General features: G+C 74.3%; 42 protein-coding genes, 2 tRNA genes and 2 pseudogenes. 16 read left to right on the top strand and 30 right to left on the bottom strand.

Annotated elements, in window-relative coordinates; all coding sequences use genetic code 11:
• Positions 1-124: 124 nt before the first annotated feature.
• Complete coding sequence (locus tag ACWDRR_RS14745; protein ID WP_449772535.1) at positions 125-844, bottom strand: DedA family protein; 720 nt, start codon at positions 842-844, stop codon at positions 125-127.
• Between the two features lie 324 nt (positions 845-1,168).
• Between ACWDRR_RS14745 and fbaA the strand changes: the two genes are divergently transcribed.
• The 4 genes from fbaA to ACWDRR_RS14725 all read left to right on the top strand — a co-directional run bounded on the left by fbaA (position 1,169) and on the right by ACWDRR_RS14725 (position 4,653).
• Positions 1,169-2,191, top strand: coding sequence for a class II fructose-bisphosphate aldolase (gene fbaA / locus ACWDRR_RS14740; protein WP_449772534.1), 1,023 nt, complete (start codon positions 1,169-1,171; stop codon positions 2,189-2,191).
• A 73-nt stretch (positions 2,192-2,264) separates the two neighbouring features.
• On the top strand, positions 2,265-2,678 hold the full coding sequence (locus tag ACWDRR_RS14735) for a DUF3151 domain-containing protein (RefSeq protein ID WP_352288463.1): 414 nt from the start codon (positions 2,265-2,267) through the stop codon (positions 2,676-2,678).
• 230 nt (positions 2,679-2,908) lie between these two features.
• Complete coding sequence (locus ACWDRR_RS14730; protein WP_449772533.1) at positions 2,909-3,838, top strand: DUF3152 domain-containing protein; 930 nt, start codon at positions 2,909-2,911, stop codon at positions 3,836-3,838.
• 104 nt (positions 3,839-3,942) lie between these two features.
• A complete protein-coding gene (locus ACWDRR_RS14725) occupies positions 3,943-4,653 on the top strand; it encodes a hypothetical protein (RefSeq protein WP_449772532.1) in 711 nt (236 codons plus the stop codon).
• Between the two features lie 18 nt (positions 4,654-4,671).
• On the opposite strand, the gene ACWDRR_RS14720 is transcribed toward ACWDRR_RS14725, so the two are convergent.
• The 4 genes from ACWDRR_RS14720 to purS form a co-directional block, all read right to left on the bottom strand.
• Positions 4,672-5,499 carry a sterol carrier family protein gene (locus ACWDRR_RS14720; protein ID WP_449772531.1) on the bottom strand — a complete coding sequence of 276 codons (828 nt, stop codon included), beginning with the start codon at positions 5,497-5,499 and terminating at the stop codon, positions 4,672-4,674.
• A gap of 411 nt (positions 5,500-5,910) precedes the next feature.
• Positions 5,911-8,166 carry a phosphoribosylformylglycinamidine synthase subunit PurL gene (gene purL, locus ACWDRR_RS14715; protein WP_449772530.1) on the bottom strand — a complete coding sequence of 752 codons (2,256 nt, stop codon included), beginning with the start codon at positions 8,164-8,166 and terminating at the stop codon, positions 5,911-5,913.
• On the bottom strand, positions 8,166-8,843 hold the full coding sequence (gene purQ, locus ACWDRR_RS14710) for a phosphoribosylformylglycinamidine synthase subunit PurQ (RefSeq protein ID WP_387891057.1): 678 nt from the start codon (positions 8,841-8,843) through the stop codon (positions 8,166-8,168). The genes purL and purQ overlap by 1 nt, the downstream gene beginning before the upstream one ends.
• Complete coding sequence (purS, locus tag ACWDRR_RS14705; protein WP_449772529.1) at positions 8,840-9,127, bottom strand: phosphoribosylformylglycinamidine synthase subunit PurS; 288 nt, start codon at positions 9,125-9,127, stop codon at positions 8,840-8,842. The genes purQ and purS overlap by 4 nt, the downstream gene beginning before the upstream one ends.
• A 467-nt stretch (positions 9,128-9,594) precedes the next feature.
• Between purS and ACWDRR_RS14700 the strand changes: the two genes are divergently transcribed.
• The 7 genes from ACWDRR_RS14700 (at position 9,595) to ACWDRR_RS14670 (ending at position 14,377) form a co-directional block, all read left to right on the top strand.
• Positions 9,595-9,912 (top strand): histone-like nucleoid-structuring protein Lsr2, encoded by a 318-nt coding sequence (locus ACWDRR_RS14700; RefSeq protein WP_238860361.1) that lies wholly within the window; start codon positions 9,595-9,597, stop codon positions 9,910-9,912.
• A 130-nt stretch (positions 9,913-10,042) separates the two neighbouring features.
• Positions 10,043-10,115: transfer RNA gene (locus tag ACWDRR_RS14695), tRNA-Gly, on the top strand.
• A gap of 40 nt (positions 10,116-10,155) precedes the next feature.
• A tRNA-Gly gene (locus ACWDRR_RS14690) sits at positions 10,156-10,231 on the top strand.
• Positions 10,232-10,487: 256 nt separating this feature from the next.
• A complete protein-coding gene (locus ACWDRR_RS14685) occupies positions 10,488-11,492 on the top strand; it encodes an ABC transporter ATP-binding protein (protein ID WP_449772528.1) in 1,005 nt (334 codons plus the stop codon).
• Positions 11,489-12,337: an ABC transporter permease gene (locus tag ACWDRR_RS14680; protein ID WP_449772527.1), complete on the top strand. Its 849-nt coding sequence runs from the start codon at positions 11,489-11,491 to the stop codon at positions 12,335-12,337. Before ACWDRR_RS14685 ends, ACWDRR_RS14680 begins: the two co-directional genes overlap by 4 nt.
• Positions 12,338-12,459: 122 nt before the next feature.
• Complete coding sequence (locus ACWDRR_RS14675) at positions 12,460-13,689, top strand: sensor histidine kinase (protein WP_449772526.1); 1,230 nt, start codon at positions 12,460-12,462, stop codon at positions 13,687-13,689.
• Between the two features lie 67 nt (positions 13,690-13,756).
• A complete protein-coding gene (locus ACWDRR_RS14670; RefSeq protein WP_449772525.1) occupies positions 13,757-14,377 on the top strand; it encodes a response regulator in 621 nt (206 codons plus the stop codon).
• 46 nt (positions 14,378-14,423) lie between these two features.
• On the opposite strand, the gene ACWDRR_RS14665 is transcribed toward ACWDRR_RS14670, so the two are convergent.
• The 4 genes from ACWDRR_RS14665 to purD form a co-directional block, all read right to left on the bottom strand.
• On the bottom strand, positions 14,424-15,323 hold the full coding sequence (locus ACWDRR_RS14665; RefSeq protein ID WP_449772524.1) for a phosphoribosylaminoimidazolesuccinocarboxamide synthase: 900 nt from the start codon (positions 15,321-15,323) through the stop codon (positions 14,424-14,426).
• A 106-nt stretch (positions 15,324-15,429) separates the two neighbouring features.
• Positions 15,430-16,971, bottom strand: coding sequence for a N,N-dimethylformamidase beta subunit family domain-containing protein (locus ACWDRR_RS14660; RefSeq protein WP_449772523.1), 1,542 nt, complete (start codon positions 16,969-16,971; stop codon positions 15,430-15,432).
• A gap of 222 nt (positions 16,972-17,193) precedes the next feature.
• The gene (locus ACWDRR_RS14655) at positions 17,194-18,768 is read right to left on the bottom strand and encodes a hypothetical protein (protein ID WP_449772522.1); all 1,575 of its coding nucleotides are present in this window, start codon (positions 18,766-18,768) and stop codon (positions 17,194-17,196) included.
• Between the two features lie 564 nt (positions 18,769-19,332).
• On the bottom strand, positions 19,333-20,583 hold the full coding sequence (gene purD / locus ACWDRR_RS14650) for a phosphoribosylamine--glycine ligase (RefSeq protein ID WP_449772521.1): 1,251 nt from the start codon (positions 20,581-20,583) through the stop codon (positions 19,333-19,335).
• Between the two features lie 462 nt (positions 20,584-21,045).
• Between purD and ACWDRR_RS14645 the strand changes: the two genes are divergently transcribed.
• The gene (locus ACWDRR_RS14645; RefSeq protein WP_449772520.1) at positions 21,046-21,831 is read left to right on the top strand and encodes an SLATT domain-containing protein; all 786 of its coding nucleotides are present in this window, start codon (positions 21,046-21,048) and stop codon (positions 21,829-21,831) included.
• A gap of 95 nt (positions 21,832-21,926) precedes the next feature.
• Here the strand turns inward: ACWDRR_RS14645 and ACWDRR_RS14640 are convergent, their stop codons facing one another.
• From ACWDRR_RS14640 to ACWDRR_RS14630, 3 genes are all read right to left on the bottom strand, one after another.
• On the bottom strand, positions 21,927-22,574 hold the full coding sequence (locus ACWDRR_RS14640; protein ID WP_380572634.1) for a hypothetical protein: 648 nt from the start codon (positions 22,572-22,574) through the stop codon (positions 21,927-21,929).
• A 114-nt stretch (positions 22,575-22,688) separates the two neighbouring features.
• Positions 22,689-23,762 carry a GntR family transcriptional regulator gene (locus ACWDRR_RS14635; protein WP_449772519.1) on the bottom strand — a complete coding sequence of 358 codons (1,074 nt, stop codon included), beginning with the start codon at positions 23,760-23,762 and terminating at the stop codon, positions 22,689-22,691.
• Positions 23,763-23,920: 158 nt separating this feature from the next.
• Entirely contained in the window at positions 23,921-24,718 is a 798-nt protein-coding gene (locus ACWDRR_RS14630; protein ID WP_449772518.1) for a carbon-nitrogen family hydrolase, read from the bottom strand.
• 172 nt (positions 24,719-24,890) lie between these two features.
• Between ACWDRR_RS14630 and ACWDRR_RS14625 the strand changes: the two genes are divergently transcribed.
• Positions 24,891-25,712, top strand: a complete 822-nt coding sequence (locus ACWDRR_RS14625; protein WP_449772517.1) for a maleylpyruvate isomerase family mycothiol-dependent enzyme — start codon at positions 24,891-24,893, stop codon at positions 25,710-25,712.
• Between the two features lie 54 nt (positions 25,713-25,766).
• Here ACWDRR_RS14625 and ACWDRR_RS14620 read toward each other — a convergent pair whose 3' ends face one another.
• The 6 genes from ACWDRR_RS14620 to pdhA all read right to left on the bottom strand — a co-directional run bounded on the left by ACWDRR_RS14620 (position 25,767) and on the right by pdhA (position 33,697).
• A complete protein-coding gene (locus tag ACWDRR_RS14620; protein WP_449772516.1) occupies positions 25,767-27,158 on the bottom strand; it encodes an MFS transporter in 1,392 nt (463 codons plus the stop codon).
• 73 nt (positions 27,159-27,231) lie between these two features.
• Positions 27,232-28,464, bottom strand: coding sequence for a M64 family metallopeptidase (locus ACWDRR_RS14615; RefSeq protein WP_449772515.1), 1,233 nt, complete (start codon positions 28,462-28,464; stop codon positions 27,232-27,234).
• A gap of 184 nt (positions 28,465-28,648) precedes the next feature.
• Positions 28,649-29,881, bottom strand: coding sequence for a benzoate/H(+) symporter BenE family transporter (locus tag ACWDRR_RS14610; protein WP_449772514.1), 1,233 nt, complete (start codon positions 29,879-29,881; stop codon positions 28,649-28,651).
• A 227-nt stretch (positions 29,882-30,108) separates the two neighbouring features.
• On the bottom strand, positions 30,109-31,554 hold the full coding sequence (locus ACWDRR_RS14605; protein WP_449772513.1) for a dihydrolipoamide acetyltransferase family protein: 1,446 nt from the start codon (positions 31,552-31,554) through the stop codon (positions 30,109-30,111).
• A gap of 14 nt (positions 31,555-31,568) precedes the next feature.
• Positions 31,569-32,543: an alpha-ketoacid dehydrogenase subunit beta gene (locus tag ACWDRR_RS14600; RefSeq protein WP_449772512.1), complete on the bottom strand. Its 975-nt coding sequence runs from the start codon at positions 32,541-32,543 to the stop codon at positions 31,569-31,571.
• Entirely contained in the window at positions 32,543-33,697 is a 1,155-nt protein-coding gene (gene pdhA / locus ACWDRR_RS14595; RefSeq protein ID WP_449772511.1) for a pyruvate dehydrogenase (acetyl-transferring) E1 component subunit alpha, read from the bottom strand. Before pdhA ends, ACWDRR_RS14600 begins: the two co-directional genes overlap by 1 nt.
• A 379-nt stretch (positions 33,698-34,076) precedes the next feature.
• On the opposite strand from pdhA, the gene ACWDRR_RS14590 reads away from it, so the two are divergent.
• A complete protein-coding gene (locus ACWDRR_RS14590; RefSeq protein ID WP_449772510.1) occupies positions 34,077-34,736 on the top strand; it encodes a response regulator in 660 nt (219 codons plus the stop codon).
• A 67-nt stretch (positions 34,737-34,803) separates the two neighbouring features.
• The gene (locus ACWDRR_RS14585; RefSeq protein WP_449772509.1) at positions 34,804-35,892 is read left to right on the top strand and encodes a phosphotransferase enzyme family protein; all 1,089 of its coding nucleotides are present in this window, start codon (positions 34,804-34,806) and stop codon (positions 35,890-35,892) included.
• A gap of 9 nt (positions 35,893-35,901) precedes the next feature.
• On the opposite strand, the gene ACWDRR_RS14580 is transcribed toward ACWDRR_RS14585, so the two are convergent.
• The 12 genes and pseudogenes from ACWDRR_RS14580 to ACWDRR_RS14525 form a co-directional block, all read right to left on the bottom strand.
• On the bottom strand, positions 35,902-37,617 hold the full coding sequence (locus tag ACWDRR_RS14580; protein ID WP_449772543.1) for a protein kinase domain-containing protein: 1,716 nt from the start codon (positions 37,615-37,617) through the stop codon (positions 35,902-35,904).
• 180 nt (positions 37,618-37,797) lie between these two features.
• Positions 37,798-39,183: a protein kinase domain-containing protein gene (locus tag ACWDRR_RS14575; RefSeq protein WP_449772508.1), complete on the bottom strand. Its 1,386-nt coding sequence runs from the start codon at positions 39,181-39,183 to the stop codon at positions 37,798-37,800.
• A gap of 324 nt (positions 39,184-39,507) precedes the next feature.
• Positions 39,508-40,113 carry a bacterial proteasome activator family protein gene (locus ACWDRR_RS14570; RefSeq protein WP_449772507.1) on the bottom strand — a complete coding sequence of 202 codons (606 nt, stop codon included), beginning with the start codon at positions 40,111-40,113 and terminating at the stop codon, positions 39,508-39,510.
• A gap of 221 nt (positions 40,114-40,334) precedes the next feature.
• Positions 40,335-41,366 carry a hypothetical protein gene (locus ACWDRR_RS14565; protein WP_449772506.1) on the bottom strand — a complete coding sequence of 344 codons (1,032 nt, stop codon included), beginning with the start codon at positions 41,364-41,366 and terminating at the stop codon, positions 40,335-40,337.
• Between the two features lie 159 nt (positions 41,367-41,525).
• Positions 41,526-42,503 carry an NAD(P)H-quinone oxidoreductase gene (locus ACWDRR_RS14560; protein WP_449772505.1) on the bottom strand — a complete coding sequence of 326 codons (978 nt, stop codon included), beginning with the start codon at positions 42,501-42,503 and terminating at the stop codon, positions 41,526-41,528.
• A 124-nt stretch (positions 42,504-42,627) separates the two neighbouring features.
• Positions 42,628-43,191: a YbaK/EbsC family protein gene (locus ACWDRR_RS14555; protein ID WP_449772504.1), complete on the bottom strand. Its 564-nt coding sequence runs from the start codon at positions 43,189-43,191 to the stop codon at positions 42,628-42,630.
• Positions 43,192-43,216: 25 nt separating this feature from the next.
• Positions 43,217-44,242, bottom strand: coding sequence for a potassium channel family protein (locus ACWDRR_RS14550; RefSeq protein WP_449772542.1), 1,026 nt, complete (start codon positions 44,240-44,242; stop codon positions 43,217-43,219).
• Between the two features lie 23 nt (positions 44,243-44,265).
• Positions 44,266-45,474 carry a molybdopterin molybdotransferase MoeA gene (locus ACWDRR_RS14545; protein ID WP_449772503.1) on the bottom strand — a complete coding sequence of 403 codons (1,209 nt, stop codon included), beginning with the start codon at positions 45,472-45,474 and terminating at the stop codon, positions 44,266-44,268.
• Positions 45,471-45,728, bottom strand: a pseudogene (locus tag ACWDRR_RS14540) (DUF6457 domain-containing protein); the annotation flags it as partial. The gene ACWDRR_RS14545 and the pseudogene ACWDRR_RS14540, both read right to left, overlap by 4 nt.
• A 161-nt stretch (positions 45,729-45,889) precedes the next feature.
• Positions 45,890-46,477, bottom strand: a pseudogene (gene mobA / locus ACWDRR_RS14535) (molybdenum cofactor guanylyltransferase); the annotation flags it as partial.
• Between the two features lie 25 nt (positions 46,478-46,502).
• A complete protein-coding gene (locus tag ACWDRR_RS14530) occupies positions 46,503-47,459 on the bottom strand; it encodes an MBL fold metallo-hydrolase (protein ID WP_449772502.1) in 957 nt (318 codons plus the stop codon).
• Between the two features lie 143 nt (positions 47,460-47,602).
• Positions 47,603-48,238, bottom strand: coding sequence for an FMN-dependent NADH-azoreductase (locus ACWDRR_RS14525; protein ID WP_449772501.1), 636 nt, complete (start codon positions 48,236-48,238; stop codon positions 47,603-47,605).
• A gap of 106 nt (positions 48,239-48,344) precedes the next feature.
• On the opposite strand from ACWDRR_RS14525, the gene ACWDRR_RS14520 reads away from it, so the two are divergent.
• Entirely contained in the window at positions 48,345-48,752 is a 408-nt protein-coding gene (locus ACWDRR_RS14520; RefSeq protein ID WP_449772500.1) for a winged helix-turn-helix transcriptional regulator, read from the top strand.
• Positions 48,753-48,894 lie beyond the last annotated feature (142 nt).

Raw genomic sequence — 48,894 nt, 5'->3', positions numbered from 1 at the left:
TCCCGCCGTGCTTCACCCGGTTGGCGGCCACCTCGCCCATGATGTCGGCCCGGCCGGCGAAGGCCGCGATGGGCAGCCCCCCACCGAGCGCCTTGCCGGCCCCGGCCGTTCGTCGTGGTGGCGCTCAGCCGCGGCGGTGGCGCCCGGCACCCGCCTGAGCGGTCTCGGCCTCGGCGGCCTCGGCACCGCCGGCCTTCTTCTTCCTGCGCTCGCGCAGCACCTCGATGAGGATCGGCGAGACCGAGAGCAGCACGATCAGCAGCACCGCCGGGATCAGGTACTTGTCGATCACCGGAGCGAGCGCGTCACCGAAGAAGTAGCCGATCAGCAGCATGGACTCGGTCCACAGCACGCCGCCGATCACGTTCCACAGGAAGAACGTCCGGGCCGGCATCTCCAGGGTGCCCGCGACCGGGTTCAGGAAGGTCCGCACGATCGGCATGAAGCGGGCCAGCACCACGGCCTTGCCGGGCCCGAACTTGTTGAAGTACTCCTCCGCCTTCAGCACGTACTCGCGCCGGAAGATCTTCGACTCGGGCTTGTCGAACATCTTCGGTCCGACCTTCACCCCGATCAGGTGCCCGAGCTGGGCGCCCGCGACGGCGGCCAGCGGCGCACCGATCAGCAGGGCCGCGATCGGCAGCTTCGTCCCCTCCCCGAGCACCGACGAGGCGGCGTTCGAGGAGGCGACGCCGGCGATGATCAGCAGTGAGTCGCCCGGGAAGAAGAACCCGACCAGCAGGCCGGTCTCGGCGAAGATGATCGCGATCAGCCCGATGGCACCGAGGGACGAGATCAGTGATTTGGCGTCGAGCAAGTTGACGGCCAGCTGGTTGTAGTCCACGGGCGCAGGATAGCGGGCCCGTCTTGACGCGGGCTTCCGCCCGGGGGGCGAGACGGTGCTCATCCCTTCGTCGCACGTGGGCAGCCGTCCCGACAGGCGGGCCACATGGTGGTGCCGGGGCCCGGGATGGGAAGATGGCTCCGGCGTCCGGACCGCGGTCGCAAACACCCTCATTGTCGTACCGCGGCGGCGCTTCGAACCCAGGTACAGGTGGCCGCCCCGCAGAGCCGCGCGTCGGCCCCGGTACCCCGGCGTCGTAACAGAGGCGTACACAGCGTCGGACAGCACCGTCCGTACGCCGCAACCCGACAGGAGCGGATTCGCATGCCCATCGCAACTCCCGAGGTCTACAACGAGATGCTCGACCGGGCCAAGGCGGGCAAGTTCGCCTACCCGGCCATCAACGTCACCTCGTCCCAGACCCTGCACGCCGCGCTGCGCGGCTTCGCCGAGGCCGAGAGCGACGGCATCATCCAGATCTCGACCGGTGGTGCGGAGTTCCTGGGCGGCCAGCACAACAAGGACATGGTGACCGGCGCCGTCGCGCTCGCCGAGTTCGCGCACGTGGTCGCCGCCAAGTACGACATCACCGTCGCGCTGCACACCGACCACTGCCCCAAGGACAAGCTGGACGGCTACGTCCGCCCGCTGCTGGCGATCTCCGCCGAGCGCGTGGCCAAGGGCCTCAACCCGCTGTTCCAGTCGCACATGTGGGACGGCTCCGCCGAGACCCTGAACGACAACCTGTCCATCGCCGAGGAGCTCCTGGCCCAGGCCGTCGCCGCCAAGATCATCCTTGAGGTCGAGATCACCCCGACCGGCGGCGAGGAGGACGGTGTCACGCACGAGATCAACGACGAGCTGTACACCACCGTCAACGACGCGGTGCGCACCGCCGAGGCGCTGGGCCTGGGCGAGAAGGGCCGCTACCTGCTGGCCGCCTCGTTCGGCAACGTGCACGGCGTCTACAAGCCGGGCAACGTCGTCCTGAAGCCGGAGCTGCTGCGCGAGCTGCAGGACTCGATCGGCGCCCAGTACGGCAAGAAGGACCCGTTCGACTTCGTCTTCCACGGCGGCTCGGGCTCCACCGCCCAGGAGATCGCCACCGCGCTGGAGAACGGCGTCGTGAAGATGAACCTGGACACCGACACCCAGTACGCCTTCACCCGCCCGGTCGTGGACCACATGTTCCGCAACTACGACGGTGTGCTGAAGGTCGACGGCGAGGTCGGCAAGAAGAACACCTACGACCCGCGCACCTGGGGCAAGCTGGCCGAGGCCGGCATGGCCGCCCGTGTGCTGGAGGCCGCCCAGCAGCTGCGCTCGGCCGGCAACCGCCTGAAGTAGGCACCGCCCGGGAGCCCCGCCGCTTCCCGAGGCCGGTCCCCCGCTCATGGCCCCCAGTGGTTCACTGGGGGCCATGAGCATTCACCAGAACCTCCTCGGGGGTCCGCCCCCGACGCACCTGCCCGCCGAGCCCGCTCCGCTGGAGCTGCTGGCCGGCGGCGCCTCCCCGGCCGAGGTCGCGGCGAAGTACCCGACCTCCTCGCTGGCCTGGGCCCAGCTCGCCGACGACGCCTTCGCCGCCGGCCGCACCGTCGAGTCCTACGCGTACGCCCGCACCGGCTACCACCGCGGGCTGGACTCGCTGCGCCGGGCCGGCTGGAAGGGCCACGGCCCGGTGCCGTGGGAGCACGAGCCGAACCGCGGCTTCCTGCGGGCGCTGCACGGGCTCGGCCGGGCCGCCGCGGCCATCGACGAGAAGGAGGAGGCGGAGCGCTGCGCCCAGTTCCTCCGGGACAGCTCGCCGACCGCCGCCGCCACCCTGGGCTGACCGGCCCGCACCCCGCGCAGGCACCTGCGCGGCACGGCCGCTCCCGGAGCTGTCCCTTCCGGATCCCTCGCGGGTCCTTTCCGGGGCAGCACCGGGGGCGGTCCCCTTTTGTGATGCATACCCGGTATGTGGACATTCACCGGGTCTCCATGTCAGGGTGTCCGGGCGAGGGGGGCGCACGGAAGTTCGAAGGCTTTCGCGACCCCACCGGTCCGACAGGAAGCCCTACCGTGCCCGCAGCCAGACCCGACCGGCGCGGCTCCCGCCCGCGCAGCTCCAGCACGGCCGCCGGCGGGCGCCGGCGCCGTCCGAAGCGGCGGCGGCTCGGCCCCGGGATGCTCACCGCGCTGGTGGCGGCGCTGGCCGTCCTCGGCGCGGCGCTCTTCATGCTCGACCGCCCCGCCCCCGGGCCCGTAGCCGACCGGACCGCGCAGGGCCGGGTCACCCCGCCCGACGTGAGCGCGCCGCCCGCCGCAGCGCCCGCCGCCGCCCCGCCCGCCGGGGCTCCGGCGCCGACGCCGACGCCCTCACCGCCACCGGCGCCCGCCCCGGCCCCGGTGCCCACCCCCGCCGGGCCGAGCACCCCGGACCCCGGCCCGACCGAGGGCGCGGGCACCTTCACCGTCGCCCCGGGCGCGGCCGCACCGGTCGGCAAGGGCACCGTCCGCCGCTACCGGGTGGAGGTCGAGGACGGAATCGGCATCGACCCGGCGGCGGCCGCCGCACAGGTTCAGAGCATCCTCGCCGACCCGCGCGGCTGGACCAACGACCGCCGCAACGGCTTCCAGCTGGTGGCGAGCGGCGCGTACGACTTCACCGTGAAGATCGCCTCGCCGGCCGCCGTCGACCGGATCTGCGGGGCCGCCGGCCTGAACACCCGCGGCGAGGTGAACTGCAACGTCGGCAACCAGGTCCTGGTCAACGTCAAGCGCTGGAACACCGGTTCACCGCAGTTCAGCGGCCCGATCGACGAGTACCGGGCGCTGATCGTCAACCACGAGGTCGGCCACCGGATCGGCCACGGGCACGAGACCTGCCCGGGCGACGGCAAGCCCGCGCCCGCGATGATGCAGCAGATCTACGGTCTCAAGGGCTGCGAACCCAACGCCTGGCCGTACACGGCGCAGGGCGGCTACCTCGGCGGCCCGTCGGTGCCCTGATCCGGGGCCCCGGTGAGGGCGTCACGGCGGCCGCGCGCCGAGCCGGTACGGAACCGACACCTGTTCACCGACCGGCCGGGACAAGGCCGTTCTAGGGTGATCGCATGACAGCAGACCGCACCGCAGCCGGACGCCGCCTCCTCGCCGTGGCCGGCGCCGCCGGGCTCCTCCTCGGCACGGCCGCGTGTTCCTCCTCCTCCGGCGACGTGGCCGGCGTCGGCAGCCTCTCCTACGACCACGTCCGGTCGACCGCCCAGGGGCTCGACAAGACCGGCCCGTGCCCGTTCGGTCTCGACCTCCCGGCGGCCCTGAAGTCGGCCGGGATCGACCGGCCGGTGACCCCCGGGGCCAAGGACGAGCCGGCGGTCGACACCGACCTCGGCAACGGCAAGCCCGCCGAGCCGTGGCCCGCCGGCGTCTCCGCGCCGCCCGCGATGCCCTCGATCCCGGCCACGCCCCCGAGCGCCTGGGTGACCTGCACCTACACGGTCGGCTCCACCCCGGTCCGGATCGACCTGCTGGCCGTCCCGGAGAACGGGCCCGTGGTCAGCATGATGCTGCCGTCCATCCAACGCGCCGGCAACCTCGGCGTGGACCAGCTGAAGCAGTTCGCCGACGAGCAGCCGACGGCCGGCCGGACCAAGGTCACCCCGGGCGCGGCGTCGGTGGGCGTCGCCCGGGTCGCGGCCAAGGGCAAGGGCGACATCGCCCTGACCCTCTCCCAGGACACCGTGAACGCCACGCCGGAGCCCGCACTGACCGGTGAGGCCCTCCGGAAGGCCACCGAACAGCTCGCCGCCCAACTGCACCCCTAGGCCCCGGTCCTGCCGGGCCTATCCGAGGACCGGCAGGTAGGCCGCGAGGTCACTGCGCTCGCCACTGGCCGAGAGCGCGGCGGCGTCCACGGCGGCGGCCCAGTCCGTCCGGCCGGTGGCGAGCCGGATCCAGGTCAGCGGGTCGGTCTCGACCACGTTCGGCGGGGTGCCCCGGGTGTGCCGGGGGCCCTCGACGGCCTGCACCACGGCGTACGGCGGGATCCGCAGCTCGACGGCCCCACCGGGCGTCCGGTCCGCGAAGGCGTCGGCCAGCAGCCGGGTGACGGCGGCGAGCGCCTGGCGGTCGTGCGGGAACGCGGGCCGGCCGAGCGCGTCGGCCAGGTCGTCGGCGTGCACGACCGCCTCCACCAGCCGGGTCACCAGCAGGTCGGAGAGCAGCATCGAGCCCAGCCGGATCTCGAACCGCCGCTGCGGGTCCGCTGCTTCGGGCCCGTCCAGGACGGCGAGCAGGGCGTCGGCGGCCCGGTCGAAGGCCGCGGCCACCGCGGCCGGGGAGCCGCCGAACTCGGCGGCGGCGTGCTCACGGGCCCCGGCGTCCAGCAGCGGGGCGACCTCGGCGACCCGGGACACCCAGCCCAGCAGGTCCAGCGGCGGCCGCCCCTCCAGCGGGTCGCCCAGGTGGGCGGGCACCCAGTCGAGCTGGACCGCCAGGTGGGCCAGCAGCTCGCGCACCGACCACTGCCCCACCCTGGTCGGCCGGGCGAGCAGCTGCTCGGCCGCCGGGTCGGCGCAGAGTTCGCGGACGGCGGTGCGCAGCGCCCCGGTCTGCGCGGCCAGCGCGGCGCGCACCTTCTGGGGCTGGTACGTACGGGACTTGGGAGGCATGCCCCGCAGCGTACGGGCTGTGTTGTCGCCCGCTCGCCTCCGGGCCGCTCGATCCGGTGCCGACGGTCGGCGCTCCAACGCCCCTCTTCCCCAGCCTTCGGCCGGGGAAGAGGGGCGTCCTCGCTGTCTCCCTTTCGGCACCGGCGCGGCCCTTCGGCTCGGGGCGGGTTCGGCGCCGGGCCGGGGTCAATACGGCTGGGACCTCGCCTCGCCTCGGCCCTTCGGCTCGGGGCGGGGCTCAAGACTCGCGGCCCTTCGGCTCGGGCAGGTTCGGCGCCGGGCCGGCCTCGGGCCAGTGGCCGGACCTTCAGACGACCGGGCCGGGCCGGGGCGGCCCGTCGGTCCAGGGGGTGAATCGACGCCGGCGCGCCCCCGGTGACTCGGGGGCGCGCCGGCTCGGGGCTGATCGGGTCAGGCGAGCAGAGCCTCGATGACGCCGGTGTGGGCGTCCGTCAGCTCGGCCAGCGAGACGGTGAACTGGCCCTGGACGTCCAGGACATCACCGTCGACCACGCCGATCCGGGTGGCCGGCAGGCCCCGCGCGGTGCACATGTCGTTGAACCGGAGCTCCTCGCTGCGCGGCACCGCGACGACCGCGCGGCCGGCCGACTCGGAGAACAGGAACACGAACGGGTCCTGGCCCGCGGGCACGATGATCCGGGCCCCGTGGCCGCCCTTGAGGCAGCTCTCCACCAGCGCCTGGCCCAGGCCGCCGTCGGAGAGGTCGTGCGCGGCGTCGATCATGCCGTCGCGCGAGGCGGCGATCAGGATCTCGCCGAGCAGCTTCTCGCGGTCCAGGTCGACCTTGGGCGGCAGGCCGCCGAGGTGGTCGTGGACCACCTGCGTCCAGGCCGAGCCACCCAGCTCGTCCTCGGTGTCACCGAGCAGGTAGAGCAGCTGCCCCTCCTCGGCGAAGCCGATCGGGGTGCGGCGGGTGACGTCGTCGATGACGCCGAGCACCGCGACCACGGGGGTCGGGTGGATGGCGGTCTCGCCGGTCTGGTTGTACAGCGAGACGTTGCCGCCAGTGACCGGGGTGCCGAGCGCCAGGCAGGCGTCGGCCAGACCGCGGGTGGCCTCGGCGAACTGCCACATCACGTCCGGGTCCTCGGGGGAGCCGAAGTTGAGGCAGTCGGAGATCGCCAGCGGCTTGGCACCGCCGGCCGCGACGTTGCGGTACGCCTCGGCGAGGGCCAGCTGGGCACCGGTGTACGGGTCCAGCTTGGTGTAGCGGCCGTTGCCGTCGGTGGCGACCGAGACGCCGAGGTTGGTCTCCTCGTCGATCCGGATCATGCCGGAGTCCTCGGGCACCGAGAGCACGGTGTTGCCGAGCACGTAGCGGTCGTACTGGTCGGTGATCCACGCCTTGGAGGCCTGGTTGGGCGAGCCGGCGACCTTGAGCAGGTCGGCCTTCAGGCCCTCACCGGTGGTCGGGCGGGCGAGCCGCTCGGCGCTCGGGGCGTCGGCCTGCAGCGCGTCCTGCCAGCTCGGGCGGGCGTACGGGCGCTGGTAGGTCGGGCCCTCGTGGGCGACGGTGCGCGGCGGCACGTCGACCACCAGCTCGCCGTGCCAGAAGATCTCCAGCCGCTCGCCGTCCGTCACCTCACCGATGACGGTGGCGATGACGTCCCACTTCTCGCAGATCTCCAGGAAGCGGTCGACCTTGCCGGGCTCGACGATGGCGCACATGCGCTCCTGCGACTCGCTCATGAGGATTTCCTCGGGCGAGAGCGTGTTGTCGCGCAGCGGCACGGTGTCGAGCTCGATCCGCATGCCGCCGGAGCCGGCCGAGGCCAGCTCGGAGGTCGCGCAGGAGAGGCCGGCACCGCCGAGGTCCTGGATGCCCTTGACGAGCTTCTCGGAGAAGATCTCCAGGGTGCACTCGATGAGGAGCTTCTCCTGGAACGGGTCGCCGACCTGGACGGCCGGGCGCTTGGCCGGGCCGGTGGCGTCGAAGGTCTCGGAGGCGAGCACCGAGACGCCGCCGATGCCGTCGCCGCCGGTGCGGGCCCCGTACAGGATGACCTTGTTGCCGGCGCCGGAGGCCTGCGCGAGGTGGATGTCCTCGTGCTTCATCACGCCCACGCAGAGCGCGTTGACCAGCGGGTTGCCCTGGTAGCAGGAGTCGAAGACGACCTCGCCGCCGATGTTCGGCAGGCCCAGGCAGTTGCCGTAGCCGCCGATGCCCGCGACGATCCCGGGCAGCACGCGCCGGGTGTCCGGGTGGTCGGCCGCGCCGAACCGCAGCGGGTCCATCACGGCGACCGGGCGGGCGCCCATCGCCAGGATGTCGCGCACGATGCCGCCGATGCCGGTGGCCGCGCCCTGGTAGGGCTCGATGTACGACGGGTGGTTGTGCGACTCGACCTTGAAGGTGACCGCGTAGCCCTGGCCCACGTCGACCACACCGGCGTTCTCGCCGATGCCGACGAGCATCGCGTCGTTCTCCGGCACCTTCTCGCCGAACTGCTTCAGGTGCACCTTGGAGCTCTTGTAGGAGCAGTGCTCCGACCACATGACCGAGTACATCGCGAGCTCGGCGCCGGTCGGGCGGCGGCCGAGGATCTCCCGGATGCGGGTGTACTCGTCCTCCTTGAGGCCGAGTTCGGACCACGGCTGGCCGGCGTCCGGGGTCTGCTCGGCGTTCTTGACGGTGTCGAGGGTCATCAGGCGTTCACCAGCTGCTTCAGGACGGAAGTGAAGAAGCCCAGGCCCTCGGTGGTCGGACCGGTGAGCGGCTCCACGGCGTGCTCCGGGTGCGGCATCAGGCCGACGACGTTGCCGGCGGCGTTGGTGATGCCGGCGATGTCGCGGTACGAACCGTTCGGGTTGACGTCGACGTAGCGGGCGACCACGCGGCCCTCCGCCTCCAGCGCGTCCAGGACGTGCTCGTCGGCGACGAAGCGGCCCTCGCCGTTCTTCAGCGGGACGACGATTTCCTGGCCGGCCGAGTAATCCCGGGTCCACGCGGTGCCGGCGTTCTCGATCCGCAGCTTCTGGTCGCGGCAGACGAAGTGCAGCGAGTCGTTGCGGGTGAGCGCACCGGGCAGCAGGTGCGATTCGCAGAGCACCTGGAAGCCGTTGCAGATACCGAGAACCGGCATTCCCAGCTTCGCCTGCTCGATGATGGTGTCCATCACCGGCGAGAAGCGGGAGATCGCGCCGCAGCGCAGATAGTCGCCGTAACTGAATCCGCCGGGCAGGACGACCGCGTCGACCTGGTGGAGATCCTTGTCACGGTGCCAGAGGGCGACCGGCTCCGCGCCGGCCAGGCGGACCGCGCGCTGGGCGTCGCGGTCGTCGAGGGAACCGGGGAAAGTGACGACGCCGACTCGGGTGGTCACTTGGCGTCTCCGGCGACGGAGGAGGGGACCAATGTCTCGGTCTCCTCGACGCGGACGGTGAAGTCCTCGATCACGGTGTTGGCGAGAAAGGTCTCGGCGGCTTCGCGGATACGGGCGAGCGCGGCGTCGTCGACCGGGCCCTCCAGCTCCAGCTCGAAGCGCTTGCCCTGGCGGACGTCGGCGATCCCGGTGAATCCGAGACGGGGCAGTGCACGCTGCACCGCCTGTCCCTGGGGGTCGAGAATCTCCGGCTTGAGCATGACGTCGACTACGACGCGTGCCACTGGCACTCCCGGTGGTGTCTTCGTGAGGCGGGGGAACTCCAGACTACCGGGGGTTTCGGGTGACTTTGCTGGCCGGGGAGGGTGACGCGCGTAGACTCACGACCCTTACGCCGCAAGGGGTCCGGCTCCCCGGGACACCCCGGCGACCACCCCATTTCAGCGGATTCGGCGGCCCGAGCGAGAACGGCCGAAGAACACCCGAATACCGGCACTCCGGACAGATCGGCCAGCCGAGTGCACCGGGTATCCGACACCCCGCCGAAGACACGTGAATATACGGAAAAGAAAGCCGGACTCTTCGATTTCGACCCGCTTCGGGTGCAGAATAGGGCCACCTGCCGCGGCAAGTGCTGCGTATCCGGCACGCCATCGGGCCTGCCCGTATGCGCTTGCGCGAGTAGTGCAGATCAGGCCACGGGAGCGCACCCCGCGCCCCTCGGCCGAATTGCCCGAGAGGATTGACACCCATGGCTCAGCGTGTAGTTGTCACGCTCTCCGACGACCTGGACGGCGGCGCCGCCGCAGAAACCGTCCACTTCGGCGTCGACGGGAAGTCGTACGAGATCGACCTGTCCCTGGACAACGCGGAAAAGCTGCGGGAGGCCCTCGCTCCGTTCGTCGCGGCCGGCCGCCGCCAGAGCCGTACCGGTAAGTCCTTCCGCCGCACCGCGCTCACCCCGGACCCGGCCGCCGTGCGCGCCTGGGCCCAGTCGCGCGGCATGGAGCTGCCCGCCCGGGGGCGCATCCCCAAGCACGTCTACGAGGCGTTCGCCGAGGCGAACTGACCCCGCCGGACCCGGTCGTCCCACCTGCCCCGAAAGGGTGGGGCGACCACCCCGATCGATGGGGTAGAGTATTCCTCGTCGCCGCAACGGAGAGATCCGAAGAGGCGGCCGGTGCCCCACCAGGCACCGTGCGGACGTGGCTCAGTTGGTAGAGCATCACCTTGCCAAGGTGAGGGTCGCGAGTTCGAATCTCGTCGTCCGCTCGCAGTGTGCGAGCACAGCACAACTCAATAGTTCCATCCTGCGGACGTGGCTCAGTTGGTAGAGCATCACCTTGCCAAGGTGAGGGTCGCGAGTTCGAATCTCGTCGTCCGCTCCAGTGCGAAGGGCCCCCTCGATCGAGGGGGCCCTTCGGCATTCCCCGCAGTTCCCCGCCGCGGCCGTCTCCCGGCCATCTCCACGGCCATCTCCACGGCCGTCCCCACGGCTTGCCCCGGGCTTGCCCACGGCTTGGCCGGCGCTTTCCCCGCCGGCGCCGGCCGATGACATTTGTCACCGCCGACCCGTGGATCCGCACCCCGTTCTCATGAGGGCGCGCACTGCCCGCGGCGCCCGGGCGGCGGAAGGCTTGAGCCATGGAAACGAGCAAGCCGCACACCGCGAGCGATCACGTGATCGAGGTCACCGACCTCCACCGCCACTACGGCGCCGGTGCCACCGGCCACCACGCGGTGCGCGGTGTCGACCTGACCGTCGGCCGCGGCGAGCTCTTCGCGCTGCTCGGCACCAACGGCGCCGGCAAGACCTCCACCATGGAGCTGATCGAGGGCCTCGCGGCCCCCACCACCGGTACGGTCCGCGTCCTCGGTCACGACCCCTACCGCGAGCGCGCCGCCCTGCGCCCCCGGATCGGCATCATGCTCCAGGAGGGCGGCTTCCCCGGCGACCTCACCGTCGCCGAGACCGGCCGCAGCTGGGCCGGGATGACCAGCGGCGCCCGCCCGGTGGAGGAGGCGCTGGAGCTGGTCGGCCTCGCCGACCGCCGGGGCGTGCGGGTCAAGCAGCTCTCCGGCGGCGAGCGCCGCCGGCTCGACCTCGCGATGGCCCTGCTCGGCCGCCCCGAGGTGCTCTTCCTGGACGAGCCCAGCACCGGTCTCGACCCCGAGGCGCGCGCCGCCGTCTGGCGCCTGGTCCGCGAACTGCGCGCCCAGGGCACCACGGTGCTGCTCACCACGCACTACCTGGAGGAGGCCGAGGAGCTGGCCGACCGGCTGGCCATCATGCACCGCGGCCTGATCGTCACCGCCGGCACCGTGGCCGAGGTCATCGCCGGCCGCCCCTCCCGGATCACCTTCGAGCTCCCCGAGTTCACCGGAGCCTCCCTCCCGCCGCTGGCCGGGGCCACCCTGGTCGCGGACGGCCGGAGGATCACCGTGCAGACCGGGCAGCTCCAGGCCACCCTCACCGACCTGCTCGGCTGGGCCGCCCGGCACGGCATCGCGCTCGGCGCCCTCGACGCCCGCAGTGCCTCGCTGGAGGAGGCGTTCCTCGCCATCGCCTCCGAGGCCGCACACCGGCCGCAGACCGACGCCCCCGCCGCTCCCACCGCCCGCCGCCGCCTGATGGGACTCTCCCGATGACCACCGCCACCGTCCGCACCGCCGCCGGCCCGCAGAACACCGCCGGCCCGCAGAGCACCACCGTCCGCCGGCTGCTCGCCCTCGGCCGGGCCGAGGCCACCCTGCTGCTGCGCAACCGGACCGCACTGTTCACCGCCCTGCTGCTGCCGCTGCTGCTGATCGGCGGACTGAAGGGCGTGCTGGAGCAGCAGGCCGAGAACAACCCCGGCCTCGACATCGACTCGCTGCTGGTCAACGGGGCGGTCGGGATGGTGCTGGCCTTCGTCGTCTACTACAACCTGACCGCCGCGTACGTGGCCCGCCGCGGCGAGCTGGTGCTCAAGCGGCTGCGCACCGGAGAGGCCCGGGACGTCGAGATCCTGGCCGGGACGGCGGTGCCCTCGGTCGGTCTGGCCCTGCTGATGTGCCTGGTGGTCGCCGTCGGCGGCGCCGTCGCCCTGGACCTCAGCGCACCGGTGAACCCGCTGCTGATGGCCGCCGGGCTGGTCCTGGCGATCGGCACCCTGATGGCGCTGGCCGCCGTCTCCAGCGCCTTCACCAGGACGGTCGAGAGCGCCGGCATCACCACCATGCCGGTCCTGCTGCTCTCCCAGTTCGGCTCCGGCCTGTTCGTCCCGCTGGAGGTCATGCCCGACGGCATGGCCGACGTCTGCCGGCTGCTGCCCACCACCCCGGCCTTCCAGCTGATCCGCCTCGGCTGGTTCGGCACCGACGGCTCCGCCGCCGCCACCGGCTTCGCCGGCACCTGGGCCACCGCCGCCCCGCACCTGGTCACCGGAACGGTCTGGCTCGCCCTGGCCGCCTGGGGCGCCGTCCGCTACTTCCGCTGGGAGCCCCGCCGCTGACCGCGCGCCGGACGCCCGCTCCCCCGCCCGACCGCTCCCCCACCCGACCGCCCGCCGCCCGGCCGTTCGCCACCTGATAGGAAGAGCGCAGCACGATCATGATCGAAGGGGGAGCGGAAGAGATGGCCGTCCTGACACCGAGGCGGCGCTGGAAGGGGTACAGCAAGCCCCAGCGCACCGAGCTCTACCTCCGCTGGTCGCTGTACCTCGTCCCGCTGGTCATGCTCCCGTTGATCATGCTGGCCATCGCCGCCCCCGCCGGCCGGGACGACGGCCGGGGCACCGCCCAGGTCTGCCTGGTCGTCGGCCTGGCCGTCACGCTGCTGACCCTCCGCGCCCTGCGCACCTCGCTCGACCACTACCTGAAGCGGCCCACCGACCACCTGCGCTGGCTCGCCGCCCTGGGCGTCGTGACGGTGGCCGGCTCCTGGGCCGTGCTGCTGCTCGGCCCGGCCGACGGCGGCCCGGACAGCCCGGGGACACCGCCGTTCACCGTCGTGGTCGTCTCCTCCCTGCTGGCCGCCGCCTTCTGCCCGGTGAGCGTGGGCCTGCCGGTGCGCTGGGCCTGCCTCGGCGGGGTGGGCGCCCAGCTCCTGATCGCCCCCGCGGCCCTGCTGGCCGGGATCGACGCCCCGACCACGGCCGGTCTGCTGGTCGGCAACCTGGTCGCGCTCACCTTCGTCGGCTTCAGCTGCCGCAGCTTCGCCTGGCTGCAGTCCGTGGTCTGGGAGCTGGACACCGCCCGCGAGGCCCAGGCCAGGCTCGCGGTGGCCGAGGAACGGCTGCGGTTCTCCCGGGACCTGCACGACGTGATGGGTCGCAACCTCACCACCATCGCGCTGAAGAGCGAGCTCGCGGTGCAGCTGGCCCGCCGGGGGCGGCCGGAGGCCGCCGACCAGATGACCGAGGTGCAGCAGATCGCCCAGGAGTCCCAGCGCGAAGTCCGGGACGTCGTCCGCGGTTACCGCACGGCGGACCTGCACGCCGAGGCGATCGGCGCCCGTGCCGTGCTGCGCTCCGCCGACGTGGCCTGCGAGATCGACCTGGGCGAGGAGGCCGACCGACTGCCGCTGCCGGTGCAGTCGGTGCTCGGCTGGGTGATCCGCGAGGCCACCACCAACGTGCTGCGCCACAGCGAGGCCGGCCACTGCTCGATCCGGCTGCGGCGCGAGGACGGCCGGGCGGTGCTGGAGCTGGAGAATGACGGGGTACCGGCCGTGCCGATCCCGTCCCGGGGCAGCGGGACGGGGCTGCGCGGGCTGCGCGAGCGCCTCGCCGCCCACGACGGCGAACTGACCGTCCCGGACGCCGGGCCGGGCCGGTTCCGGATGCTCGCCAGCGTCCCGCTCTGACGCCCGCCGCCACCGCCGCCGCTCCGGCCCGCCCCCGACCACCGCTCCCGCCCGGAAGAAGGCCCCGATGACCGACACCGCCCCCGTGCGCGTCCTGCTCGCGGACGACGAGCACCTGATCCGGGGGGCGCTGGCCGCGCTGCTCTCCCTGGAGGAGGACATCACCGTGGTCGCCCAGGCCGCCTCCGGCCCGGAGGCGCTGGCGATGGCGCAGGCGCACCGCCCGGACATCGCGGTGCTGGACCTCCAGATGCCCGGGCTGGACGGCATCGAGGTGGCCACCGAGCTGCGCCGGCTGCTGCCGGAGTGCCGGTCCATGATCGTCACCGGCCACGGCCGCCCGGGCTACCTGAAGCGGGCGCTGGAGGTCGGCGTGCGCGGCTTCCTGCCGAAGACCGTCTCCGCGGCGGACCTCGCCGGGATCATCCGCACGGTGCGCGCGGGCGGCCGCTACGTGGACCCGGAGCTGGCGGCGGACGCGATCAGCGCGGGCGAGACCCCGCTGACCCCGCGCGAGACGGACGTCCTGGAGTTGGCCGCCGACGGCACCTCGATCGCCGAGATCGCCGAGCGCGCGGCGCTCTCGCCGGGCACGGTCCGCAACTACCTCTCCTCGGCCGCCGGCAAGCTGGGCGCCGAGAACCGCCACGCGGCGGTGCGGATCGCCCGCGAGCACGGCTGGATCTGAGACCTCCCGGTCCGGGATCCCGCCGTGCTCGCGGGCGGTCGACGGCTCAGGCCCAGGCGAGACCGGTCAGCCGCTCGTACACCTCGATGTACTTGGCCCTGGTCTGCTCGACGACCTCGGCCGGCAGCTCCGGCGGCGGCAGCTCGCTGAAGCGGTCCCAGCCGGAGGCCGGGGAGACCAGCCAGTCGCGGATGAGCTGCTTGTCGAAGGACGGCTGCGAGCGGCCGGGCTGCCAGTCGTCGGCGGGCCAGAAGCGGGAGGAGTCCGGGGTGAGCACCTCGTCGCCGATCACCAGCTCGCCGTCGGCCAGGCCGAACTCGAACTTGGTGTCGGCCAGGATGATGCCGCGCGCCCGGGCGATGTCCCGGGCCCGGGCGTAGACGTCGAGGGTGGTGCGGCGCAGCTGGGAGGCGAGCTCCGCGCCGATCCGGCGGGCGGTCTCCTCGTAGGAGACGTTCTCGTCGTGCTCGCCGACCTCGGCCTTGAGCGCGGGGGTGTAGATCGGGGCGGGCAGCTCGGAGCTGTTCACCAGGCCCTCGGGCAGGGCGATGCCGCAGACCGTGCGGTCGGCCTCGTACTCCGTCAGTCCGGAGCCGGCCAGGTAGCCGCGGGCCACGCACTCGACCGGGACCATCTCCAGGCTGCGGCAGACCAGCGTGCGGCCCTTCCAGTCGGCGGGGGCACCGGCCGGGACCTCGGTGGAGATCACGTGGTTGGGCACGATGTCGGCGATCCGCTCGAACCACCACAGCGAGAGCTGGGTGAGGACGCGGCCCTTGTCGGGGATCTCGTTGGGCAGCACCCAGTCGTGCGCCGACATGCGGTCGCTGGCGACCATCACGAGGTCACCCGACTCGGCGCGGTAGAGGTCGCGCACCTTGCCGGTGTGCAGGTGGACCAGGCCGGGCACCTGGACCGGCTCGGGCTTGGTGACAAATCCGCTCAAGGTCGTCTCAGTCCTCAGGGGTCGTTCGCGGGCGTGGGGCGCGAAAGGGGAGGTCAGTGGACCCGAGTCTGTCATGCGCGCCCGTCCGGACCGTGCCCGGGCGGTCTCAGCCGTTCTTGCAGAGGCGATCCAGCAGGTTGGCGGTGGCCCGCTGGATCCGCTCGTCGGTGAGGCCGGGCCGGTCCAGCGCCGGCGACCACGCGAACGTCCCGGCGGCGAAGACGTACGCGCCGCTCGGCGCCCGGTACAGCGAGGTCTCCTGGTACCGGGTGCGGCCGGCGAGGTCCCGGTACGGGGAGTGCGCGAGCAGCACCCGCTCGGTGTGCTGGGGCAGCGCCACCTTGGGGTAGTAGCGGTCGGCCTCGCCGGCGACCAGCCCGGGCAGCTCGTCGCCCTCCTGGACGCCGGTGCCGTCCCAGAGCCAGTGCGCGGTGTGCCGGGCGACCAGCGGGACGGGGGAGGCGACCCGGCCGGAGTACTGCAGGCCGAGCAGGTGCTGCTCCGGTTCGCCGGCGTCCCGCCAGAGCGCGCTGGCCGCGCCGGCCGCCCCGGTGGCCGGGCTGCCGGGCTCGACCTTCTGCCGCTTGCGGCAGTTGAGCAGCCGGTTGGGCTCGCCGGACGGCGCGGGGCTCAGCTCGACCCGCCAGTACATGGTGTTGGCGGAGAGGAAGACCAGCGAGGTGCCGCCGTCGCGGGCCCGCTCGACCGTGCGGCGCATCGGCTCGGACCAGTACTCGTCGTGGCCGGGGAAGATCAGCGCCCGGTGCCGGGCCGGGTCGACCAGACCGGCGTGCAGATCGGTCGCGGTGGCGTAGGAGAGGTCGTAGCCGTAGCGCTCGGCCCAGCGGATGAAGTCGTAGGCGTGGCCGACGTGCAGCGGCAGCCCGGCGGTGGCGTGCGGGCGGTCGAAGGAGACGGTGACGGCCGCCTCCTGCTCGCCGACCAGCCGGCCCTGGTCGTCCCAGGCGTGGTAGAGGCTGGCGCCGCTGCGGCCGTCCTCGGGGAACAGGTTGTACGCCTGCCAGGTCACGTCCGGGATCACCAGGAGCAGCTCGGCCGCGTGCGCCTGGTCCTCGAAGTCCCGCACCGTGAAGGGGATGTGGCTGCGGTGCAGCATGTCGGCGGTGGTCAGCACGGCGACGTAGGCGCCGGGCCGCCAGTGGGTGGGGATCTGCAGCCGCCAGGAGTGCCACCAGTGGTGGCAGGAGACCGTCCGCCCGGCCACCAGCGGGGCCGGCTGGGCCAGCCCGGCGATCAGCGGACTGGACGTCATGTGGTGGGCGCCGTCGCCGCTGTAGTGGCCGATCCGGTAGACGGCGACGGTGAACTCGCGGGGCGGGTTGACGGTGACCCGGAAGTCCACCGAGCCGCCGGGGCGGACCACGCCCGCCGAGGCGAAGCCCTTGATCTGCTGCACCACGTCGTTGGCGCCCTGCGGGGTGCCGACCGGTGGCTTGGGTCTGGCGCCGCCGGCCGGCGGCTGCTGACCCGGCGCGTCCACCGAGACGTACCAGGGGACGGCGCCCTCGGCTCCCGCCAGGTACTGGTCCGGGCTGCGCAGCCAGGGCAGCGGGCCCTGGCCGAAGGGGTCGGAGACGCTGTACGCGTGCGTTCCGGACTCCCAGCGGCGGTTGAGTTCCGTCCCCACGCGCCCCTCCCACAGATGCACCCTCTGCCGGTTGGCATGTGCCTCCCGGATGTGCGTGCGGTCAAATACACCACAGAGTGCTGGCGCTGCGTCACCCTACGGTAGCAACTGGTGTCTGAGAATCTTCCGGCCCGGCGCCGAGAGGGGCTCCGGCCTGCGAAGACCCGCCGCCGGCGACCGGCCCGGGGGCGCGAGCCCCGGCACCGAGCGCCCTCCGCGGCCTCAGAGCCGGACCGGCTTCTCCAGCCGGACGTCGGCCGCGTCCAGCCAGGCCCGCAGCGGGCCGTCCTGGCCCTGCTCGACGGCCTGGGCGACCGGCTCGGCCAGATCGGTCCGGCGCACCCCGCCGATCAGCAGCACCGGGCCGTCCAGCCAGTCCAGGCCCGGGGTGGCCCCGGCGGTGTCGACGGCGGCGCAGCAGACCATCGCGGTGACGTGGTCGACCAGGAGGTCCCGCCCGGTGCGGACGGGTTCCAGCAGCGGGGCGGGGGCCGTGGTCCGGACCAGCTGGGCGGTGAGCGCGGCGGCCAGCTGCTCGCCGCCGCCCTCGGCGAGCCGGCCCAGCAGCCTGGTCACCGTCGGGGCGCCGGGGCGGGCCTGCGGGGCGAGCCGGTCCAGTGCGGACTGCAGCGCGCCGGCGCGGGCCCGCCAGCCGGCGTCCACCACCTCGGCCGGGTAGTCGGCCCACTCCACCTCGCGCCAGGCCCCGGAGGCGGGCCGGCCGAAGAACAGCTCGGCGGCGAGCAGCGAGACCGCCTCGTCCACCGTGCCCGGCTCCTCCAGCAGGTCGCAGGCGGGGCGGTCGCCGAGGCGGCTGCTGTAGCCGTCGGCCAGCCGGTCGCGCCGGGACAGCTCGGTGAGCGCGGCGACCACCCCGGCGTTCAGGTGCGCGGGGTGCCGGCCGATCCGCCAGGCGGGCAGCGCGACCCGGGTGAGCAGCCGGTCCCAGCCGGCGTAGGCCAGGCCGACCTGCTCCTGGGCGGCGATCCGCAGGCCGTAGTCGACCGCCCGGGCCTGCTCGGAGGCCCAGCCGGCGACGGCCCGCTCCAGCTCGGCGGAGTGCGCCCGGCAGGCGCCGAGCAGCCGGCGGGTGATCCGGTCGGTCAGCGCGGCCGGGCCGCGGCGGCCGGCCCGCGGTGCGGCGGGCGCGGGGGCGCCGACCACGCCGGGGACGGGGGTGGCGTCCAGGCTGGCGTCCAGACCGCGCAGGAAGCGGCGGGCGGCGGCGATGTCCGGGTCGGCGGCGGCCGCCGTACCGGCCACCACCGGGGCGAGCAGCGCGCGCAGCTCGCCGGCGCGCATCCACCAGAGGAACGGCGAGCCGATCACCAGGACCGGCGCGGGCGGCTCCGGCGCCCGGCCCGGCGCGCGGCGCGGGCCGGCGGGCCGGGCCGGCGGGACGTCCTCCAGCCAGCTGTCGCAGTCCGGGGTGAGGGCGATCGCGGAGGGCGCGGGGACCTCCAGCCGGTCGGCCAGCTCCTCGATCAGCCGGTACAGCTCGGGCGCCTGGGCCCGGTCGAGCGGGACGACCGGGGTCTGCGGCGGGACGGCCCGGCGGTGGGCCCGGGCGGCCAGGCCGGCGACCAGCAGGGTGGCGACCGCCACCGCGCAGACCACCCAGCGGACGGCGTCCCAGCCGGCGGCGTCGGGGGCGCCGGGCGCACCGAGCCGGCCGGTGAACCGGCCGGCGAGCAGGACCACCGCGGCGGCGGCGGGCAGTACGGCGGCGGCCAGGGCGAGCCCCCGGACCCGCAGAACCGCTTGGGCGTGAGCGCGCGCGGTGTCGACAGCGGCCATACGGTGCGGCACCCCCTTCGCAGCCCTCGGACGCCCGGCGACGGGGCCCTGAGCCGACTCGAACGATCAGTTCCGACCGGGAAACGGCGGCGTCCGATCCCGGTAGTACATGCTGCGTGGCGCTTCTGACATTCTTGACGCCCTTGTCCGGGTGGGTGTTCCGGATCGCCCCGGTTTCCACTCGTCCCGGTGACGGTGCCCGAATTCCGGACGACCGTGCCGGGTGCCGTGCGAAGCGGCCCGGGCGTGCCGGTCCGGCCGGACGCCGTCCAGCATCCCCCCGCGCGACCGCCGCTACCCGGCGCGGCCGCGAGCGGCACGGCCCACGGCGCTGCGGACCAGCGCACCATAAGGCCGGGCAACCGGCTGCGTCAGCCGGATGCGGCCGCTGTCACTCGATGGGCTGGATTCCGGCCGCCGAACGGTGCGCAGGCCCCCGGAACCGCTCTCGTGGCACCCACCCCGGAAACGCCGCGGGGCGCTGCGTCCATGGGAGTTGTTTCCCTCGGACGCAGCGCCCCGGAGCCGCTTCGCGTTCGACCGGTCGCCGGCTCGCTCGCCCGGTTACCCCGCGGCGGCCTTGAGCGCGATGTCGGTGCGGTGCTGGCCGCCCTTGAGGCCGATCCGGCCCACCGCCTCGTACGCCCGGCCGCGCGCCTCGGCGAGGTCGGTGCCGGTGGCGGTGACGGAGAGGACCCGGCCGCCGGCGCTGAGCACCCGGCCGTCCTCGTCCGCCCTGGTCCCCGCGTGCAGCACGAACGCGGTGCCGTCGGCGGCCTCGGCGTCCGCCAGGCCCTCGATCACGTCGCCGGTGCGCGGCGCCGCCGGGTACCCCTCGGAGGCGATCACCACGGTGACGGCGGCGCCGTCGTCCCAGCGCAGCGGCTCCAGCTGGTCCAGCGCGCCGGTGGCGGAGGCGTGCAGGACGGCCGCCAGCGGGGTGCGCAGCCGGGCCAGCACGACCTGGGTCTCCGGGTCGCCGAAGCGGGCGTTGAACTCGATCACCCGGGTGCCGCGCGAGGTCAGCGCCAGGCCCGCGTAGAGCAGGCCGGAGAACTCGGTGCCCCGGCGGCGCAGCTCGTCCACGGTGGGCTGCAGGACGGTCTCCAGGACCTCCTCGACCAGGCCCTCGGGGGCCCACGGCAGGGGCGAGTAGGCACCCATGCCGCCGGTGTTCGGGCCCTCGTCGCCGTCCAGCGCGCGCTTGAAGTCCTGCGCCGGCTGGAGCGGGAGCACGGTGGTGCCGTCGGTGATCGCGAACAGCGAGACCTCGGGGCCGTCGAGGTACTCCTCGATGACCACGCGCTCGCAGGAGGCGGCGTGGGCCAGCGCGGCCTCGCGGTCGGAGGTGACCACGACGCCCTTGCCGGCCGCCAGGCCGTCGTCCTTGACCACGTACGGCGCGCCGAAGGCGTCCAGCGCCTCCGCGGCCTCGGCGGGGGTGGTGCAGACGTAGGAGCGGGCGGTGGGCACCCCGGCGGCGGCCATGACGTCCTTGGCGAACGCCTTGGAGCCCTCCAGCCGGGCGGCCTTGCCGGACGGTCCGAAGACCGGGATGCCGGCCGCGCGCACGGCGTCGGAGACGCCCGCGACCAGCGGGGCCTCCGGGCCGACCACGACCAGGTCGGCGTCGAGCCGCCGGGCGAGCGCAGCGACCTGCGCACCGTCCAGCTGGTCGACGGGGTGGACCGTCGCCACCTGCGCGATCCCGGCGTTGCCCGGGGCGCAGTGCAGCTCGGTGACGGCGGAATCTTGGGACAGAGAGCGGCACAGGGCGTGTTCGCGGGCGCCGCCGCCGATGACGAGGACCTTCACGGTTGGCAAGGGTAGTCGGTGGCCGGTTCGCGCCGCCCTCCGGTCCCGTCGGAAGCTCCAGGCGGAACCGTCCGTACGCGCCCGGTGTCGGAGGATCCTCCAAGCCGGGGGCCGGGTGGTGTGCCCCGGGTGTCCGGGTCAGGACAGCGGGTCACCGGAGCCTCGCTCGGACGGGTGAAATCTCGCCGCCCGCCGCAACCCGCTCACCTCGGCATCCGGTGGTCGAATCCGGTAACGATCATTGGCGAAGCGGCCCCATGGTCAGCCATTTGGCGGTAAGAAGTGCTGATGGACAACCACCGGCCCACCGGCCGGTACGCCGCCCCGGGGCACCCACACTCGCCCGGGGGCGCCGTGTGTTCCGATCCGTCGTCCGGCGTTTCACGGCCCGTCAGGTCGATGACTTGTCAGGAGGACGCGATGTCAGACCCAGCAGTCCGCCCGCCACAGGGAGCCCCACAGGTGAGCCAGCCGGAAATGCAGCCCGAGGAGAGTGCCTGGGGCAAGGAGATCGGCGAGGAGGACCAGCCCGTCGCCGCAGTCGCGCCCCGGGCGTCCACCCGCCGACGGGCCGATCTGAGCGCCCGCCAGTTCCCCCTCGGGGACTGGGGCGAGCCCGCCGAGCGGCTGGAGGAGCTCTACCGCTGGTCCGAGGAGCGGGCGGTGGAGGCGATCGACTGGTACCGCCGGGACCGGGTCTGGAAGCGCCGCTGGGCCCGGCTGCTGAGGTTCGGCACGGCCGGCTTCGCGGTCGGCGGCGTCACCGCCCCGCTGGTGGACCTGACCGGCACCGTGGCCAACGCGACCAGCTGGGGCTACGTCGGCCTGGCCCTCGCGGCGGCCTGCTACGGCGCGGACCGGGCGTTCGGGCTGACCTCCGGCTGGATGCGGGACGTCTCCACCGCGCAGGCGCTGCAACGCCGCCTGGAGGCCTTCCAGTTCGACTGGGCGTCGGAGTGCGTGCGGGAGGTGCTCGGCCCCACCGAGGGCACCGCGGGCGAGGCGGCCGAGCGCTGCCTCGGGGTGCTGCGGCGGTTCTGCGAGGACGTCTCGGACATGGTCCGCACCGAGACCTCGGAGTGGATGCTGGAGTTCCGGGCGGGCATGACCCAGCTGCCCACCCAGGCCTCCGGCAGCTGGGGCGGCCGCAGCGAGTCGGGCGTCGGCGCCCAGGTGCGGATCCTGCCGCCGCCGGGCACCCGGCCCACCATGCCGCGCCAGCGGCCGCCGGAGGGCCCGCTGCGGTAGCCGGGCCCCGGGCGGGCGGGCGTGCGTGTGAGCGAGCCCGCGAGCGGAGGCTCGGGGCTCCCAGGGCTCAGGGCTCAGGGCTCAGGGCTCAGGGCTCAGGCGAAGACGATCATCGAGCCCTGGGTGAGGCTGCGGGTGGCCGCCGCGTACAGGCCCGCCCAGGCGTGCCGCTCCCGGGCGAAGGGGTGCAGGTCGTCCAGCGGCGGGCCGAACGGCTGCTCCAGACCGGTCGGGCCGAGCGGCCTGGTCGGGTCCGGCGGGTTGAGCGGGTCGATGCCCAGCGCCGGGGCGACGGCCTGCAGTTCGCGCAGCAGCCCGTGGCTGGAGCCCAGCGGGCCGCCGGAGGCGAGCAGCGCGTCGTCCACCAGCGGCACCGCGAACTCGATCGGCACGTACGCCCCGGCGTGGTCGAAGTGCCAGACCAGGTGCGAGTGTTCCGCGCTGCTCTCGAACATCTCCAGCAGCTGCTCGTAGTCGCCCCCGAGCGCGTCCACCGGCGTGATGTCCAGACCCGTGAGGCCCAGCAGGTACGCGCGGCGCAGGAAGTGCAGCGAGTCGTAGTCGAAGGCGGCTATCGGCTCGACCGCCCCGCTTATCCCGGGGACGTACTGGTAGACCGGTACCTCGGGCAGCCCGTGCGCGGTCAACACGGCGTTGTAGAGCGCGAGATCGTCCCGGAAGGGGTTGTCGGGGCTGTGGCTCAGCACGTCCACGAGCGGGACGAGCCAGAGGTCGCAGGCCATGGGCCGGCTCTTCCTCTCCGGACGGCGGGGTCGCCCGCGCGGGCGGACGACGGATGGGCGGGTCGGTGTCCGGACGGTCGGTACAGGGACCGCCCGGGACGACGACCGCCCACCCTACCGGCCCGGCGCGCGGTGCGGGTCGGGCCGCCCCTCCGGCAGTTGGCCGGCCGACGGGTCGGCCGACCGGCGGCCGAAGCGCCCGTACGCCGCCGTGCGCGGCTGCGGCACCAGACCGAGGCCGAGGCCCAGCTCGCGGCCGAGCTCCCGGCCCAGCTCCCGTTCCCGGCCGCGGCCGGCCTCCGGCCCCCGGAGCGGCTCCGCCCGGCGGGCCGGGCCGTCCCCGGGCTCCCCCGCCCGGGGGCCGCCCGCCGCCGCGGAGCCCGGGGACGCCGGGGCGCCCTCCGACGCCGGCGGACCGCCCGGAGCGGCGGACGGCGCGGGCGCGGGCGCCGGTTCGAGCCCGGCGGCCAGCAGCGGCAGCACGCCCACCGACTCCACCGGCTCCCCGGTCAGCCCGGCCAGCACCCGCACGGTGAACAGGTTGTACTCGCAGACGATCCGGTGCGCGCCCGCGAGGTCCTGCTCCTCGATAGCCTCGACCAGCTCGATGTGGCGGTCCCAGCAGACCCCGCCGAGCATCGGCATCGCCCGCAGGTAGGGCGCGGCGAACATCCAGGACTGCACCCGGAGCCAGTCCAGGTAGTCGCCGATCCGGCGGTTGCCGAGCAGTCCGGCGACCTCCTGCCAGAACCGGCGGTCGCAGCCCACCATCACGTCGAGGTTCCCCGCCCGGACGGCCCGGACCGCGGCGTCCGCCCGGCGGCGCAGCGAGGGCAGCCGGCCGGCGTCCGGCACCGCGGCGCGCACGGCGAGCTGGCGGAAGCAGCTGTCGGTGAGCAGCACCCGGGACTCGAAGATCTCCAGGAAGTCGGCCCAGCCGAACTCGGGCACGGTGAAACCGCGGTGGTGCTCGGCCCGGAGCAGCCCCTGGGCGCCCAGGTCCACCAGCGCCTCGCGGGCCGGGGTCGCGGAGACGCCGTACAGCTCGGCGATCTCCTTGACGGTGAAGTTGCGGCCGGCTGCCAGCCGGCCGGCCATCATCTCCTCGCGCAGCGCGCCGGCGATCTGCTCGCGCAGGCTGTTGCGCTGGATCACGGGGCTGGTGTCGCCTGCGCCGGTGCCGGACATGCGCGCGACCTCCTCGGGCAGGCTCGACGGTCTGCCTCGGGACAGGCCGGCTGAAGAACGGCTGGTAACACGACGAAGGCTCATCTTCTCAAAAATGCCGCCGTCCCGTACAAGCCTCCCGTATGCCCCGGAAAGCCACGCTCACCCGCCCCCGGGTGTCACCGCTGGACGGGGGCCGGGATGCCCAGCAGCCGGTCCCGGTGGACCGGGAACTCGGCGCGGGCCTTGGCCACCTCGGCCGGGTCGAACTCCACGGTCAGCACCTCCTCCCCCGCACCCGCCTCGGCCAGCACCCGGCCCCACGGGTCCACCACGATGCTGTGGCCGGCCTGTTCGACCCCGCCGTGCGTCCCGGCGGTGTTGCAGGCCAGCACGTAGGCCTGCTCCTCGACCGCGCGGGCCCGGCTCAGCAGCGTCCAGTGCTCGCGCCGCCGCGCCGGCCAGGCCGCCGGGACCACCAGCAGCTGCGCGCCCGCGTCCAGCAGCGCCCGGAACAGCTCCGGGAACCGCAGGTCGTAGCAGGTCGCCAGGCCGAGCGTGGCGAAGTCGGTGGCGGCGGTGACGATCTCCTGCCCGGCGCCCATCACCACCGCCTCGCCGCTGTCGAAGCCGAAGCGGTGGATCTTGCGGTAGGTGTGCACCAGCTCGCCGTCCGGGGCGAACAGCAGCGAGGTGTTGTAGATCGGCCCGTCCGGATCGCGCTCGACGATCGAACCGGCGTGCAACCAGACGCCGGCCGCCTTCGCGGCGGCGGCCATCGTGTCGGAGGTCGGCCCGTCCAGCGACTCGGCGCCGTCCGACCAGAGGTCGTAGGCGAAGCCGCCCAGCGGCCACAGCTCGGGGAGGACGACCAGGTCGGCCCCCTGCTGGGCGCGGACCAGGGCCGCCGCCCGGGCCCGCCGCTCGGCGGGCGGCTCGGCGTCGGAGACCGCGAGTTGGATCAATGAAGCGCGCACAGTACCACCGTCCACGGCAAGAGTCCTACGATCGTCACCCGAAAGCGCTGCCCTGTTCTCACCCGGCAGCGTAACGTGCGGTTAGCGTGTGTGCCCGGAAGCCGGACTTTCCCGTCCGACCCCGAACCAGGGCGCGCGCGGCAAGGCAGCTGACGGAGGGCCGGAGATTCCCGTGACGGACAACCAGACCGTGCAGGCTTACACCGAGGCGTGGACGCAGTCCATCGAATCGATATCGGAGCTGGTCGCCCCCCTCCCGGAGGGCTCCTGGAACCGGGCCACCGAGTGCCCCGGCTGGTCCGTCCGGGACGTCGTCTCGCACGTCATCGCCGTCGAGTCCGAGCTGCTCGGCGACCCGCGCCCGATCCACTCGCTCCCCCGTGATCTGCGCCACGTGACCACCGAGTTCGCCCGCTACATCGAGCTGCCGGTCGACAAGCGCCGCTGCCACACCGCGCTGGAGATGACCGGCGAACTGGAGTACACGATCATCCGCCGCTCGCGCGCGCTGCGGAACGCCAAGCAGACCCCGGCCGAGCCGGTCCGCTTCCCGGGCGGGCCGCTCAGCCGCGACCTGCCGTACCACGAGCTGCTGCGCTTCAGGGCCTTCGACGTCTGGGTGCACGAGCAGGACCTCCGCCGGGCCCTCGCCGTGCCGGGCAACCTGGCCTCCCCGGCCGCGCTGCTCTCCCGCGACGTCCTGCTGGAGGCCCTGCCCAAGGCGGTCGCCCACCGGGCCGGCGCCCCGGCCGGGACGACCCTGGTGGTGGACGTCACGGGCCCGGTGGAGTTCCTGCGCACCGTCCGGGTCGACGCCGCCGGCCGCGGCACCGTCGACGAGTCGATCAGCCTCGCCCCCGACGTCCAGCTCACGATGGACTGGGAGACGTACGTCCGGCTCGCCTGCGGCCGCGGCCGCCCCGGCCCGGTCACCGTCGAGGGCGACCGGGAGCTGGCCTCGCGGGTGCTGGCCAACTTCTCCATCACGGCCTGACCCGTCCGGCCCGCCGGCCGGGCCCGGTGCTCCGGCCGGCGGGCGGGCCGCCGGTCAGGCCGCGGCCGCCGCGTCCCGCTCCCGCTCGGCGACCTTCCGCCGCAGCCGCAGGATCATCAGGGTGCCCGCCGCCAGCGGCACGTAGAGCCAGCAGAAGGCCCAGCGGAAGGCGTCCGCGGAGTAGGTGCCGGTGCCGGCCGGGGTGAGGGCGTCCAGGAGGACGCCGATGCCGAACAGGGTGATCATCGTGCCGATGAAGCCGCCCATGTTGACGATCCCGGAGGCCGTGCCGAGCCGCTCCACGGGATTGCGCGCGCGGGCGTAGTCCAGGCCGACCAGCGAGGCCGGGCCGTTGCTGCCCATCACCAGGATGATCCCGATCAGCAGCCAGGCCGGCGGGTGTCCGCCCGGCCAGGCCAGCACGAGCGCCCAGCCGAGCCCGGTGGCGGCGATGACGGTGAGCACGATCGGCATCCGGGCCCGGGCGGTGCGGGAGAGCACCCGGCCGAAGACGAAGCCGAAGGACATGTTGGCGAGCACCAGCAGGGTGAGCAGCCCGCCCGCCCCGGTGCGCGACATGCCCTGGGCCTCCACCAGGTAGGGCAGGCCCCAGAGCAGGCCGAAGGCGTTGCCGGGGAACTGCGTGGTGAAGTGCACCCAGAGTCCGAGCCTGGTGCCGGGTTCGGACCACGCCTGCCGGACCTGTCGGCGCACGCCGGGCCGCGGCGCCGCGGGCCCGGGCACCGCGGACACCGGCGCGCCCGCCGGGGCCTCCCGCAGGAAGAGCGCCACCAGGGCGAAGACGGCGACCCCGAGCAGGGCGATCGCGGTGAAGGTCGGGGTCCAGCCCTCGCGGTGCAGGGCGTCGGCGAGGACGACGGTGGTGACCAGGTTGCCGCCCATCCCGGCGAGGCCGGTCAGCTGGGCGACGAACGGGTTCTTCGCGGCCGGGAACCAGCGTGCGGCGATCCGCAGCACGCTGATGAAGGTCATCGCGTCACCGCAGCCCAGGACCGCCCGGGAGGCCAGCGCGGGGGCGAAGGAGGAGGAGAAGGCGAAGGCGAGCTGCCCGGCGCTGAGCAGCAGGACGCCGAGCAGCAGCACCCGGCGCGGGCCGAAGCGGTCGACCAGCAGGCCCACCGGTATCTGCATCGCCGCGTAGACCAGCACCTGGAGGATCGAGAAGGTGGAGAGCGCGGAGGCACCGATCGCGAAGCGGTCGGCGGCGTCCAGCCCGGCCACCCCCAGGCTGGTCCGGTGGATCACCGCGAGGATGTACACGCTGACGCCGATGGACCAGGCCAGCCAGGCGGCGCGACCGCCGGGCGGCGGCGCGACCGCGGGGGCCACCGGGGGCGCGGGGGCCGCCGGTGGCGCCGGCTCGGCGGTGGATCGGGGAGCGGGGACGGACAGGGGGCGGGCTGAACTGGCGGGCTCCACGGACATAGTGTGCCCAGATTAGTCATCCCATCATTCGACCCTCAGCCCGGGGTGACGGGAGGATCGGACACGAATCACCTCAGCCGGTGACCGTCCAGGAGACCGACCTGGTCATGTACCGGTCGCGGAAGGCCTCGTCACGGACCCAGTCGGTGGTGTCCCGGACGGTGGCCGTGACGGTGGCGCTCTGCCCGGGGAGCAGGTTCAGTGCGGCGGTGTCGAGCCAGCTGCGGTCCGCCGCCTGCGGCTCCACCGGGGCGCCGTCCACCTTCCAGTCCACCTGCAGCCGTCGGGTGCCCGCCAGGGGCAGCGGCCGGACCTCCAGCCGGGGGCGGCCGGTCACCTCGCCCGGGGCGGGCACGGGGGTGTCGGTCGGCCGGATCCGGCGGTAGATCTCCTCGATGATCGCCTCCCGCGAGGGCAGGTTGTAGGCGCCGCCGAGGGTGCGCATCACCGAGTCCTGGGTCGGCCGGTAGATCCCGTTGGCGCTGCGGTACGCCCCGACCGTGCCGCCCCCGTCCGGGGACTCCGCACCGAGCCAGCGCCACCACTTGGTCTGCTTGCGGCGCATGTCGTCGGCGTTCTCGGTGGAGAGGTTGGGGTAGTCGGCGTCGTCCGGCGCGCTGTCGTACTCGTCGCCGAGGTCGCCCACGGTGTGCCCTATCTCGTGCTGGATGATCCGCCCGGCGTCCGGGCTGCCGCCGGCCAGGGTGGTCACCCCGGTGCCGCCGGCGCCGCCGTACTCGCTGGAGTTGGCCAGCGCGATCAGGTACTGCGGGCCCTCGCCCTGGCCGGCGTAGCGCTCGGTGGCGGCCTCGTCGGCGCAGAGCAGCCGGGCGGTGCCCTCGCACCAGAAGTGCATGCCGAGCGGGGTCCCGGGGTTGCGGCCCCGGCTCTCGCTCTCGGCGATGCCGGAGTCCGACGAGACCACTTCGACCCGCCTTATGTTGAAGAACCCCTGGTAGCTGCGGAACGGCTCGATCTCCATCAGCGCGCGCCAGGCCCGGTCGGCCTGCTCGCGGAAGAGCTCCTGCTCGTCGGCGCGGTAGCCGTCGCCGAGCAGCACCAGGGTGATCCGGTTGGCCGGATCCCCGGTCCGCCTTATGTCGACGGTGGGGGCGGTGCCGGCCGCGCGGAGGTCGGCCCGCTGGACGGTGTGGGGCGGCACCGCCCGGTCGGCGGGGGCACCTGGCCCGATCACACCGAACGGCGAAGGACCGACCAGCTCCAGGGCGGCCGGCAGTACGGCGGTGGACACCAGCACGAGCGCGGCCAGACTCCGGACGAGACGGCCAGGGTTGCCAGGCGGCATACGGGTGCGTCCTCGGGGATCCGGTCACCCGGCGTCGCCCGGGTGGTGGACGCGAAGACGTACCCGGCCCGGTGCGTCACCCCCACCGTCCGGCGAAAAAGTCACCGACCTGGCCGAACGACCCGGATCACCCCGGTCATACCTATGAGTCCGATCAGGTGGATGATTCCTGGCGCCCGTGACCTCAGCCGCGCCGCCCCGGCCGGACCCGGAGCACCAGGTGGGTGACGAGGCCGAGCAGCAGGCCCCAGAACGCCGAGCCGATCCCGAGCAGGCTCATCCCGGAGGCACTGGCCAGGAAGGTCACCACCGCCGCGTCCCGGCCGTGCTCGTCGGCGACGGCCGCGGCCAGGCTGCCCTGGAGCGAGGCCAGCAGGGCGACCCCGGCGATCACCGCGATCAGCTCCTTCGGCAGACCGGTGAACAGGCTCACCAGCAGCCCGCCGAAGCTGCCCACCAGCAGGTAGAGCAGGCCCGCCGACATCCCGGCGACATAGCGGCGCCGTGGGTCGGGGTGGCTCTCCGGCCCGGCGCAGATGGCCGCGGTGATCGCGGCCAGGTTCACCCCCGGCGCGCCGAACGGCGCCAGCAGGACGGAGACCCCGCCGGTGGCCCCGATCAGCAGCCGGTCGTCCGGCCGGTAGCCGAAGGCCCGCATCACGCCCAGCCCGGGTGCGTTCTGCGAGGCCAGCGCCACGATGGTGAGCGGCAGCGCCAGACCCACCATGGCGGGCCCGGAGAAGGCCGGCACGGTGAACACCGGCCTGGTCGGGCCGCCCGCCCCGAGGTGCACCGGCAACCCGACGGTGACGGCCGCCAGCACCCCGCCGACCAGCAGCGCGACCGGCACGGCGTACCGCGGCGCCAGCCGCTTGGCCAGCAGGAAGGCCCCGAAGCTGCCGAGCACCAGGGCGGGCGCGCCGTGGACGGCGCCGAAGATGCCGGCCCCGAAGGAGAACAGGATGCCCGCCAGCATCGCGTTGACGATCCCGGCCGGGATCGCGGCGATCAGCCGCCCGAACAGTCCGGTGACACCGAACAGCGCCACCAGCACCCCGCTCACCAGGAAGGCGCCGACCGCCTCCCGGTAGGGGTACGCGCCGAGGCTGGTGACCAGCAGCGCGGCGCCCGGGGTGGACCAGGCCGTGATCACCGGCGTTCTGGTCCACCAGCTGAGCAGCAGGCCGGTGAGCCCGCTGCCGATGGCCACCGCCCAGATCCAGGAGGCGGTGTGCGCCGCGTCCAGCCGCCCCGCCGAGGCCGCCGCGAGCACCACCACCAGCGGCCCGGAGAACGAGACCACGATGCACACCAGCCCGGCCAGCAGGGCGGGGAGGGAGGCGTCCCGCCGAAGCGAGCGGCGCTCCTCGGGGTCGGTCGGACGCTCCACCGAACGGGTTATCAGCTCCTCTGCCATGGCGGCAGTATCGCGGAGCGGCCCCCGCTGTCGGGCCGTTCGAAGAATCCCGAGAACCTCCGAACCCACCTGCAACCCCCGGCGGGGACGCACGGCTGCAGGAAGGAAGGCACGGAGAGCGGGACCGGCGCAGCCGGGGGGACGACCGCCCGGCACCTCGGAGAACCGAAGGGGCCCTGCTCCGCACCAGTGGTGCGGAGCAGGGCCCCTTCCTCCGTTCCGGCCGGTCAGCCCCAGGTGATCAGGCGCTTGGGGCGCTCCAGCAGCGCGGCGACGTCGGCCAGCACCTTGGAGCCCAGTTCGCCGTCCACCAGGCGGTGGTCGAAGGAGAGGGCCAGCGTGGTGACCTGGCGCGGCACCACCTTGCCCTTGTGCACCCACGGCAGCTCCCGGACCGCGCCGAAGGCGAGGATCGCGGCCTCGCCCGGGTTGAGGATCGGGGTGCCGGTGTCGACGCCGAAGACGCCGACGTTGGTGATGGTGACGGTGCCGCCCTGCATGTCGGCCGGCGAGGTCTTGCCCAGGCGGGCGGTGTCGATCAGCTCGCCGAGCGAGACCGCCAGGCCCGACAGGGTCTTGCCGCCCGCGTCCTTGATGTTGGGGACGATCAGGCCGCGCGGGGTGGCCGCGGCGATGCCGAGGTTCACCTGGCCCCTGATGACGATCTCCTGGGCCGCCTCGTCCCACTGGGCGTTGATCTCGGGGTGCCGCTTGATCGCGGTCAGCAGCGCCTTGGCGACCAGCAGCAGCGGGCTGACCCGGACGTCCCGGCCCAGCTCGCCGCTCTCCTTGAGCCGGCGGACGAACTTCATCGTGCGGGTGACGTCGACCTGGACGAACTCGGTGACGTGCGGGGCGGTGAAGGCCGAGGCCACCATCGCCTGCGCGGTCGCCTTGCGGACGCCCTTGATCGGCACCCGGACGTCCCCGGTACCGGCCGTCGCCACCACCACCGGCTCCGCGGGGGCTGCCACGGCCACCTCGGCCGGCTCCACCGCGGGCGCCGCGACGACGGCCGTCGCGGCGGCGTGCGCGTGCACGTCCTCGCGGGTGACCACGCCGTCCGGGCCGGTCGGCGTGACGGCCCGCAGGTCGACCCCGAGGTCCTTGGCGAGCTTGCGCACCGGCGGCTTGGCCAACGGCCGGTCACCGGTGGGCTGTTCCGGTACCACCGGCACCACCGGTGCGGCGGCGACGGGAGCCGGTGCGGCGGCCGGGGCCGGCGCGGGAACGGCCGCCGGCGTGGCGACCACGGTGGTCGTGGTCGTCCGGCGGGCCCGGCGCTGGGTGCCACCGGTGCGCGGGCCGTAGCCGACCAACACCTCGCGGCGTGCGGGCTCGGCCTCGGCGGGAGCGGCCACCGGGGCCACCGGGGCCACCGGCGCGGCCGCGGCCGGAGCGGCGGCACCCGCCTCCCCCGCCACCGCGACCGAGATGATCACGGTGCCGACGTCGACCGTCGCGCCCTCCGGGAAGAACAGCTGCTCGACGACCCCGTTGAACGGGATCGGCAGCTCCACGGCGGCCTTGGCGGTCTCCACCTCGCAGACGACCTGGCCGTCCGTCACGGTGTCGCCGGGCTTGACGTACCAGCTGAGGATCTCGGCCTCGGTGAGGCCCTCGCCCACGTCGGGCATCTTGAACTCGCGGAGCGAGCGAACTTCGGTGGTCATCTTCGCTCCCCGGTTCAGTACGCGAGCGCGCGGTCGACGGCGTCGAGCACGCGGTCCAGGTCCGGCAGGAAGGCTTCCTCGACCCGGGACGGCGGGTACGGCGCGTGGTAGCCGCCGACCCGCAGGATCGGCGCCTCCAGGTGGTAGAAGCACCGCTCGGTCAGCCGGGCGGCCAGCTCGGCGCCCATGCCCAGGAAGACCGGCGCCTCGTGCACCACGATGCCGCGGCCGGTCCGCTTGACCGACTCCTCCAGGGTGGCGAAGTCCACCGGGGAGAGCGAGCGCAGGTCGACGACCTCCAGCCGGCGGCCGTCCTCCTCGGCGGCCGCGGCGGCCTCCAGGCAGACCTTGACCATCGGCCCGTAGGCGATCAGCGTCGCGTCCGTGCCGGGGCGGACGATCCGGGCGTCGTACAGGCCCAGGTCGGCGGCGTCGCCGACCTCGCCCTTGTCCCAGTAGCGCCGCTTGGGCTCCAGGAAGATCACCGGGTCGTCCGACTCGATGGCCTGGCGCAGCATCCAGTGCGCGTCGTGCGCGCTGGACGGCGAGACCACCCGCAGGCCGGCGGTGTGCGCGAAGTACGCCTCGTGCGACTCGCTGTGGTGCTCGACCGCGCCGATGCCGCCCGCGTACGGGATGCGGATGGTGACCGGCATCTTGACGTGCCCGAGCGCGCGGGCGTGCATCTTGGCCAGCTGGGAGACGATCTGGTCGAAGGCCGGGTAGACGAACCCGTCGAACTGGATCTCCACCACCGGGCGGTAGCCGCGCAGCGCGAGGCCGATCGCGGTGCCGACGATGCCGGACTCGGCGAGCGGGGAGTCGATCACCCGGCTGTCGCCGAAGTCCTTCTGCAGGCCGTCGGTGATCCGGAAGACGCCGCCGAGCTTGCCGATGTCCTCGCCCATGAGGAGCGTCTTCGGGTCGTTCTCCAGCGACTTGCGCAGCGCCTCGTTGAGCGCCTTCGCGATGCTGAGCTGACCGGCCATCAGAGGTTCTCCCCCGCCTCGAAGGAGGCCGCGTACTCGACGTACTCGGCCCGTTCCTCATCGACCAGCGTGTGCGGCTCGGCGTAGACGTGGTCGAAGATCAGGGTCGGGTCCGGGTCCGGCATGGTGCGCACGCCCTCGCGCACCCGCAGCCCCAGCTGCTCGCTCTCGGTCTCGATCGAGGCGAAGAACTCCTCGTCGGCCAGGCCCTCCTTCTCCAGGAGCGCCTTGAGCCGGGTGATCGGGTCCTTGGCCTTCCAGGCCTCGGTCTCCTCGGACGGCCGGTAGCGCGTCGGGTCGTCGGAGGTGGTGTGCGCGCCCATCCGGTAGGTGAACGCCTCGATCAGCACCGGGCCGTTGCCGCTGCGGGCGTGGTCGAGCGCCCAGCGCGTCACGGCCAGGCAGGCCAGCACGTCGTTGCCGTCGACCCGGACGCCCGGGAAGCCGAAGCCGGAGGCGCGGCGGTACAGCGGGATCTTGGTCTGGGTGGTGGTGGGCTCGGAGATCGCCCACTGGTTGTTCTGGCAGAAGAAGACCACCGGGGCGTTGTAGACCGAGGCGAAGGTGAAGGCCTCGTTGACGTCGCCCTGGCTGGAGGCGCCGTCGCCGAAGTAGGCGATCACCGCGTCGTCCGCGCCGTCCTTGGTGATGCCCATCGCGTAGCCGGTGGCGTGCAGGGTCTGCGCGCCGATCACGATGGTGTACAGGTGGAAGTTCTTCTCGTTCGGGTCCCAGCCACCGTGGTTCACCCCGCGGAACATGCCGAGCAGGTTCAGCGGGTCGACGTCGCGGCACCAGGCCACGCCGTGCTCGCGGTAGGTGGGGAAGGCGTAGTCGCCGGTGCGCATGGCCCGCCCGGAGCCGACCTGGGCGGCCTCCTGGCCGAGCAGCGAGGCCCACAGGCCCAGCTCGCCCTGGCGCTGCAGCGCGGTGGCCTCGGCGTCGAACCGGCGCACCAGCACCAGGTCGCGGTAGAGGGCGCGCAGCTCCTCCGGGGTGGTGGTGAGCGGGTAGTCCGGGTGCTCGACCCGCTCGCCTTCCGGGGTGAGCAGCTGTACGAGCTCCGGCTGGGCGTCCGTACCCGTGGCGCGGAGGGTGTCAGGGACGCCGGGGGCCGCCTTCTTGCGGGCCCTCGCCGTGCTTTTGACGGTCACGTTCACTCCTCGGTCTGTCCGGCCGCCCGGGGTCGCCGGTGACCGGTCCGGTCACCGCCTCGCGGGGCGCGCGTGGGTGTGCGCACCGGCTGCAAGGCAGGTGGTGATCCTGTTCCGACGGCGTCCCTCACGAGAACGTTACCCAGCGGCAGCCCTTGGCGCGCTTGCGCTAGGACGTCCTACTTGTTCAGGGCCTACAACTGCGGGTGTGGCGCAGCTCTCAATTCGGTCGCCTTCAGGACACCTGCGCACGTTATCCGGGCGGAGCCCCGTTCGTAAGGGGGTTACCGGTATCGCTTTCCGACGCTCTGGCCGGATAGCGCTGCTCGGGCGGTGCGGGCAATAGGTCTTTCCTACGGTGATATGGGAGGCTTTGCGCGTGACTGATAAGGGACAAATCAGGGTATTCCTGCTTGACGATCACGAGGTGGTCAGGCGCGGCGTTCACGATCTCCTCTCGGTCGAGGACGACATCGAGGTGGTCGGCGAGGCCGGCACCGCCGCCGAGGCCGTCACCCGGATCCCGGCCGTCCACCCCGACGTCGCGGTGCTCGACGTCCGGCTGCCGGACGGGAACGGCGTCGAGGTCTGCCGGGAGATCCGCTCCCGGCTGCCGGAGATCAAGTGTCTGATGCTGACCTCGTTCTCGGACGACGAGGCGCTGTTCGACTCGATCATGGCGGGCGCCTCCGGCTACGTCCTGAAGGCGATCCGCGGCACCGATCTGATCACCGCCGTCCGGGACGTCGCGGCCGGCAAGTCGCTGCTCGACCCGGTGGCCACCAGCCGGGTGCTGGCCCGGCTGCGCGACGGCGGCGAGAAGGAGGACGAACGACTGTCCCAGCTCACCAAGCAGGAGCGGCGCATCCTCGATCTGATCGGCGAGGGGATGACCAACCGTCAGATCGGCAACGAGCTGCACCTGGCCGAGAAAACGGTCAAGAACTACGTCTCCAGTCTGCTCGCCAAGATGGGGATGGAGCGACGCACCCAGGCCGCCGCCTTCGTGGCCCGGCACCAGGCGGACCAGCAGCACTGAGAGCCGGGTGCATCACAGATCTGACGGTTTGTCAAGGGCCCCCGCCAGGGGGCCCTAACCTCAGGCTGTGACTTTCAGCCAGACCCTCGCCTGTGCCCCGGCCCGCCCCGACCTCACCGCACCACCGATAGGGACCCTCAGCCCGCCCGTCCCCCACCTCGCCCTGGCCGAGGTCCTGCGCCGCTACCGGGTGGGGCGGCTGCTCACCGCCGAACCGGTCGCCGAGGGCCTGTTGAACCGGGGCTACCGGGTCACCACCGAGGCCGGGACGTACTTCCTGAAGTGCTACGTCGACGCCGCCACCGCGCACCGCGGGTCGATCGCCGAGCACCACCGCGCGATGGCCGCGCTGGACGCCCTCGGACTGCCCGTCGCTCCCCCGCTGGCCTGTGCCGAACGGTCCGGCACGGTGGCGGCGTTCGGCGGCCGGCTGTTCGCGCTCTTCCCCTGGGTGGATGGCCGACACCGGCACGGCAGCGACCTCTCCCTGCCGCAGTGCGGCGCGCTCGGCGCGCTGCTCGGCCGACTGCACGGCGCGCTCGACGACGTCTGCGCCCCGCTCGCACAACCCGCCGGCTACCGCAGCGCCGACCCGCTGGACAGCGCCGCGCTCGCCCGCGACCTGCGGCTGAACGCCCGCGATCAGCGCCCGTACGGCGAGTTGGACGCGCTGGTCGAACGGCGCCTGACCGAACGGCTCGAACTGCTCGCCGAGTACGCCCACCGGCGGCCGGCCCCGCAGGCGGCCCCGCCCACCGGCTGGACGCACGGCGACTTCCACGGGCTCAACCTGCTGCACGGGGGCGGCCGGATCGCGGCCGTCCTGGACTGGGACAAGCTCGGTCCGCAGCCGCGCGCCGAGGAGGCCGTCCGCGCCGCCACCCTGGTCTTCAACGACCGGACCTCGGGCGTGCTCGACCTCGTCCGGGTCCGGCACTACTCGCAGGCCTACCGGGCCACCGGGGCCGCCACCGCGGAGCACCTGGCCGCGGCCGCCCACCGGGTCTGGTGGGAGCGGCTCAACGACTTCTGGATGCTGCAGTGGCGCTACCAGCGGGCCGACCACCGGGCCGACCCGCTCTACCCCGCCTCGGCGGGCCAGCTGGCCTGGTGGTGCCAGGAGTACGAACAGGTCCTGGACGCCTTCGCCAACTGACCCCGGCGGTCAGCCGCCGGCGCCGGCCGGGGTGGTCGGCGGCTGCGTCGGCGGCTTCGTGACCGGCGGCGGCTGGGTCGCCGTCGCACCGCCGGTCGGCGTGCCGGTCGCCCCGCCCGTCGACGTCGGGCTGGCTCCGCCGGTCGACGTACCGGTGGACGACGGGGTGGCCGACGCCGACTTGGTACCGGTGGGCGTCGGCGTCGTGCCCGGCGTGTTGTGCTTGCTCGACGACGGGTTGGGCGCCTGGCTCTGATTGTTGTTGTTGTTATTGGTGTCGGTCGGCTGCTGCGGCTTGCGGCTGTTCTGGGTGACCGGCGGCGACGTCGGGGTGCTCCCACCGGTGGTGGGCGTGTTGGCCTCGGGCGAGGTGACCGACGAGACGGCCGGCGGGGGCGTCGGGGTGGGGGTGTGGCCCCCGCCGCCGTCACTGCCGCTGAGCGCGAGCGCGATGCCGACCCCGGACGCGACGAGCACCGCCGCGACGCCGGCCACCCAGCCCCAGGGCCCGCGCCGCCGGCCGCCGTGGTCGCCCCCGTCGTCGCCGCCGCCCGAGCCGTCCTGGCCGCCGCCGTACGGTCCGCCGGCCCCCGGGTAGGGCGCGGACGGGGTGTGCGGACCGCCGGGCACCTGGTACGGCAGCATCGCCGTCGGGTCGCCCGGGCCACCGATGCCGGCGCCGAGCACCGCCGTCTCGTCCGCCCCGATCATCGGGGTGGCCCCGCTGTGGCCCTGTCCCGCGGCCGCCAGCCCGGCCGCCGCGGCACCCGCCGCCCAGGCACCGCCGGCCGCGCCGTGCATCTCGCGCAGCGCGTGCTGGAGGTGGGCGCGGAACTCGTCGGCGTCCTGGAAGCGGTCGTCCGGGTTCTTGGCGAGCGAGCGCAGCACCAGCGGGTCGAGCGCGGCCGGCACCCGCTGGTTGGCCTGCGAGGGCGGCACCGGCATGTCCTGCACGTGCTGGTAGACCACCGAGAGCGGGGTGTCGCCGGTGAACGGCGGGCGCAGCGTGAGCAGCTCGTAGAGCATGCAGCCGGCCGCGTACAGGTCGGAGCGGTGGTCGACCGGCTTGCCGAGCGCCTGCTCGGGCGAGAGGTACTGCGGGGTGCCCATGACCATGCCGGTCTGGGTCATGGTGCTGGCGGTGCCGGTCAGCGCGCGGGCGATGCCGAAGTCCATCACCTTGACCGCGCCGGTGGTCGTGATGATGACGTTGGCGGGCTTGATGTCCCGGTGCACGATGCCGTGCCGGTGGCTGTAGGCGAGCGCCTCCAGCACCCCGGCGATGATGATCAGCGCCTGGTCGACCGGCGGCGCCTCCTCGTCCACCAGCAGCTCGCGGACGGTCCGGCCCTCGACCAGCTCCATCACGATGTAGGGCGTCGACTCGTCGCCGACGTACTCCTCGCCGGTGTCGTAGACCGCGACGATCGAGTGGTGGTTCAGCGCCGCGACGGCGTGTGCCTCCCGGGTGAAGCGCAGCCGGGCGATGTCGTCCTGGGCGAGTTCGGGGCGCAGCAGCTTGACGGCGACGGTCCGGCCGAGCCGGACGTCCTGGGCGGCGAAGACCTCGGCCATGCCGCCCCGGCCGAGCCGGTGGGTCAGCCGGTAGCGGCCGTCGCCGACCGTGCCGAGCGGGGCCGCGGTACCCCGGCCGGGGGTCTGCGGGCCGCCGCCGAACGGCGGGAGCGCTGAGGTGGCGGCGCTGTCGCTGCCGGGCTCGGGCATCCTGCGGGCCCCGCCGGCCGAACCGGCCGCGCGGGCGCCCTCGTCGTCCGGCTGCTGCGTCTGTGCCATCGCTCCTCGCCCCGGGCCTTCGCTCGGATCGCGGTGCCCTGTCGCTTCGTGTCCCCGAACGCTACCGCCTCCGGACTTCCCCCGTAGCACGCCCGATCCGGGCGCACCGCGTCAGAGCAGGCCATTCCGGTCGGGCAGCTCGTCCAGGTGCAGGACGGTCGCGGGCCGCTCGGCGGACCGGGAGCTCTTGGTGTCCTTCTCCGCCTTGGTCACCACGATGGCGATGATGATGATCGCGAGGACGATCACGCCGATGATGATGCCGACGATCACCAGGGCCGTGGAGCAGCCGCCGCTGTTGGACGCGGGGGCCGGCTGGAACTGCGCCGGCATCGGCATCGGCTGGGGCGGCGGGGTGTGCGCCTGCGGCGGGAAGTGCTGCGGGGCCTGGAAGGCCGGCGGCGGGGTCTGGTACTGCTGCGGGAAGGGCTGCGGCGTCTGCGGGTGCTGCGGCGGCGGGGTCTGGAAGGCCGGCGGCGGCGTCCGGTACTGCTGCTGGAACGGCTGCGGGGTCTGCGGAGCCTGCGGGACGGGCGGTGCGGCGTGCACCGAGCGCGGGCCGTCGGTGATCACCAGCGGCGAGCTGGCGGCCAGCTGGTTGCCGTTGCCGCCGCCCTTCTCCGCCGCGATCAGCCGCTCCGCCTCGTCGCGCATCGCCGCCGCGCTCGGGAAGCGGTGCGCCGGGTCCTTGCGCAGCGCCTGGGCGACGAAGGCGTCCACCGCCGGGCCGACCGACCGGTTGACGGTGGACGGCGCCGGGGGCTCCTCCTGGACGTGCTTGTAGGCGATCGAGAACGCCGAGTCGCCGTCGAAGACCAGCTGGCCGGTGAGCATCTCGAAGAGCATCACGCCGACCGAGTAGAGGTCCGAGCGGGCGTCCACCGGCTTGCCGAGCGCCTGCTCGGGCGAGAGGTACTGCGGAGTGCCGACCACCATGCCGGTCTGGGTCATCGAGGTGACCCCGGACTCCAGCGCGCGGGCGATGCCGAAGTCCATGACCTTGACGTTGCCCTTGCGGTCGAACATGACGTTGCCGGGCTTGATGTCGCGGTGGACCAGGCCCTGGTCGTGCGAGGCCTCCAGCGCGTTCAGCACGCCGACGGTGACCCGCAGCGCCTCCTCGGTGGGCATCGCGCCGTACTGCGCGACCGCCTCGTTGATCGCGTCGCGCAGGCCCTTGCCGTCGACCAGCTGCATCACGATGTACGGGGTGGTGGAGCCGTCGGCGGCGACGTCCTCGCCGCTGTCGTAGACCGTGACGATGTTGGCGTGTTCCAGCCGGGCCACGGCCTGCGCCTCGCGGCGGAACCGCTCCTTGAAGGACTCGTCGCGCCCGAGCTCGGCGTGCATGCTCTTCAGCGCGACCGGCCGGTGGAGCACGTTGTCGTAGGCGAGGTGCACGGAGGCCATGCCGCCCTCGCCCAGCACCCGCTGCAGCACGTACCTGCCGTTGCCCAGGGATTGGCCCTCGACCGCCGCGTTGCCGTGCTCGCTCATGGTCCTCTGCTCCCCCTCGGCGCGGTCGTGCCGCCGCAACCGTGACGTTCGGTCTCGTCCGTGCGTGGTCGGGCCCGGTTCTCCCGGCCCGCCCGACCCCTGTCGCAGCGCTCGCCAGGCCTGCGACAGGGGCTCAGGGTATCGGCTCGCGGCGACAGTGATCGGCGCAGGGCCGACACTGTGTCCGAGCCGCGACCCACTACCGGGTGGTAGTGGGTCGGTCGTGCGTGCGGCGCCGGATCGTGGCGGTACGTCCGATACCGGGCGGCCACCAGGGGGCCCCGCGGCGCCGACCGGGGCGACCCGGCCGGTCCGGCGGCGGGCCTACAGGTACGGCCCGGAGCGGATGCCGCGGCCCTCGCCGGGCTCGTCGCCCTCCTGCTCGGCGCCGTGCAGGCCGGGCGGCAGCGCCCGGCGCATCTGCTCCAGCTGCGCCCGCGCCGCCATCTGCTGGGCGAACAGCGCGGTCTGGATGCCGTGGAACAGCCCCTCCAGCCAGCCCACCAGCTGCGCCTGCGCGATCCGCAGCTCGGCCTCGGTCGGGATGGTGTCCTCGGTGAAGGGGAGCGAGAGCCGCTCCAGCTCCGCGACCAGCTCGGGGGCCAGCCCGAGCTCCAACTCCTTGATGGAGCTGGCGTGGATGTCCTTCAGGCGGACCCGGCTGGCCTCGTCGAGAGGAGCCGCCCTGACCTCCTCCAGCAGCTGCTTGATCATGCTGCCGATCCGCATGACCTTGGCCGGCTGCTCCACCATCTCGGTCACCGGGAGCTCGCGCGGCCCTTCACCGTCGTCCTGCGCCGAGCCGGCGAACCCCTGGCCCACGGGCAGCCCGTCCGGTCCGACGATCAGCACCTTCTGGCCGTCCTGCGACTGCCCGCCCATGGCCTGGTACAGCTCCTGCGGCGAGCGCTCGTTCATCGGATTCGTCATGAACAACATTCTCCCTCACTGGGGTTGGTCGGGCGGAAACCCCCGACCGCACCACCGCCGCCGCCGTGGCCGAACCCGCCCCGCTGCCACCGCCGCTGCCACCGACCGCCACCGACCGCCACCGTCGCGGCACTTCCGGGCACGACGCTACGCCCCCGCGCGGGGGCCCGGCATCCGTACGGATACTCAGTTCGCGCGGGGCCGCGGGCCGGCCGGCCGGCTCAGCCCTTGCGCAGCCGCAGTCCGATCAGGCCCAGTCCGCAGCCGATCAGGCCGAGGCCCGCGCCCAGCGGGAGCTGGAGCGTGGAGGCGTCGTGCCAGCGGGCGGGCAGCACGGTCGTGACGGCCGGGACGGCACCGGCGGCCTGCTGGGCGGTCGCCCCGGCCGCCACCGTGGCGCTGTCCGGCACGGCGTCCTCGGCCGGCGCGGTGGCGTCCGGCGAACCCGGGTCCGCCTCCGGGGCGGCCTGCTCGGCCCCGACCGCCTGGTCCGGCGCCTGCGCCGGCCGGTACTCGGGGGCCCGCTCGGGCGCGGAGGCCGGCCGGTGCCGGCGCCCGGCCGCGTCCCGGTCGGCCCAGGGCCCGCCGGCCGCCGGCCCGGGGCGGGGGCGCCCGTTCTGGTGCTGCGGCGGCGCGGCGGCCACCGGGGGCACGGCCGACGGGGCGGCCGGCTGCGCGCTCGGCGGCGGCGGCGTGCCGGTCGGCGCGGGCGGCGCGCTCGGGGCCGGCTGCGCGAGCGGGGCGGTGGCCGGCGCGGTGACCGGCGCCGGCGAGGGTGCGGCGGAGGGCTCGGGCGAGGCCCCGGAGGATGCCGGGCCGGCCCCGGCGGACGGCGAACCGGACCGCCCGGGGCCGCCGGGCAGCGGCCCGTCCGCAACCGGCGGACCGGGCTCGGACGGCTCGGACGGCATGGACGACGTCGACGGCGCGGACGGGTCTGCCGGCGCGGACGGGTCGGACGGCGCAGCGGGTGCGGCGGGTGCGGCGGAGGTCTCCGGCCCGGCGACGGCCTCCCGGACGGGCTCCCGGCCGGCCCCCGGGAGGCCGGCCGGCCGCTCCGGCGCGGCGGCCGGGGCCGACGGCACGACGACCAGCGGGAGGGCGAGGCCGAGCACCGCCACCGTCAGCAGCCGCCGCAGTCGGCGGTCGCCGCGACGGCCGCGGCGACCGCCGGTACCGGCCCGGCTCCGGGTACGGCCGTGGGACGGCGCGGTGGGCAGCGGTCCGAGGAACGCGTTCGAAGGTGCGGCCACGGTCGAGGTCCTTCCGACGGCCGACCGCGCACAGGCGGGGTCGGCAGTGGGACAGCTCCGGACCAGCGTCACACAATCGGACATTCCGGGCATTTCGAATGGCTGTGCACCACCCGCCCCACCGGACGGCGGTCACCGCCCCGAGGGCCCGGTCGGGCCTCAGGCCCGCAGCACCACCTTGCCGACCTGCTCGCCCTTCTCCAGCACCCGGTGCCCGGCGGCCGCCTCGGCCAGCGGCAGCACCCGGTCGATCACCGGCCGGACCAGGCCCGACTCGACCAGCGGCCAGACGTGCTCGCGCACCGCCGCCACGATCGCGGCCTTCTCCGCCAGCGGCCGCCCGCGCAGGTTGGTCGCGATCACCGCGCCGCGCTTGCGCAGCAGCGTGTTGAGGTTGATCTCGCCCTGCACCCCGCCCTGCAGCCCGATGATCACCAGCCGGCCGTTGACCGCCAGCGCGTCCACGTTCCGCTGCAGGTAGGCGGCGCCCATGAGGTCCAGGATCACGTCCGCCCCGGCGCCGCCGGTGGCCTCCGCGAGCACCTCGACGAAGTCATGCTCGCGGTAGTCGATCAGGATGTCGGCACCGAGCTCGGCGCACCGGGCCAGCTTCTCGGCGCTGCCCGCGGTCACCGCCACCCGGGCCCCGACCGCCTTGGCCAGCTGGATCGCCATCGTCCCGATGCCGCTGGCCCCGCCGTGCAGCAGCACCGTCTCGCCCGGCCGCAGGTGCGCGACCAGGAAGACGTTGGACCACACCGTCGCGGCGACCTCCGGCAGCGCGGCGGCCTGCTCCAGGTCGAGACCCTTCGGCACCGGCAGCAGCTGCCCGGCCGGCACCGCGACCCGCTGCGCGTACCCGCCACCGGCCAGCAGCGCGCACACCTCGTCGCCGACCGCCCAACCGGCCACCCCGGGACCGAGGGCGACGATCCGGCCCGAGCACTCCAGACCGGGGTAGGGCGAGCTGCCGGGCGGCGGGTTGTAGAAGCCCTGCCGCTGGAGCAGGTCGGCCCGGTTGACGGCGGTCGCCGCCACCTCGACCAGGACCTCGCCGTCCGCGGGCACCGGATCCGGCACCTCGGCCCAGACGAGTGCCTCGGGCCCACCGGGTTCAGGAATCGTCATCGCATGCATGACCCGAAGCTACTGCGTCCCGGCGGGGCCGCGGGGGCGCCCCGCGCGGCCGGTGGGAGCGCCGGTCCGGCCGGGCGGCGGCGGCCGGTCCGGCCCGACCGCCCCGTTCGGCCCGCCGACCGGTTCAGCCCGCCAGCCCGGCCAGCACCTCGGCGCCCGGCAGGGCCGCCAGCGCCCGGCCCGGCAGGATCAGCTTGCCCCGCCGCCGCCCGCTGCCCACCAGGACGTACGGCGCCCCGGCCACCGCCGCGTCGATCAGCAGCGGCCAGCCGGCGGGCAGGCCGACCGGGGTGATGCCGCCGTACTCCATCCCCGTCTGCGCGACCGCCGCGTCCATCGGCGCGAACGAGGCCTTGCGCGCCTCCAGGCGCTTGCGGACGGCCTTGTTGACGTCCACCCGGGTGTGGGCGAGCGCCAGGCAGGCGGCCTGCGTGGTCTCCCCGCCGCGCTTGGCGGCCACCACCACGCAGTTCGCCGAGGCCTCCAGCGGCACCCCGTAGGTCTCGCAGAACACCGCGGTGTCCGCCTTCTCCGGGTCGGTGTCCACGTAGAGCACGGACCGGGCGGCCTCCCGGTCCTCCCACGTCGCGAGGGCGTCGGCCACCGGCCCGGCGAGGAGGTCGAGGACGTCCAGGGCCGGGGCGACCGTCTCGAACGTGCCGAAGGGGGGCTGCGGTTGCTCAGTCATGACACGGACTGTAGCCACCGGCCGGTCACTTGATGACGATCACCCGGTCGGTGAGCTGGAGCACCTGGGCCTCCGGCTCGGTGTAGTTGATCACCCGGCGGCCCCGGACCACCGCGACCACGAGGTCCTCGCAGTCGCGCGGGCCGTGCCCGGCCTCGGCCCGGGTGACCGGGCGCTCGATCACGTCCAGGCCGTTGCCGTAGGTGAGCAGGTCCTCCATGACCGCGCCGGCGTGCGGGCTGAGCATCGACATGCCGAGCAGCCGGCCCGCCGAACTGGAGCTGGTCACCACGACATCGGCACCGCTCTGCCGCAGCAGCGGCGCGTTCTCGTCCTCCCGCACGGCCGCGACCACGGTGGCCGCCTTGGTCAGCTGACGTGCGGTCAGCGTGATGAGGACGGCGGTGTCGTCCCGCTCCGGCGCCACCACCACCCGCGCGGCCGCGGGCAGTCCGGCGCGCAGCAGGGTGTCGGTCCGGGTGGCGTCGCCGACCACCCCCACCAACCCGTGCTGGGCGGCCTGGTCGATCACCTTGCGCTGCGGGTCGACGACGACGATCTCCTCCTTGCGCAGCCCCTGGCCGAGCAGGGTGTCGACGGCGCTGCGCCCCTTGGTGCCGTAGCCGATCACGACGGTGTGCTCGCGCACGGTGGACCTCCAGCGGTTCAACCGCCACTGCTGGCGGGTGCGTTCGGTCAGCACTTCGAGCGTGGTGCCGACCAGGATGATCAGGAAGACCACGCGCAGCGGGGTGATCACGAAGATGTTGGTGAGCCGGGCGCTGTCGCTGAACGGGGTGATGTCGCCGTACCCGGTGGTGGAGAGCGTCACGGTGGCGTAGTACGCCGCGTCGAGGAAGCTCACCCCGCCGCCGGCGTTGTCGTTGTAGCCGGCCCGGTCCAGCCAGACGATCACGGTGGTGGCCACCAGCACGGCGAGCGCCACCAGCAGCCGCGAGCCGACCTGCCGGACGGCGGGCGCGGACCGCCGGGCGGGCAGCACGATGCCGGCGTCCGCCCACGGCTCGGTACCGGGGGTCACCGGGCGCAGCGGCGACTCGCGGCGGCGGGCGCTCACGGGACCTCCAGGAGTTCGACGGCGCCACCGGCCGCCGCGCCGCCGGGCGGCACCACGGCGAGCGCCTCGGCGCGGGCCAGGCCGCGCAGCATCGCCGGGCCGTCGAAGGCCAGCGGGACGACGCCCCGCACGGTGCGGCGCACCGGCAGCAGCCGGGTGTCGGCGGGGTGACCGGCCAGGTCGACGGCGGCGGGCGCGAGCACCGGCTCGCCCACCGACCGGCCGCCCCGGGCGTGCAGCAGCGGCAGGGCGAGGGTGACGGCGCCGGCCACCGCGGCCAGCGGGTTGCCCGGCAGGCCCACCAGGTGCCGGCCGCCCGGGAGTTCGGCGAGCAGCATGGGGTGGCCGGGGCGGACGGCGACGCCGTCCACCAGCAGCCGGGCGCCGGCCTCGGCCAGCGCCCGGTGCAGGAAGTCGACCGGACCGGCGGCCGTCCCGCCGGTGGTGACCACCACGTCGGCGGTGGAGTGCCGGACGGCGTCCCGGAGCAGGCCGAAGTCGTCCCGGACGGCGCGCGGTTCGCCCACCTCGGCACCGGCCGCCCGCAGCCAGGGCGGCAGCAGCGGTCCGAGCGCGTCCCGGACGAGACCGGACTGCGGGATCCCGGAGCCGAGCAGTTCGTCGCCGAGGACGAGGAGTTCGACGACCGGACGGCGGCGGACCGCCAGCCGGTCGTGGCCGCAGGCCGCGGCGAGGCCGAGCACGGCCGGGCCGACCGGCGTGCCGGCGGCCAGCAGCGCCTCACCGCGACGGCACTCCTGGCCGCGCGGGCGGACGTCCTGGCCGGTGGTCAGCGAACCCGGGGTGCGGTCGTGCAGCAGGGCGCCGATCCGCTCGCCGTGCTCGCGACGGAGCACCGCGGTGGCACCGGACGGCAGGCGGGCGCCGGTGGCGATCTCGGCGGCCGCGCCGTCGGCCAGCGGCGGCACGTCCGGCTGCCCGGCCAGTATCCGCCCGGCGACCCGCCAGGGGCCCGGACCGGCGACGGCCCAGCCGTCCATCGCCGAGGTGTCGAAGGCGGGCAGGTCGGTGAGGGCGGTGAGCGGCTCGGCGAGGGTGCGGCCGAGCGCGTCGGCCAGGTCCAGGCGCTGCGGCGGGAGCGGGTGCAGCCCGGCCCGGCGGGCTGCCGCCCGGGCCTGCGGCCACGTCAGGGGCCCGGCGGCGGAGCGCCCGCCGGGCACGGCGGCCTCCTCGACGGTGCTCACGGCTGCTCCGACCCGGCCGCCGCCGTCCAGCGCTCGGCGAGTTCGGCGGCCCGCCGGGACGCCTCGGCGACGGCCTCCGGACCGCCGCCGCGCTGCGCGGCCGCGTAGCCGACCAGGAAGGCGGTCAGCGGCGCGGCGGGGCGGGCCACCCCGTGCGCGACCACCCGGGTGAGGTCGAGCAGTCCGCGGACGTCGACGTCCAGGTCGATCCCCAGCTCGGCCCGGACCTCGGCCATCCAGTCATCCAGCGTGCGCTCCATGGGCCCCATGCTGCCTGATCGGCGGTTACCCCGGGATGTTTCCCCCGTGAGCGGCGCGCGTCGTTTCCCGCACGGCGGGGTGACCGGCCCCGTGCGCCGGCCGCGCCCCGCGGTGCCGCGCCGGCGGACGCACCGCGCCGGGCCTACGCACCGTCCCGTTCGCGGGCCCGCTCCAGCTCCTCCCAGGTGTCGCAGTCGTAGGTGACGTCATCGGTGTCGGCCAGCCGCAGGGTGCGCAGGCCGCCGGTCAGCCGGCGCAGCGGCAACCCGGCCGGCTCCCCGGCGGCGGACAGCGCGGCGCGCAGGGCGGCGGTGCGGTAGGCGGCGGCGAGCGGCTGGTCGCGCCCGGCGGCATCGACCAGGACGGCCGCGTCGACCGGACCGGCGGGGCCGCGCTCCGGGTCCGCCTCGGCGAGGGCCCCGACCAGCCGGCGCACGGTCCGCTCGTCCAGGAACGGCAGGTCGGCGGCGAGCAGCAGCACCACCTCGGCCGTCACCTCGGCCAGGCCCGCCGCGACGGCCGCCACCGGCCCGCCGCCGGGCGGCCGCTCGCGGGTCCAGCGGACCCCGGCCCGGGCGGTGGGCCGGACCGGGCCGACCACCACGGTGGTGCGGGCGCCGGCGGCGGCGGCGAGCACCCGGTCCAGCAGCGCCGTCCCGCCGACGGTCAGCCCGGGCTTGTCCGCGCCACCGAGCCGGCGGGCGGCGCCCCCGGCGGGCACGATCACGTCGTACGGCGTCATGCCGCCAGTATCCGCCCGGGGCGGGTCAGTCCTCGGGGTCCTCGTCGACGAGCTCCGCGTCGACGATCCCGTCCTCGTCCGCCTCGGGGTACCGGGGGCGGGCCAGGTTGGCGGCGACGCTCAGCTCCAGGATGGCCGGCAGGGTCAGCTCCCCGTACCGCTCGCCCACCGCGGCGACCAGCCCCTCCGCGTCGCCCGGGTGCTCGGCCAGCAGCCGGTCGAAGTCCTGCAGGTACTCGCCGGTGAAGGCGAGCACCCGGGCCGCGTCGTCGTCCTGCTCGGGCGCCCGGTGGCCGGCGATCACCCGGTCCGCGCCGAGCTCGGCGATCCGGCCGAGGCTGCGCACCCACGCGGTGCGCTGTTCCGGGGTGGTGTCGGCCGTCCAGACGTGGGTGCCGTTGTAGACGAAGTCACCGGCGATCACGGTGCGGATGCTGGGCACGTGGACCACCGTGGAGCCCTCGCAGTCGCCCTGGCCGAACAGCAGCACCGGGATCACCTGGCGGTCGACCATCAGCGGCTGGGGCAGCAGCGGCGCGGGCACCAGCGGGTGGTCCGGGATGTCGTCGCCGTACACCGGCTTCCACTGGGCGACCTTGGCGGCGGCGGTGCGCAGGATGCCGTCCACCACCGGCGGCGCGGCCAGCAGCTGCGCCTGCGGGAAGAGCCTCAGCACCTCCTCGGCGCCGAAGTAGTGGTCGGGGTGCTGGTGGGTGATCACGATGGCCAGCAGCCGGCGGTTCTTGCCGGCCACCCACTCGGCCAGCTCGCGGCCGGCGCTGCGGGTGAGCTGGGCGTCGACCAGGATCGCGGTGTGCTCGCCGAGGATCAGGGTGGAGGTGGCGAAGAAGGCCGACTCGGGACCGGTGAAGACGGCGATCTCCAGCGGCCGGACACCGGCCGCCTCGGCCCCGCCGGCCCCGGCGAAGTCGCCGTCCGCGTGCTCCGCGCCGGCGCTCCCCTCGGGCGAGGACGACGTCACTGGCTGCTCCCTCCGGTCGGCGGTCGGACTCCCTGCGCCCTACAGCATGGGAGTACGGCCCGCCGATTGCGCGGAAGGCGCGCCCGACGGGGCACGCCTTCCGATCACGCCGGGGGCCGGTCGGGCTGCCCCGGGGGCCGCTCTCAGGCGGCCACCGCCTTGGCGCGGCGTGCCGCGTCCTCCAGTGCCCGGGCCTTGGAGTCGGCGGCCTGCTGCACGAAGTCCGCCATCGCGGGCACGGACGCCGCCAGGGTGAACTCGGGGACGATGAAGTCGACCTCCAGCCCGAGCATCCCGGTCAGCACCTTCTCCAGGTAGGTGGTGACGAACTCGTACGGCTCGCGCGGGGCACCGGGCGCGTAGGAGCCGCCGCGCGCCGCGACCACCGTCACCGGCGTGCCCGCCGCCGAGGGGGCGTCCCCCGCCGTGCGGCCCATCAGGATCACCTGGTCCAGCCAGGCCTTGAGGCCGGACGGGATCGTGAAGTTGTACATCGGGGTGCCGATCACCACCGCGTCGGCCTGCTCCAGCTCCGCCATCAGCTCCTCGCGCAGCGCGAAGGCGGCCGCCTGCTCGGGGCCGCGCCCCTCGGCCGGGGTGAAGGCGGCGGTGATGCCGTGGGCGTCCAGGTGCGGCACCGGACGGGCGGCGAGGTCGCGGTGGATCACCACGCCGTCCGGGTGCTGGTCCTGCCAGGCGGCCCGGTAGGCGGCCGAGACCTCGCGGGAGACCGAGCCGTCGGTGAACGCGGACGAGTCGATGTGCAGCAGAGTGGGCATGGCGAACCTCCATCAGGTAAGTAGCTGCTCTTTCCGCCGCAGCTGCAAGTACCGTAGCAGCTTACTTTTCTGCAGTCACTAGGGGACGCACGAGTACGCTGTAGCCATGGCCCAGCACGAAGTGACCGAGCAACTGCCCGCCGCTTCCCTGGCGTGCGGGGAGGCGACGGCCGCCTGCAGCGGCACCGAGATCGCGCTGACCCGGGTCTTCACCCTGCTCGGCAAGCGCTGGACCGGCCTGATCGTGGCCGTCCTCACCAACAACGGCCCCGGCTACTTCTCCGAGCTGCGCCGCGCCGTCCCCGGCATCAGCGAGCGCATGCTCTCCGACCGCCTCACCGAGCTGGCCGACGCCGGGCTCGTCCTGCGCCAGGTCGACGAGGGCCCGCCGCTGCGCGTCAGCTACCGCCTCACCGAGGCGGGCGCGGCCCTGCGCCCGGCCCTCACCGAGCTCGCCGTCTGGGCCGACCAGTACCTGCCGGACAGCGCGCTCAGGCCGCCCGGCTCCTGCTGACCCGCTCCCGCCCCGCCGGCCGCCGCGCCGGCCGCCGCCGGACAGCACGAAGCGCCCGGGCCCGCCTGTGGAGTACAGGCGGGCCCGGGCGCTGTCAGGTCCTTGTGCTGCCGGTTCGTGTGGCTGCCGGCTCTTGTGCTTG

This window comes from Kitasatospora sp. NPDC003701, assembly GCF_053587085.1.
This window is presented reverse-complemented; position numbering and strand designations above follow the sequence as displayed.

Excerpts from the sequence above, each read along its gene's own strand:
- ACWDRR_RS14580 (WP_449772543.1), bottom strand. The coding sequence starts at position 37,617 with ATGCCCGAGCCCGGCAGCGACAGCGCCGCCACCTCAGCGCTCCCGCCG.
- ACWDRR_RS14555 (WP_449772504.1), bottom strand. The coding sequence starts at position 43,191 with ATGACTGAGCAACCGCAGCCCCCCTTCGGCACGTTCGAGACGGTCGCC.
- ACWDRR_RS14675 (WP_449772526.1), top strand. The coding sequence starts at position 12,460 with ATGGCCGTCCTGACACCGAGGCGGCGCTGGAAGGGGTACAGCAAGCCC.
- ACWDRR_RS14520 (WP_449772500.1), top strand. The coding sequence starts at position 48,345 with ATGGCCCAGCACGAAGTGACCGAGCAACTGCCCGCCGCTTCCCTGGCG.
- ACWDRR_RS14620 (WP_449772516.1), bottom strand. The coding sequence starts at position 27,158 with ATGTCCGTGGAGCCCGCCAGTTCAGCCCGCCCCCTGTCCGTCCCCGCT.
- ACWDRR_RS14605 (WP_449772513.1), bottom strand. The coding sequence starts at position 31,554 with ATGACCACCGAAGTTCGCTCGCTCCGCGAGTTCAAGATGCCCGACGTG.
- ACWDRR_RS14725 (WP_449772532.1), top strand. The coding sequence starts at position 3,943 with ATGACAGCAGACCGCACCGCAGCCGGACGCCGCCTCCTCGCCGTGGCC.
- ACWDRR_RS14655 (WP_449772522.1), bottom strand. The coding sequence starts at position 18,768 with ATGGCCGCTGTCGACACCGCGCGCGCTCACGCCCAAGCGGTTCTGCGG.
- ACWDRR_RS14670 (WP_449772525.1), top strand. The coding sequence starts at position 13,757 with ATGACCGACACCGCCCCCGTGCGCGTCCTGCTCGCGGACGACGAGCAC.
- ACWDRR_RS14610 (WP_449772514.1), bottom strand. The coding sequence starts at position 29,881 with ATGGCAGAGGAGCTGATAACCCGTTCGGTGGAGCGTCCGACCGACCCC.
- ACWDRR_RS14735 (WP_352288463.1), top strand. The coding sequence starts at position 2,265 with ATGAGCATTCACCAGAACCTCCTCGGGGGTCCGCCCCCGACGCACCTG.
- ACWDRR_RS14635 (WP_449772519.1), bottom strand. The coding sequence starts at position 23,762 with ATGTCCGGCACCGGCGCAGGCGACACCAGCCCCGTGATCCAGCGCAAC.
- ACWDRR_RS14560 (WP_449772505.1), bottom strand. The coding sequence starts at position 42,503 with ATGCATGCGATGACGATTCCTGAACCCGGTGGGCCCGAGGCACTCGTC.
- ACWDRR_RS14700 (WP_238860361.1), top strand. The coding sequence starts at position 9,595 with ATGGCTCAGCGTGTAGTTGTCACGCTCTCCGACGACCTGGACGGCGGC.
- ACWDRR_RS14685 (WP_449772528.1), top strand. The coding sequence starts at position 10,488 with ATGGAAACGAGCAAGCCGCACACCGCGAGCGATCACGTGATCGAGGTC.
- ACWDRR_RS14570 (WP_449772507.1), bottom strand. The coding sequence starts at position 40,113 with ATGACGAATCCGATGAACGAGCGCTCGCCGCAGGAGCTGTACCAGGCC.
- ACWDRR_RS14575 (WP_449772508.1), bottom strand. The coding sequence starts at position 39,183 with ATGAGCGAGCACGGCAACGCGGCGGTCGAGGGCCAATCCCTGGGCAAC.
- fbaA (WP_449772534.1), top strand. The coding sequence starts at position 1,169 with ATGCCCATCGCAACTCCCGAGGTCTACAACGAGATGCTCGACCGGGCC.
- ACWDRR_RS14640 (WP_380572634.1), bottom strand. The coding sequence starts at position 22,574 with ATGGCCTGCGACCTCTGGCTCGTCCCGCTCGTGGACGTGCTGAGCCAC.
- purL (WP_449772530.1), bottom strand. The coding sequence starts at position 8,166 with ATGACCCTCGACACCGTCAAGAACGCCGAGCAGACCCCGGACGCCGGC.
- ACWDRR_RS14525 (WP_449772501.1), bottom strand. The coding sequence starts at position 48,238 with ATGCCCACTCTGCTGCACATCGACTCGTCCGCGTTCACCGACGGCTCG.
- ACWDRR_RS14680 (WP_449772527.1), top strand. The coding sequence starts at position 11,489 with ATGACCACCGCCACCGTCCGCACCGCCGCCGGCCCGCAGAACACCGCC.
- ACWDRR_RS14600 (WP_449772512.1), bottom strand. The coding sequence starts at position 32,543 with ATGGCCGGTCAGCTCAGCATCGCGAAGGCGCTCAACGAGGCGCTGCGC.
- ACWDRR_RS14615 (WP_449772515.1), bottom strand. The coding sequence starts at position 28,464 with ATGCCGCCTGGCAACCCTGGCCGTCTCGTCCGGAGTCTGGCCGCGCTC.
- ACWDRR_RS14720 (WP_449772531.1), bottom strand. The coding sequence starts at position 5,499 with ATGCCTCCCAAGTCCCGTACGTACCAGCCCCAGAAGGTGCGCGCCGCG.